We start from the raw sequence: 57671 nt of genomic DNA, 5'->3' as shown, positions 1-57671 counted from the left end.
GTGGCAACGAATTACGGGGGACGTCAAGAAATTATCCGGGCTTGTCAGGAAATTGCGAGTCAAGTTCAGCAAGGACAATTAAATCCTGATGAGATTAATGAAGTTTTGTTTGAAAAACATCTTTATACGGCTGGATTGTCTCACCCTGACTTGCTGATTCGCACCAGTGGAGAAATGCGGATTAGTAATTTCTTACTTTGGCAAATGGCTTATGCTGAAATTTATGTCACTGACACCTTATGGCCAGATTTTGACAGCTCTGAATTTCATCTAGCCCTTTGTTCTTATCAAAAACGTGATCGACGGTTTGGTAAAATCTAAACTCGTCAAGGATAGTAAAGTTATCCAACGCTCTAAGGCCCTGTAAAAACGGCTTCTTCTATGTCCTGGCGACTTAGGGAATATTTAAAAGAGCGTTGGATATCTTGGTTTCCAACTCCCGCTTCGATGTAGCGAACTGAGATTTGCTCAACATCCAGCCAGAGTTGTGCTTTCCAGGTCGGTGTTTGTATAAACCAGGCATTCAGTTCTTTAGAGTCTTGGTGACAACCTTGCGATCGCAACCAAGCTTCGATTTTGGGAAGCGTATGATTGTATAGAGGGGTTTCGGAACTCGGAAGATCGAGGTTTTCAAGAGCCATAACAGTTACAGTTGAGAGTTGAAAGTTTCAGAATTAATTCTAACTCGATCATCGATGAGAAGTAACGAGAAGTCGTAGACCATTGATCAGAACTCCGGGCGGCTGAATGGGTTCTAAGCTGAACTCTGAACGGGCTAAACCGATGGCGATCGCTAAGATGAGACAAGCGATTAAACTTAATGCCATCATTAGTACGGCAAAGAGTTCTCCGGGTGATAAAGGCCGATCTGTCGGATCAAGATAGGCGGAGGAAGAAGAATGGCAACTAGAACCCCTGGAATTCTCTAATGGATGAGAAGCCTGGATCACATTGTAACGAGAATAGCGAATTTTGAGATCATAAGCCTGACGACGTTCGGGATTACTGAGGGTAGCGTAGGCTTCGTTGAGGTGTTGAAATTTGGCTGTCGCGACTGTTTTTGATAATTCTGTGGTGTCGGGATGATACCGCTTGCTGAGTTCTCTGTAGGCGCGACGAATTTCTATGGAGGAAGCGGAAGGATGAAGCCCGAGCAAACCATAGTGGGTATCGGCCCAAGAACGACGTCCAGAGGCTGATCGGTTTGTATACGCTGAGTGAACTTTCTGACCCTTCACAGTAATCTTAAGCTGAACAGAAGATTTACAAATTTGTTCACTATATTCTGACACTCTCATCCAAGATTCGCAAGCGATCGCCGTGAAACACTCTTAACTATTTTTTGATCAAACCCGATCATCGACTAACGACAAGTTTCTCTAAATATCTTTAGATTAAGACTGAGTTGGAGTTATTCCATTGGGTAGATAAGAAACCCCTTTGTTCAACGTAATATTAAGTTAAACTTCATTCAATCAATTTTGAGCAACAAACTGTATAGAGGGTGATTATTCATGCGTTGGCAATTGGGGCGTCGGAGTGACAATGTAGAGGACAGACGTGGAAGTTCGACTGGGGGACGTGTAGCGGTTGGTGGAGGTATTGGTACTCTCCTTTTGGTAATTGCGGCACTGTTTTTAGGAGTTGATCCGAGTATTATTTTTGAACAATCAGTACCATCAGAACAAAGTTCCTCTCCAGATTCTAGTGTGAGTCGGGGTTCTCCAGAGGAAGAAGAATTAGCTGATTTTGTCTCTGTTGTTCTGGGTTATACCGAAGATACTTGGGATGAAATATTCCGTGAAAGAGGCGAAACTTATGTCGAACCGAAGTTAGTTTTGTTTACTGATGCTGTTGAGTCGGCTTGTGGATATGCTCAAGCTGCGACAGGCCCTTTTTATTGTCCCCGCGATCAAAATGTTTATATTGATTTAGGCTTCTATAAACAACTAAAATATAATCTCAATGCACCGGGAGATTTTGCTCAAGCCTATGTAATTGCTCACGAAGTCGGACATCATGTTCAAACATTATTGGGTATTTCTCAACAGGTAAATAATTTACAACGTCAAGTTGATCGAGTTGAGGCTAATGAACTTTCGGTTCGACAAGAGTTGCAAGCCGATTGTTTTGCTGGAGTTTGGGCAAATCGGACTCAAAAAGCCGATCAAATTCTCGAACAAGGGGATGTAGAAGAAGCGATGAATGCGGCGAGTAGTATTGGAGATGATCGCTTACAACGACAAGCACAAGGGTATGTGGTACCGGATGCGTTTACTCACGGAACTTCGGCTCAACGAGTGCGTTGGTTTAAGCAGGGTTTACAAACGGGAAATATAGACGAATGCAATACGTTTGCAACCGAAAGTTTATAATTTTGCTTGTGATTTTACAATGGTTTATTTAGATAGTATTTTAAGGGATAAATATTGAGATTATCCCTTTTTAAATTAACCGTCTTGTTTCGCTTTTTGATCAGCATCCCAGAGTTTATTTAGTCTAGAGCTGAATTGTCAATAACTCTCAGCTTTCAGAAGTGAATAGGGACAATATTTAGGTTAATATCAATCCCTGTGCTAAGTCTAAACGCAATCATAAAAATAATCATCTAACAAGAGGGTTTTGTGCATTACTAGAGTTAGTCATTATGTGTCTTGTTTACTCCTACTTAATTTACGGTTCATAGTTTGTTAAAACTTGTTGATCAATTCTGAACTCATTCACGTTGAGAACTATGCCAATTTTGTAATGCGGTTCGATGAACATCTAACCAACTAATATGATGATGTCGAGCTAATTTTGCACAGTCTTCATATTCGGGTTGAATATTAACGATATTTTCTCCTGAATAGGCGACTTTAATCGCAATAGAACCGTAAGGTGTGTCTATGGTTTGCATTTCTCGTCGTAAAATTAGCCGTTGTTGTTGAGTCGAACGAATTCCTAATGTTGTGGTTTGTTTAAATAAAATATTTTCGCAAACAGATTGTTTTTCGGGAGAACAAATAACCGTTAATAAGATTCCTAAACGAGATTTTTTCATCATTATGGGTTGGGTAAAAACATCCAACGCCCCGACAGCAAACAATTCTTCTAACGTAAAAGCGACCGCTTGGGGACTGAGATCGTCAATTTGGGTTTCTAAAACAGAAATTGTTTCTCTTGTGGAAGTTTCTGGGGTTGAATGTTTAGAAGTTGAGGAAACCTTAGAAACAGTGGTTTGTGAAGATTCTCCGATCCAAAGTCGTAAAATATTTGGTAGGGGTAAATCTCGTGAACCTGCACCTAAACCGACTTTTTGAATTGACATCGCCGGAGGTTGTCCGAAGGCTGTCGTGAGAGTCACAACAATCGCGGCTCCAGTGGGTGTAACTAATTCTTTTTCAATATTATTACTGTAAACTGGAACTTGACCCCTTTCAAATAACTTTAAAACGGCAGGTGCAGGAACAGGAAGCTGGCCATGAGCCGCCCGAATAAACCCTCCACCCGTCGGTAAAGCCGAACAATACAATTGTTCAATGTCTAACCAGTCTAAACCCAAGCAAGTCCCGACAATATCAACAATGGCATCTGTGGCACCGACTTCGTGAAAATGAACTTTTTGAGGTGAAATCCCGTGAACGGCTCCTTCGGCTTCAGCCAGTTGACGGAAAATAGCTAAACTCCAAGTTTCTGCGCGTTTGGGTAATCGAGCTGATAGAATAATATTCTCAATGTCGGGTAGATGGCGAATAACGATAGAATGATCCGGGTGATGATGGTGGTGGTGATGTTCAGTGGGAGAATGGGTAAGATCGACGTGAACTTTGGTGGCTAACTGACCATTGCGATGAATGGGTTCCGCCCAAAGCCGATATTCTGAGGAAAGCCCTAAATGTTCTAGTTTTTCAGTGATGTACTCTAGGGGTACTCCCGCATGAACTAAGGCTCCAAGGCACATATCACCTGCGATACCTGTCGGACATTGAAAATAGGCAATTTTGGTCATGGTTTGGTGTGTGGTGAGTGTTAGAGGGAAAATTAGCCTTCTCACACTTTAATCTAAAATTAAAACCCTTAAATCTAAACCTAATTTTTAAGATTAAATCTATGGCGACTTATTACGAAGTTCATCCCCAAAACCCGCAAGAACGGACGATCACAAAAGTGATTGCGGATCTTCGCTCTGGGGCGGTGATGCTTTATCCAACGGATACGGTTTATGCAATTGGCTGCGATCTGACTGTCAAGTCTGCGGTTGAACGGGTACGACAAATCAAGCAACTCTCTAATGATAAACCGTTGACGTTTCTTTGTTCATCGCTTTCTAATATTTCTGATTATGCGAATGTTAGCAATCAGGCTTATCGAATTATTAAGCGGTTAATTCCCGGAAGTTATACGTTTTTACTTCCAGCGACGAAGTTGGTACCGCGTCTGGTGATGTCTCCCAAACGGAAAACTACAGGAATTCGAGTCCCGGATAATCATTTTTGTTTGGCTTTAATTGAAACGTTGGGAAATCCGATCATTTCTACTTCTGCACATATTACTAATGAAGAAGAAGGACAAGCACCTCTGGCGGTTCCGAGGACTGGAAATATGGGAAAAGCTGAATTGTTTGATTGTTTAGAAAAGTTGGTGGATATTATTGTTGATGATGGTTCTGATCCGGGTTATCAAGTTTCTACTATTTTGGATCTAACGGGGGATGAACCGATTTTAGTGCGAGAGGGTAAGGGATGGGAAGCCGCAGCGAATTGGGTGGAATGAGAGTGAAAAAGGAATAATTTATTAAGATCTCAATCTAATTCTCCCCAAAAAATTTAAAATTTATCTTAATTTTTAAGAAGAAATAATACAAAGATATCAAAAAAAATCAACAATTAAAAATCAGAGTTTGAAAGACTCATTAATCAGGATATGATGATTAAAGAAGTTCTATGTCAATTGTTTCATCACTATTTTTTGATTATTGGTTGCAACTAAAAACATGAATCAAGATCGTCTTTCAACAGGTATTTCTGGGTTAGATGAAGTTCTTTATGGGGGGTTAATTCCAGAGCGTGGTTATATGGTTCGAGGGGGACCAGGATGTGGTAAAACTACGATTGGGTTACACTTTTTGCAGGCTGGAATTTTACAGGGAGAGACATCCCTATATATTACTTTGGGAGAAGCAGTCTCTCAGTTACGGAGTATTACTTCTGCATTGAATTTTGATCACAATATGTTTCATTTTCTCGATTTGAGTCCGAGTTCAGAGTTTTTTACTCAAGCTCAAAGTTATGATATTTTTTCACCTGCTGATGTTGAACGAGATCCGCTGACACAAAAAATTATTGAACAAATTGAAACGTGTAAACCTCAACGAGTTTTTATTGACTCAATGACTCAATTTCGCTATCTCGCTAACGACAAGTTTATCTTTCATAAACAAATTAGTGCTTTTTTGAGATTTCTAAAAGAACGTAAAATCACAGTATTATTTACTACAGAAAGTAGTCTAGAAGCTCCGGATGAAGACTTACAATTTATTAGTGATGGTATTATTAACTTAGAGTTTTCTCAGCAAGGACGCTTTCTCAGTATTTTGAAGTTTCGCAGTTCTAATTTTCGCCCAGGATATCACGCGATGCGCCTGACTGACTCTGGAATGCTGATTTTTCCACGATTGCTTCCTGATGAATTTCAACAAATTTTTTCTACTGAAACAATTTCCTCTGGAATTCCGGATTTAGATGAACTGTTACAAGGGGGTTTAGAACGCAGTACGATTACTATTATTAGTGGCCCTTCTGGAGTCGGAAAAACGACTTTAGGAATGCAATTTATGAAAGAAGCTGCGGGTCGAGGTGAGCGCTCATTGGTTTGTACGTTTGAGGAATCAATCGATACACTGACTCGTCGTTGTGAGTCCGTGAATATTCCAGTTAAAGCGATGGTTGAACGGGGAACTTTGTGTATTTTGTCGATAGAACCACTACTCTATACACCCGATGAGTTTGCGAATATTATCCGACAAGAAGTTGAAAACCAGTCTGCTCAAATTGTTATGATTGATAGTATGGCAGGTTATCGGCTTTCTTTTCAACAGGAAAACTTAACCAATCATCTTCATAGTCTATGTCGCTATCTCAAAAATATGGGAGTTGCAACCTTATTAATTAATGAGATGGAATGGATAACAGGGGATTTTCGGGTGACAGAGTTGGGGATATCTTATTTGGCGGATAATATTATTTTCATGCGGTATCTAGAAATTCGAGGTGAACTTCACAAAGCAATTGGTGTACTCAAAAAACGACTGAGTGACTTTGAAAAAACACTGCGAGAAGTTTCTATTACTCGTTATGGAATTAAGGTGGGAAAACCTCTTACAAATTTGCGAGGAATTCTCAGTGGAAATCCAGAGTTCATCCGCTTTGATGATCTCGATGATCCTACATAAAAAGCATCAGATTATTGATCGCTTGTCAAGTTAGAGATTGATTTCAGTTTGACTTTTTTTATAAGTTATTATCAATGATTAAATTATGATTTCATCTGTCGTTTTTTCTCTATTTATTCGCTGTGATCTGGATGAGCTTTGCAGCTTTATTGGTTAACTGTTATGAATAGTATTTTATTACTTATTGCTCATCAAGAAAACTGTAATCTTTTAGTTCAAATTCTTGAGAAACACTATCACATTCTTCTAGGTGAGAATGAACAGATTTGGGAGCAAGACTTTGATTTGTGTTTGCTAGATGGAATCATGTTCACAAAATATTACCCATCTATTCAAATAAAAACCAAAGCTTCTGAACCTATTTTTTTACCCTTTTTATTAATTACACCTCGACAATATGCTGGACGATTAACCATCCAAGTTTTGCAAAGTATAGATGAAGTCATTTTTAGTCCGATTGAAAAGCCAGAACTTTTTTTGAGAATAGAAGCTTTACTCCGAGTGCGAGGAATGTCTCTGCGACTCAAAAATCAACTCAATGAAGAACATTTACTCAAACAAGAACTCGAAGAAAAAAACAAACAATTATTAATCCTAGCAACTCTAGATGGTTTAACCAAAATTCCTAATCGTCGTTGTTTTGATGAGACTTTAAATCAAGAATGGCTGCGATTATGTCGTGAACAAAAATCCTTGCATTTGATTTTATGCGATATTGACTGTTTTAAAAATTATAACGATACTTTCGGACATATCGCCGGAGATCAATGCTTAATTAAAGTCGCTCAAACCCTTTACGAAGTGGTACGACGTCCTGCTGATTTGGTTGCTCGTTATGGGGGTGAAGAATTTGCGATTATTTTACCTAATACTTCTGCTCAAGGAGCGATTTATATAGCTGAACGTATTCAAGAGGCTATGCAAAAGTTAGCCATTCCTCACTCTGCTTCTCTCGTGAGTTCCTATGTCACGCTCAGTATGGGAATTGCAGGGGGAATTCCTTGTTGTGAGGAGTCTCCTCTCTCTCTGATAGACATTTCAGATCAAGCACTCTATCAAGCTAAAATGGAAGGAAAAAATCGCTTTATTCTCAAACCTTTGAACTCTCTACCTAGCTCAACAGACTGAATTCACAAAAAGGGTTTACAAAACAAGCCTTCGGTCTGCTATTGTTACAGAGGTAACACCTTTTAATTTGCGATATGCTCAGAGCTGGAATTGTTGGACTTCCGAATGTTGGTAAATCAACCTTATTTAATGCTGTGGTTGCCAATGCTAAAGCCACAGCCGCGAATTTTCCGTTTTGTACCATTGAACCGAATGTTGGTGTTGTCGCCGTACCGGATGAACGTTTAGAGGTGTTAGCCAAGATTTCTAATTCTGAACAAATTATCCCGACTAGGATTGAATTTGTTGACATTGCGGGATTAGTCAAAGGTGCGAGTCAGGGCGAAGGATTGGGAAATAAGTTTTTGGCTAATATTCGTCAAGTTGATGCGATTATTCATGTGGTGCGCTGCTTTGAAAATGATGATATTATTCATGTTTCTGGTTCCATTGATCCGGTGCGGGATATTGAGATCATTAACCTGGAATTGGGACTCGCAGATTTGTCTCAAATTGAACGTCGGATAGACCGAGTTCGTAAGTTAGCCCGTACCAGTAAAGAGGCTCAGTTGGAGTTGGGTGCTTTAGAGAAGTTAACGGCTGTTTTGAATGAAGGAAAATCCGCCAGACAAGCTGATTTAACAGAAGAAGAATTAGAAGCAGTTAAAGTCTTAGAATTGTTGACTCAAAAGCCGATTATTTACGCTACAAATGTTTCTGAAGAAGATTTAGCAACCGGGAATGATTGGGTTGAAAAAGTTCGTGAAGTGGCTACTCAAGAAAATGCTCAAGTCGTGATTATTTCCGCTCAAGTTGAATCAGAATTGGTTGAATTACCTCCAGAAGAACGAGCGGATTTTCTAGAGTCTTTAGGGGTGAAAGAAGGCGGTTTAAAATCTTTAATTAAGGCGACTTATCAACTCTTGGGTTTACGAACATTTCTGACGACAGGGCCAAAAGAAACTCGTGCTTGGACAATTCAGGTGGGAATGTTAGCCCCACAAGCCGCAGGGGTTATTCATACCGATTTTGAACGGGGTTTTATTCGCGCGGAAACTGTTGCTTATCAGGATTTAGTGAGTACAGGTTCGATGAATGGGGCGAAAGAAAAAGGGTTGGTGCGTTCAGAAGGTAAAGAGTATACTGTACAAGAAGGAGATGTGTTGCTATTTCGGTTTAATGTCTAGGGTGTAATCCAAAAAACATAACTGAGGAGGTCAACTCAGATGGAAAATATTATCAATGATCCCGCCGCTTTGCTGATTGCTTGGGTTGTTAATGCGATTAGTTTGTTTTTAATTGCTCAACTTAGTCCGATTACTGGTGTTGAAATTGATACCTTTCAAAAAGCATTGTGGTCGGCTGCTATTTTCGGCGTTTTAAATGTTTTGGTTCGACCTGTATTAGAAACTTTTGCTTTACCTCTAGATGTCATTTTCTCAGCCTTTATTGTGGGTTTGATTTTGAATATGACTATCTTTGGAATCGCCGCTTGGTTGGTTTCTGGATTTCGTTTACGGTGGGGAATCTTAAGTGCTTTAATCGGTTCAGTGGCGTTGGTTGTTATTAACTCAGTTATTTATCAAATTATTGGAGTTTCATAACAACACTTGAATTTAAAAGTTTTCAGAACACCGACTTTTTTAATTCGTTTAAATTTGTCGGTGTTTTTAGTTTTTGATCAATTCATTAGATGATTAAATTAAGTCAAACAGATTACCAATAAACCAAGCATACAAAACAAAAAATAGCCATCCTTCCCATTTTGTGACTTTCTTATCTTGAGTGACAAAAAAGAATAATAATGTTGATGCGAGTAACATCGGTAAACCATCTCGAATAATTATATCTGGAATAATTAAATCTTCAAATAATCCAGGAACTCCCATAACAATCAGTGAGTTAAAAATATTAGAACCTAAGACATTTCCAATCGCAACTTCTGCATCTCCTCGACGAGAAGCGGAAAATGTAACCGCAAGTTCGGGTAAGGACGTTCCGAGTGCAACAGCACTAATCGCAATTAATTCTTTGCCTATTCCTAAAATATCTGCTATCTTAATAATAGACTGAATCGTAAAATTTGCACCTAAAAACATACAAGCAGTGCAGATTAACAGAACAATAATTTGTTTGAATAAGTAGCTAGATCGAGTTGATCCATCACTAGGCATTTCTGGGGTTTCAACTTGTCCACAACGAATGGTATAAGTGAGATGAATAAGATAGGCTAAGATACAAAGAATCGCTTCTCCAAAAGAAAAATCACCGTCTGATAGGGTAAAATAGAGTAGAAATGCTGAACCGACAAATAAGGGTAAATCAACATCTAGGAGATTGTAAGTTATTTTTAGGGGACTACTCAACAGCGTCGCAACACCGATAATTAAGAAGATATTGGCAACATTAGAACCGATTACATTACTCGCAACAATTTCGGTAGCCCCTTGATAAACCGCAAAAATTGAGGAGACTAATTCAGGAAGTGATGTACCAATTGCAACAATAGTTACACCCACAATAAACGGACTAAATCCTAAAGATACTCCTATTTTTCCCGCTGTTTCTGTAAAAATATCTGAAAATTTAATTAAAACAATTAAACTCACAACAAAGACAAGAATCCAAATCAACAATTCAACCATTTTTAAAGTGACTCCACAACAGTAATTATTGACGACAATAAATTAATCGATCAATTCTGAGACCATCATTAATCGATTTCAAGCCTATTGTTTAGGTTAACGCATTGTTTTACCAATATTGAATAATATTACGAATTTTTACTAAATTGCTTTTTAAGTGTTTGAATGATACCGGAATTTATTTTTTATGTTTAAAATTCTTAAAAAAGAAAATTTTTCAACTCTCTTTCGGTAGAATTATTGAGTTAACATTATATTATACACGATATTAGTAAAATTTAAAGCTAATAAAAATACTGACTAATAAAAATAAACTAATTTTTGAGAGTGCAACCCTTACACCGCTAAGATTTTTTGTGTTTAAATTCTACATCTCGTTGTTTCCAAAATTCATCTCGTTTGGCTTGATCGGCTTCTAATTTTGCTTTTTTTGCTGCGGCTAAATCTTCATTGAGTTTACGATAAATTGCATATTCCCATTGTTTATTTAGCGAACTTTTAACGGTTAAATGAGAGTTAATAATCTGTTGAAACCCATATCCAGCTAACCCCAAAATTGCGCCTGCTGTAGCGACGGGAACAACTCCAATACTAACCGCAGTTCCCCCAACAGTTAACCCCATTCCTCCAACAATATTCGCTACTCCTACGCCTGCGATCGCACCTCCAACCAGAGGTAAAATAACAGAAGAATCTGATTGTTGAATGGCTTGTTTTGCACCATAAGCCGCTACACCCAAAACCCCACCTGTTAACATAATGGGTACACTTCCCACCGCCACCCCACCAAACCCACCAACCAAACCCATCCCTCCTATTGTTGTGGCTAAAGTAGCGCCTGTTGTGACTCCTGTGAGTGCGAATGTTGTTGCTTCGGTTAGGGGTTTGATTGTGTTAAAAGTGTTAAAATTGTTCATTATTTTTATCAATAAAGCGGGTTTAACTCTATTTATCCGTAGAGACGGGTTCCACCAAAAATTAAAGATTCTCAGCAATAATTTACATAAACCCACCTACCTCCACAACAATATTAGGCTATTCTTTCCTGTTTTGAAAATTAGCAGAATTCACCAATCTCAAAACTTCATTCAGTTTTGCTTCTAACAGAGTATTTTGTTGTTCTAACTTGTTAATTTGCTGCTGTTGTAAATTCACGGTTTGTTTTAAACTTTCGACTTCCTTTTCAAGAGTAATACTTTCTCTTTTTCCACCCGTGTTAAAAGCTTCTAGAACTTTATCCCAACTGGGTTTAAACTTAAAACCATAAGTTTTCTGTAAGTATTGATAAGCTTTATTACAAGTCCTAAAACGATCTTTTAAAGCGTCTTTTGTCCAAAAATCTGCATTTTTGAGATATTCTTGATCGAGAACTTCAGAGGTATTCGGTAATAAAGATGCAACTTCAACATCGATATATTCATCAGAATTAGATGATTGCTTTTCTCCCGCTTCAACCTGTGCATAAGCATATCCAAACCGCATTCCAGACTCAACTGCATCAACAGTTTGATCGGCTAAATTTTCAGCAATATCGCTCAGATTTTCTACACCTTGATTAACCTTGTTAATACTTTTATTTATTTTGTCAAAGCGGCTTTCATCTTGCAGGGTTTCTAAAATATTCGGCATTTTTTAAATTCCTATTTTTTATCTAACAAATTTCTTCCGATGGTTCGAGAATTTTCTTGACTATCAGGATTAGAATTAATCTCCGAATTTTGCTGTTGAATCAGTTCACTAATATCTGTAGTAAAGAAAACCTTAACGGCTCGCATGATGTTTTGTAGACGTTCTAATGTACCTAGTATACCATTCGTTCCTTGAACTTCATCATAACTATTCTTTAAGTTATGAATCATATTAGTGATGGCTTGTCTTTCTTCTTTAAGAGAAATAATTTCTGTGGTTATTGTATTGAGTTCTAATTGAAGTTCTTGCTTTTGGATATCTTTTTGTTGGAGTTCAAAGCTACGTCTTTCTAGTATTCTCTCAATTTCTTGTTTTTCTCTATCTAAAGTTTCTAACTGCTTAATTTTTTCCAGAATATCTTGATTAAGGATAACAATTTTTTCTTTCGCCTCTCTTTGACGACGAACAAGCTGTCCCCGACTGCCAGTTAAACTTTTATAAGTTGTCCGTAAATCATAATAGTTTGCTATTAATTCTTCGTGAGTTAAATTCTCTGCTTTTGCTGGAAACTCAGTCACACTTCTGTATTCTTTGAAATCAGACACACTCTTTCTCCTGATTCAATCAATTATTTTTTGATCACTCTAGTTTGAGAGCCTCAATTTATATCTTATCTAATTGTTGTCGCAATTGATCGGCTTACTATCCACTTCTGATTTTGTCACATGATTAGGGTGAGTTTAGTAATATTATTTTGGAGAAACATCAATTAACGCGGAACCCGCCCCTACATTGTGATAATTTTCTTGATCATTTTTTTCTGTGCTTTCACTGTTTTTATGATACCTTAAGCTTTTTTGCTGGGTTTTCAGTTCCGATATTTTTTTTTCAAAGGTGATTAGGTGATTCTGAAAATTATCAACTTGAATCGTTTCTTTATCGAGAGTAAATTTAATTTTTTCTGCTTGTTCTTGATATTGTTTGTAACGCTGTAATGCTTCTTTAGCCAGGTTTTCTTCTCCTTTATGTAGTGCGAGTTGAACGCGAGAAAACCACTTATCCGCTTGAGATTTATATTGATTGTATTGTTGCTGGTTCTTTTTTTGAGAAGCGGTTGCTTGATCTACTGCTTGACGAAACTCGATGAGATCTTCTTGCATATTCAAAATCATCAAATCTAAAAGCTGATCAGGATTTTCAGCAACTTTCACTATATCTTGTAAATTATATCTCAAGACTCTTTCAAAGAGAGTAAAGTTGTACACCATTAGATAAACCTCGAAGGTTGATAAATTTCTGAGTGTTAATCTTGATTTCCTAAGAATGCGCCAAACCGTTTAGTTAATTATAGAATCAACAAATTTAGAAGTTTGACGCATCCTAAAGACTTGATTTAGCTATTTTTTATTGTTTAAAATTAGCAGAATATTCCGTTGCACGGACAATAACCCACACAAGGACTATTACCACATCCAGACAGAACACAAGTCAAAGCAAACCAAAGAGAGAATACGATTAAGAGTTTATAGTGCTTAGGGAGGAATTGAAATACCAGACCAAAGTTTTCATTCATAATTTAGATAGACCCGAATAATGACCTAATCTTAGTTTGTCCAATTTGGAGTTTAGAAATCTCTATTAATAGACTATCTGAAAATTTACTTTTATGCTATTCGGGATTCTACTGAACTTTATCGTTTATTTTTTACTAGCCTTCTGCGTGAATTTACTTAGACCAATATTCTGATTTAATTTGATGCGTTTAGGGACTTATTTTCTAATAGGAACTCAACGCTGTTGATGTCTAACCTTAAAAAATATGACAAATAGCAAACCGGGTGACAAAATGTGATAAATCTAAGACTTGGTATAATAAACAAAGTTTCAATGACCGCAATACAGGAAACACCCAAACATCGGAAAGCCAAAGCATTGAAACCGGGGAGTCGCCGTCCCGCTAAAGAACTCTGTAGCGAGTGTGGACTGTGTGACACCTATTACGTTCATTACGTCAGAGAAGCCTGTGCTTTCATTAACCAACAAATTACCCAACTTGAAACCCAAACACACGGGCAGAGTCGCAATTTAGAAAACGATGATGATCTCTATTTTGGGGTTCATCAAACGATGATGGCGGCGCGAAAAAAACAACCCATCGAAGGCGCCCAATGGACGGGAATTGTTAGTAGTATCGCCTGTGAAATGTTGACTCAGGGAATTGTAGAAGGCGTTGTTTGCGTTCAAAATACCAAAGAAGATCGCTTTCAACCCATGCCTGTAATTGCCAGAACACCTGAAGAAATTCTAGCAGCCAGAGTCAACAAACCCACCCTTTCGCCGAATCTTTCCGTTCTCGAAGAAATCGAAAAATCAGGAATGAAGCGATTATTAGTGATTGGTGTAGGTTGTCAAATTCAAGCGCTGCGGGCAGTTGAGAAAGAATTAGGATTAGAAAAACTCTATGTGTTGGGAACGCCTTGTGTTGATAATGTGACTCGCGCAGGTTTGCAAAAGTTTCTAGAAACGACAAGTAAATCTCCCGAAACTGTCGTACATTATGAATTTATGCAAGACTTTCGAGTTCACTTCAAACACGAAGATGGTTCAATCGAAAAAGTTCCCTTTTTTGGGTTGAATACAAAGGAACTAAAAGACATATTCGCCCCCTCTTGTTTGAGTTGTTTTGATTATGTCAACTCTTTAGCCGATCTTGTGGTAGGATATATGGGAGCGCCCTTTGGTTGGCAATGGATTGTCGTTCGTAACGACACGGGCAAAGAGATGTTAGACTTAGTTTCAGGTCAACTCGACACTCAACCCGTTCATAGCGAAGGCAAGCGTCAACCAGCCGTTCAACAAAGTATTCCCGCTTACGACAAAGGGGTAACGTTACCGATGTGGGCGGCGAAACTGATGGGTGTGGTGATTGAAAAAATTGGCCCCAAAGGGTTAGAATATGCTCGGTTTTCGATAGATTCTCACTTTACGCGCAACTATCTCTATGTCAAGCGGAACCATCCTGAAAAGTTAGAAGCACACGTTCCGGAGTTCGCAAAACGAATTGTTGGGCAGTATGAGTTACCGGAGTGATACAATACAAATAAAAGCCTCAAATCCAAGTTAAAACTCAATTTTCGGGTGAACCCTGAGGCGGGGGAGAGAGTGGAAACAGTTTGCTAGGCTGTTCAGTTTGAATATCCTTCCCCGTCACAAGATTTAAACCAAAATCAGCTTTTTCTAGTGAGTCTTAACGTTACCCTTGAAATCGTTCTGTGAGCTTGTAACTCAGCAAAGGAACGAGTATGATCAGTAACACTAACCAAGGTGCTGAGGCAATGCTCAAGAACAAAAATACTAAAGCAATTCCTCTAGCCATTATTTTGGCAATCTCATCCGTTGTAATCACACTAATACCAACTGCCAAAAGCGAAATTGACAGATAGATTAAATCAGGCATTAACATTTAAGGCAGCCCCCTCTCAAAGGTTTAAAATCAAGCGCGTCCCTAGCTTGTGGATTAACGCATACGGGATAAATCCCGATCGCAGTCTTCCTCGATCGCTGTGGCTCTACGTTTGAGTTCAGCGGTTGGGGGAGATGATTTAGATCATTCTATTCATCAGATCATAGCATCTCTTTACAAAAAGTATATGCTCATGTTGATCAATTCTGTGTCAATAAAAGCTAACTTGTTGATACGAGAATAGGATGTTATCACTAGGGTAAACTCGTTAAAATCAAAGCATTTATAGTTGATCGACGATCCCTTTTTGGTTTTTCTCTAAAATAGAAATGATTTCCTCAAATCTCTTACAAATGAGAGAGACACTGCCTATTTTTCTCTCCAGAAAATCTTAACTTTTGAGCAAAAGTTAGTCAGGCACGACTTTCAACCTTTGAGGAAAGATGCCGTGCCTTCTCAAACATTCCTAACGTCTAACTAACTTTTTACTTACTTTCCGCAGACGAATAGACTCAGGTGTAACTTCCACCAATTCATCCGGGCCAATATATTCTAAAGCCCGTTCCAAACTCATATCAACAGGGGCTTGGAGTTGTACCAGTTCATCCCCTGTCGCCGAACGATGGTTTGTCAACTGTTTCGCCTTGCAGACATTCAAATCTAAATCCTGAGAACGGTTGTGTTCCCCAACGATCATCCCTTTATACACCTTAGTTCCGGGTGTAATAAAAAATGAACCGCGATCTTCAGCATTTTTCATCGCGTAGAAGGTTGTCACCCCTTCTTCAAAAGCAATTAAAACCCCGTTACGGCGAGTCTCAATATCCCCACAGAGAAGCCGATATTCAAGGAAACTGTGGTTCATAATCCCGGCACCGCGAGTAATTCGCATAAAATCACCCCGGAAACCAATCAACCCTCGCGCTGGAACTACAAACTCTAACTGGGCGCGACCATTACCCCCAACGCGCATATCTTGCATTTCCGCCCGTCGTTGGCCCAGACGTTCCATACAACTTCCCACCGCTTCTTCAGGAACATCTAACACCAGATATTCAAACGGTTCGTAGGGTTGACCACTGACTTCACGATAAATCACCTGTGGCTGAGAGACTTGGAACTCGTAGCTTTCCCGGCGCATATTTTCAATTAAAATTCCCAGGTGAAGTTCACCCCGTCCCGACACCATGAACTGATCGGGAGAGTCTGTTTCTTCGACTCGCAGGGCGACGTTGGTTTCCAACTCCCGCATCAACCGATCGCGTAACTGACGAGAGGTAACGTAAGATCCTTCTTGACCTGCAAACGGTGAGTCATTCACCGAGAACATCATCTGTAAAGTCGGTTCATCAACCTTAATCAGAGGTAGGGCTTTGGGTTCGTTCGGACAGGTAATCGTTTCCCCAATATTGGCATCACTGAACCCGGCGACGGCGACTAGATTTCCGGCGGTGGCTTCTTCGAGATCAATCCGACCTAAGCCTTCAAAGCCCATTAACTTCGTAATTTTACCTTTGACAATTTCGCCACTCTCGACCACTAAAGCCGCTTGTTGTCCAGCTTTAATCGTGCCATTGTGAATTTTACCAATTACAATTCGACCCAAATATTCAGAATAGTCTAGGGTAGTGACTTGCAGTTGCAGAGGTTTATTGGGATCTCCAACAGGCGGCGGAACGTGTTCGAGGATGTCCTCAAACAAGGGCTGCATATCAATCCCTTCATCCTCTAAAGTTCGCTTAGTGTAGCCTTCTAAACCGGAAGCAAACAAATAGGGAAATTCACATTGATCATCATCGGCACCAAGTTCGAGGAACAGATCTAAAACTTTATCAATCGCCCCAAAGGGTTCAGCCCGAGGACGGTCAATTTTATTGATCACGACAATGGGACGTAAGCCTTTTTCTAGGGCTTTTTTCAACACGAAGCGGGTTTGAGGCATCGGGCCTTCATTGGCATCCACAATCAGGATACACCCGTCTACCATTCCTAAAACTCGTTCAACTTCTCCGCCAAAATCGGCGTGACCTGGGGTATCGACAATATTAATTAGGGTGTCTTTGTATCGAACAGCTGTATTTTTCGATAAAATCGTAATGCCACGTTCTCGTTCAATATCGTTAGAGTCCATTACACAGTCCGGCACATCTTCCCCTTCGCGGAAAATACCGGATTGTTTCAATAAAGCATCGACTAAGGTGGTTTTGCCGTGATCGACGTGGGCAATAATAGCAACGTTGCGAATGGGGAGAGACATAGGTTAGTGCCTAATAGCAGAATATATTAAGATTATTGGCATTTGTTGACGTATCTTAATGATTGTAACGCATTGGCGATCGTTAAAATGGCTACAATTGAGAAATTAACTGTTCTTTCTGGCTAGAAACGGATAACGGCAGTCAGAGTTTGAGATCGTATCATCTCACATCCTAGATTCTTCACGACATTCACAATGACGGTGTTCAGAATAATTTTAGATCGTGATCACGACTGATTCTGGCCATTCTCTATACCAAGATTTACCTGCTGAGGAAATGGGTAATTGAACGCGGTTCCAGCTAAATAAACCCTGATCTTTTTCTAGATAAAATCCATCTTTAAAATCAATACTTGGGGAATCAAAGCCACTGTCAATATATTGAAAGGAAAGTGGAGAAAGGATAGGATTTAACCGCAGTCGATTTCTTAGCCAATTTCGATGAATTATTCCCGTGTAAGTGCTACGAAGTGTTCCGGCAAATTGATTAGCTTTTGCCATGACTAAGTTACAAATCAGCCCTAAAGTTTGTTCATCAGTAAAGGGTAAGTCTTGGAAATCATCGAGAAATTCATTGATAATCAATTCATCAATAAAGAGAGAGTTTTTATAATGATTTGTAATTTCAGTAAAAAACGCTTTATTATCCGATTCATCTGTACAAATCACTAATAATTCGTTAGCCGGAAAATTAGCTTGAATATTGCTTAGTATTTTTTGAGAATAATATTGGTCAATACCCGGAATATGTTTTCGATAATCAGTGAGTCTAACGTGAACACCATTAAATTTTCCCAATTTATCACTAATTTTATCCGCTAAACTTCGATAAATAGCATGAGGGCGAATGGATTCCATTAAAGTATAAAGAGAAGGATGAGGCAAATAAAAAAAGCGAGAATAAAACCCAAAATTACAATTTGCTAAATGCCAAATCTCCTGTTCAACATCTCTTAAAACATACCGATTTTCTGCAAATTCTTCTAAAATATCAGGAATAACAACCCCAGAATTTGGCACAAAAACAGAGTCAATTAACCGTACATCACAGCGAGACAAACTTAAAGTTTGAGTCTGCTTTTCTTTTAAAAAGTCAGAATAACTAATCCATTCAATCGGCAACGGATCTAACAGATCAAGAATAGTCGGAATTTTCTGGTTATTAATAATTCCTCGGCGATGGATTGGAACCCGATGATAATGTCCTCCAGAAACCGACTTTAACTGTTTTTGTTCTCCGACTGAACCATAGTAAACCAGCCGTCGTTGCGTGAGATGAGCTAATCCGACGGCTAACTCTAAAGACATTAAATCATTGTTCAATCCCGACTCATAATTTTTGTATAAAAGATAGCGCATCGAAATCACGAACTAAGCCGGAGAATTCTCAACCTCATCTTGCAAATGAGCAAACCGTTCAAGATAAATATCGACCTCTAAATTTTGACCATTTTCTGGAGAATATGAACGTCTAACTTGACCCAAATAAACCGGTTCAGAAACCCCAGATTCAGGGTGAATTAAAGTCCGCGCCCGAATCGTTAAACGTTCATCAGGTCGTCCCGCCCGTCCCGGAGAAAACAAATCCGCCCCCGCTTGTTGTAACGTCGCTTCCAACTCCGTTGGAGTCGTCTGAGGCTTAACAACAATTACAATTTGGCGATCGCCATCATCATAAACCCGAGAATACTGACCCGCACCCGGAACCTCAACCCGATTAAACAGCCCCAAACCCAAAGCAAAGACCCCACCAGTTAAAACCCCCATAAAAGCCGTGATCCCAACCAAACGAAAGCGAATCCCCCACTTAAAGATAAATCCGAGTACCATTAAAAACGCACAAAATAAAGTAAAAAAGCCAATCCATTTAGAATAGTTGAGCAGAGCTGCCGTAGATAACATAAATTTGTCGTTCAATCCGATTGGGTAACAGTTCCCTATTATTCCCCTTTTCGTCCCGTAAGAAAATAGGTGATCATTTCTCCCTTACCTTTAACCGTGATTTTACCCCGCTCTTCCAACAGATATTTTTCCTTCAAGCGTTCATAGGTTATAGCTGTGACTTGAATTTTCCCCGAGATGCCATGAGACTCCATGCGGTTAGCAGTATTAACCGTATCACCCCACAAATCATAGGTAAACTTTTTCATCCCAATCACACCCGCTTCTACTGGGCCTGTATTAATCCCAATCCGCATTTGTAGCGGTTCCCCCTCTTTCAGGCTAAACTGACCAATAATCGATTGCATTTCCAGAGCCATTTCAGCGATCGCGGAGGCATGATTAGCTTGAGGAATGGGAAGTCCACCCACAACCATATAAGCATCTCCCAAGGTTTTAATTTTTTCGAGATTGTACTTATCAGCCAACTCATCAAATAGAGAAAAAATGCGATTGAGAATCTCCACCAATTGCGCGGGGGAGAGATCCGCCGATAGGTTCGTAAAATTCGCAATATCACCGAACAAAACCGTCACATCATCAAAACTATCAGCGATGGTACTTTCTCCGCGCTTGAGGCGTTCTGCAATGGCTTTAGGAAGGATATTCAACAGAAGCTGTTCCGACTTTTCCTGTTCCTCAGCCAATTTTTTGAGATAAGCCCGTTCTTGATCTCGGAGTCGTTTTTTTTCCAGACAGGCGTTGATGCGAGCGCGTAATAATACGGGGTTAAAGGGTTTAGATAAATAATCTTCCGCCCCGAGTTCAATACAGCGCACCACACTCTCAATATCGTTAACGGCTGAGATCATAATCATCGGAATGTAGCGCAAACTCTGATCGGCTTTCACCGCTTCAAGCACTTGATAACCATTCATTTGAGGCATCATAATATCAAGCAAAACCAAATCAAGCGGTTGAGAACGCATCATTTCTAACGCCTCAAAGCCATTAGAAGCCAGCATAACTTGATAGCCTTCTCGTGTAATGCGTCGGGCTAGTAAGTCACGATTAACCTCATTATCATCAACGATGAGAACAAGAGATGATTCTAGGTCAGCGTTCATCTGGCTTTAGGATAAATGTCCTTCTCATAGCATCTTTGGGTTTGAACAAACCTCAAGAGACTTTTGATAGGATCGGAGCAATTACACCACTTTAAACAGTGAGTAGAGTCTTTATTCTCTCCTGTGTCGTCTAGTAATGCCATTAAAGATTCAATTCCCGGCTCGATCAATCCTCAATAGAACTGCTGAGTTAGGGAGTCGTTGCTTTTTTTAATAGGGTTTCAATTTTCTCTAAGAGTCGGGGAAATTCAATGGGCTTTGTGTCGTAGTCATCACACCCGGCAGCCATACACTTTTCGCGATCGCCAGCCATCGCATGAGCTGTTAGGGCTATCACAGGTATATGTTTAGTGTTTGGATAGTTTCTAATCTCGCGTGTGGCTTGCCATCCATCCATCACAGGTAAACTCATGTCCATGAGGATGATATCAGGCTGATCAGAGCGACTTAGTTCTACTCCCTGAGCCCCATCAACCGCGATCAGGAGTTCATATCCCTTACGGCTGAGACGGCGTTTTAGCATATCTAGGTTCATTTCGTTATCTTCAACCAACAAAATCTTAGCCATGATCTGATTCTTGCGTTGATAGTTCAGTATTGGAACTGGGTGTAATTAAGGATGATATTTTTAGACTAGCATTGACTAGCCCCTGAATATCACGCAACAGATCATCACAGTTATAACTTCCTTTTTGCAAAATTTGCTCTACACAACCTTGCAGTTGGGAGCTTTCTCGAGTCGTTAAGTCCATAGCTGTAGTGACAATAATCGGTATATTAGCCCACTCTGGAGTATTGCGTAAAATATCAATTAGCTCAAAACCATTGATTTGAGGTAAGACCAGATCCAGTAGAATTAAACTGGGTGTCTTTTGGGTCAGTTGTTTTAAAGCCGTCGAGCCATCTTCGGCTTGATCAACCTGCCAACCCTCTTGTTCTAAAAATTTTCCGAGCTTTTGACGGGTGATCGGATCGTCCTCCACAATTAAAATGTGATTGACTCCATTGTGATCATTGTCCTGAAGTTGAGGCTGATATTTTTGCACCAGGTTCGCTAGACGTTTGCTATCGACTGGTTTAATCACATAGTCCGATGCACCCAACGCAAAACCCCGAGTTTTATTGCTGATGAAGGATAACACAATCACCGGGATATCGGCTAACTCTGGATCAGCTTTCAGGGCAGATAATACAGCCCAACCATTCATATTCGGCATGACAATATCGAGGGTAATTGCATCCGGATGAATTTCTCGGGCTTTGCGGAGTCCTTCTTGTCCTGAAGATGCGGTTTCAATTTTCATCCCTTCTCCGGTGAGCGATCGCACGATTAAATCTTGTGCCATCAGATCGTCATCAATCACTAAAATGGTATTGGAGGGATGGGCTGTAACCGTGTTCGTACGGGAATGCTGACAAAGAATCGAAGAAGTCTCCTGCTGCGGTTGCGGATCAGACTCATCGAGTGATTCTGTACTCTGCTGCTTTGTCTGTTTGACCTCCCGAGGTAGAATAACTGTGAAAGTCGAACCGCAATCGAGTTGACTGTCTATCGTAATAGTTCCTCCCATCATCTGACAAAAGCGTTGACTAATAGTTAAGCCTAATCCCGTTCCTCCATATCGGCGGGTTGTAGACGCATCGCCTTGAGTAAAGGGTTGAAATAGCAGATCAAGTTGTTCGGGACTCATCCCAATTCCCGTATCGCTGACTTGAAACTGAATCAAGGAAGGTGCTGTATTGGGAAATTCTGCGGGCTGGGGAGAGACTTTTAATTTAATCTGACCTGCTGTGGTAAACTTTGCCGCATTACTCAGTAAATTCAATAAAATCTGTCGAACTTTGGTAATATCGGCGTACAGAATATCAATCTGATCACTACACTCGACTTCTAAGGTATTACTATTGCGATCTACGAGAGGTTGAGCCGTTGAAATAACGCTCTCAATCAAAGCGGAAATACTAAAGTCTTCAAGATACAAATCCATCCGACCCGCTTCAATTTTGGAGATATCGAGAATATCATTAATCAGGGTCAGCAAATTGCGTCCGGCTGTACAAATTCGTTCTAAATCCGGCACAATATGTCGATACCCAGAATCTTCAGCTTCTTCGGTTAAAATTTCGCTGTAGCCGATAATTGCATTGAGAGGGGTTCGTAATTCATGGCTCATATTGGCGAGGAAGGTGCTTTTAGCCCGACTAGCGGCGATAGCGGCTTCTTTGGCTTGTTTGAGGGCAACAGAGGCTGCCTTTCTCTCGGTAATATCTTCGACGGTGCCTTCGTAGCAGATAATTTGGCCTGTGGCATCTCGTACTACCCGAGCATTTTCTGAGATCCAGATGATGTTACCATCTTGACGATAAACTTGGGATTCAAAGCCAGAAACAACGGAATTGGCTTGCATTTCTGCAATAAATTCTGCCCGTCGATTGGGTTTGATGTAGACTTGTGTTTTGATATCGGTGATTCCCTCAATTAAGTCGGCTGGTGTTGCATAGCCTAAAATCTGAGCTAAAGCTGGATTAGCACTCAGATAACGACCTTGAGGCGTAGTTTGACAAATGCCTTCGGCTGCATTTTCAAAGATGCTTCGATATTTAGCTTCTGTTTGTCGGATCACGGCTTCTGTTCGTTTGCGTTCAATGGTGTTAGAAAACATTTCCGCGACCATTTTTAATAAGGCAATACTATCGGATGACCAAGCAAAAGCAGAATTAACCGCATCAAAACGTAAAAAGCCGACAACGGTTTTACTACAAACCAACGGAATAATAGTTAAATATTGTAAGTTTTCTGGAGATTTGTTTGGAGCATAAAAAGGACTGTTAGTGGTGTGAAACTGTTGCAAATATTGTAAATCAGCTTGAGCTTTTTCTGATAAATCATCAGCTAAACAATGAATGCTCTTAAACTGATTTAATTGCTCCATAATCCAAGGAATACCTGAAGAATTCAGTTCTAATTCGGGGGAATTGGGTTGGAGACGATTTTCTAAAATATCAATCAGTTGACTGGTTTTATTGGATATTTCTCTTGGTTCTTCCTGAATTTCATTGGCTTTTAAAGTTGTCCACTCATAGAGGAATTTCATCGGTGTATCTGGATTCGGAAATAAATAAATATAACCGCGATCTACCCCAATGAATGTACTGATTTTTTGGAGAGCCTGTTCAATTCCTGCATCGATTTCATCGATACTTAAACCAATAAAATAGGTAGATAAATTAGTAATTAACTGTTCAAACTCAACTCGATGTTTGAGAGATTTTTCGACCCGTTTGCGCTCAGTGATATCGCGAAAACTCCACACCCGACCGACAATTTTTTCTCCCATCTTAGACGGATGAGAATACACTTCAAAAATTCGACCATCTTTAAACTCCACAATGTCATAGGTTGGCGTTTTAGGTGCGGCCGACAGTTGCATAACTGTATTGATAAACCGAGGTGGATATTTGAGTTTTCGGAGTACAAAGGTTAGCACCGATTGTTCGTGAGGAGACTTAAAAGTTTCCTCTGGAATTTGCCACATTTCGACAAATTTTTGATTGAAGTTACAAACTTTTCCCCCTCGATCCAAAGCAACAATTCCGGCATCAGTCGCATTAAAAGTAGCTTGTAATAAAGAAAGTGATCGTTCGGCTTCGAGTTGGGCGCGTTTGCGATCGGTAATATCAAGAAAAACCAATGCCGCACCGATCAAGGTTTCATGATCGAGAATCGGATTAAGAACGTAGGAAACTGCTAAAATTGCATCATTTTTACAGCGAAATTGATCATCACTGGATTTGAGAATTTGGGGATAAGGAGACTCTGAAGACGAACAATCTGAGCAGTCTTGAAACGTGCAAGGAAAATCCACCGTAGACAGTTGAGAATGGGAGGCAATACGCTGTAATAAAGGTTGACCCAAAAGTTCCGTCTGTTTCCATCCAAGTAAGCGTTCAGCTTCTGGGTTCATCGAGAGGAGACAGCCATTGGGATCTAGAATACACAATCCTGCTCCCAAGGAACTAATCACTGCTTGCAGTCGATCTCGTTCTGTCGCCAAACGAGTTTCTGTTTCCTGTCGTTGCTGCTCGTACAGTTGTAACATTTCCCGAGAGGAAAGTGTCAGCGATCGCTCCATCAGATATCGTTCTTGATCGGCTTCGGTATAGCTACGACTGATGCGATCTAGGAATTCCTGCCATGCGACAGCATTGCTTGGGGGCGTGTTTTCGCTAAGAGCAAGCCGTTTGAGTTGACGCTGGAGCAAAGGATGCATAATTCCTGGTAATGATTCGCTAAAGTGCTAGTCTAATTTGAGACAAAAAATCAAGGATGACCCAGAAGGCAGTGTCTGCAAATCGATGTTTTGCAAATCGATACAATGCAAAAGCGGAAAGGCTTTTTCAGGGTTGGTGGGCCACATTAAGAGGAAAGGCAGTAACACTGGGGGTAAAAGTCAGAAGATTTACTCTGTTGTGGGGTGCTGTGATCGCAGAAGTTAGAACTCAGAACTCAGAAGTCAAACTCTTTTTCGACTGAGATTGAACAAAATTGTGATTGTCTGAATTACCCGCCGCGACTGCGATATTAACCGTCGAGAACTGTTTTCGGGCGAGTATTGGGACTTTCTCGAATAATGGTTAGGGTCATCGTTTGATTATGGAGTTGACAGATCGTTTCCACACCGTAGGGAGCAAATTCGCCGTAGGAATAAAAGCCAATTTGTTGAGTGTGGACGGGTAACTCTTCCAGTGTAACTTCTAGTTCTTCCTCTGTTCGCTCACCTAAAACCAGTCTACGTCCTGAACCACTGATTGAGATTGCGAGTATGGGTTCGTTTTGAGAGTGGCTAGGGTGATTTTCTTGTTTTTCATTCCCTTGTTTGATCTGGCGTTGTAGACTATTACGACTGACTAATGCCGCTACTAAAGCCCCATCGACGAGTCGTTCATAGTTTCCGCGCATCAGTTGGGTGAGTGCGCCTTGGGGAATATTGCCACTAAAACGCATTGACTGGGTATCCTCATCGAGACTCACAACCGTTCTGACAGTAGCTTTGCGGGCGGATGCGGTATGAATAGCAAGTGGAAAAAATAAAGCGCTCGTGGGTAAATCTCGGGCTTGTACGCCTAAATATTCTTTGTACAATTCTAGGGCAGGTTTCCCATCAAGTTCATAGAGAATATTATGTTTGGAGCGAGTCACCCGACGTTCAGGGCCGAATATTGTCCATCCACTCTGACAAGCAAAGCCGATTTGTATCTGTTCTCCATAGAACCCAATGGCGGCGACTGCACCACTGGTCGGAACCCCGTTAGCGAGTACCCAGGTTTGCTGAAACTGGTGGTTATCTGCGGCTAATCCTCCTGTAATCGGTAGGGTTCGAGAGGGCTTAGAACCGGGGTTAATGATGGAATTGAAGCCCCGAATCAGTTCGCTGCCATTGACCAGCAGTCCATCCCCGAGAATGAATATGCCTTGTAAATCGGGATGATTGAGTTGGGCTGCGAGGGTTCGACCTGCACGATAGGACTCTGAACTGCGAATCCCTTGACTCAAATCAAGGAGACAACTGGCACTGCGGAGTTGAGTCTGTTCAAACTGCACAACTGCCACCGAGAGGGTGTGATCGAATAATAGGGTGTCAAAAATTTCTCCGGCAGTTGAACACCCAATCAAGTGAGAATGGGGATAGGTTTGTTTGAGGTGTTCAATGGGATGAGGATGATCGATCAACTCTACTGCACCAAAGAGCAGAACTAAGGTGTGTTTTGAGTCGAGTAAGGGAAGGGTATGGACTGACCATCCGCTTTGAGGATGCCAGAAAAAGGTTTCCAATTTCATTGGTTTCAAGAGAGCAGTTCTCACCGCACAGGTTGGAGGTGGATTATCCGCGTCTTTCGGAGGTGAGGGTTAATGCTTGGGCTTCTTGAGCTTTTTTGAGCTGTTCTTGTTCTTCTTTGGGTTTTAAATAGAGGTTTTCGACGAGGGCGGCGACACCTGCAAACCAAGGTGGAACGATTAAAGCTCCCAGTATTCCTAACACTTGTACACCCCCTAAGACAGACAACAGTTGGAACAGGGGATGAACTCCGACGGAGGTTCCGACTAATAAAGGATCGAGAACGTAGGTTTCAACGTTTTGAGCGATCACGTACAGTAGTAGCACCCAGAAAAATAGAAATCCTCCTTTGGCGAGGGCAACGATTAGGGCGGGAATTGCCCCAAGAATTGGCCCGAGAAAGGGGATCAGGTTGGTTACGCCTGCGATCGCACCTAAACCGAGTGCAAATTCTCGCAGCCCTAAAAATCCTAACCCCATTGTGGTGGCAACGCCTAAAATTCCTGAAACGAGTAAGCGCCCGCGAATATATCCCCCCATTCGACGGCTGACTTGGCTGACTTGGGCGTTGAGTCGTTCGTTCCACGGGTAGGGAAAGAGTTGGACTAAACTTTTGATCAAGGTGTTGCTATCGGCGACCATGTACCCCGAGACGAACAGGGCAATTATTAGACTGAATACGCCTCCGACGATACCGCGTGTGATGCTATAGGATCGCAGAAGCAGTTGTTGACTGGAACGAATGATCCAGTTGGTGACAGATTGGGTATCAATCAGATCTTCGATTAAGGCGGGGGTGTCTTCGCCGAGGCGACTCGCTAAAGCGCTGGCAATATCAACAATCCGTTCAGAAAATAGGGGCAGTTGACGCACTAATAAGCTGATTTGGTCAAATACACGGGGGCCAATGACTAAACCAAATCCGGTTAATCCCGCAATTAAGGTTAAATAAACTAAAATGACGGCTAACCAACGGGGAATTCTTTGGGCTTCTGCCCAATCGACAAGAGGTACAATTGAAGCAGCGAGAACGACCGAGATCATTAGCAGTACAATTAAGCTTTGAAGCTGCCAAAGCAGCACTAAAGCAAATACCGCTAACAATACTAGCACGACATTAAACAGTGATAGGGTAATGCGACGATCTGAAGTTAATGGACGTTCATCATCAGTCATGGGTCGAGTCTCAAGGATTGATTACAGTGTTTTTCAATCGGGGGGATTGAAGGGGTTGGAAGTGGGAATAATGGGAATGAACAGGAGGATAGATTAAGGGACTTTTTATGGAGTTTACCGAAAAATTAAGAGGAGTTAAATTTTGTGTTATTTTACCATATATTTTGATTATTTTAAACGGGATATTAATTGTTTTTTTTAAATATAAGCATTCAAATGATTAAAATAAAAACTTTAATTTTAGCGAGAATAGATTTATCTTTCAAGGTTAAATCTTAACGAAATATCGATTAGGTTAAATGGGGGTTGCGGTTCCTGTTTTGTAAAAGGTTCATCATGTTAAATTAAAATCGGGGATTGAGAGTTGTACAAATCGTTGTAAAATTTTAACTTCAATCTCACTGATGACTTCTAAACTGTTTTGAGAATCTATCTTGACTTATGCAAATTCATATTGAAGGTTGGCGTTTTATTCCCCATTCTATTGCGATCGCAAATCAATTTCAACTCTTGGAAATGTTGCTGCGACCGGAACTTCAACTGTCTTTTCAAGATCTTCCTTATTCTAACTCAAATTGGCAAGGGGTTCAGAATTTATTTAACTCAACAGATCAACAACATTTTGATCAACTCCATCAAACGGTTTCTCCCTTCGCAGATGTGACGCTGAGAATGGCTGAACCTTTAAATATAAAATCTTCTCATGCTTCTCAAACTGTTATTTTAGCAATGGCGGAATGGGGAACTCTACTCGATGAAAGTTTCACCCAAAAATATTTAGGAGGTTCAATTGATCTTGACTCGAATACAACGCTAATTACACCGTCTTCTTGGTCAAAGTCAGGATTAATTCGCAGTGGAATTGCAGCCGATAAAATTGCAGTTATTCCTTGGGGGGTTGATCCTAAAATTTATAAACCCTTAACCCCAGAAGAACGCAAAACCCTACGTCAAAAATTAGGATGGGATGACTATTTTATCTTTTTAAATGTTAGTCCAATGGAAGATAAAAATGGTATTCGTCCCCTATTAAAAGCGTTTGTTTCCCTTGTCGAACTTTATCCCCAGGTTCGATTAGTTTTAAAAGGCTGTGACGCATTATATCCATCTAAAAAATCTCTTTTAACGGCGAGTCAGAGTATTCTCAGTGAAACGGAAGTCGCTAAAATAAAACCGAATATTGCTTATATTGGCGAGACTTTTTCTTTTGACGAAATGGCACAACTTTATCAAGCGGCTGATGCTTATGTTTGTCCAACTGTGGCTTCAAGTTTTCATTTATCGGCTTTAGAAGCAATGGCTTGTGGTTTACCCATAATTTCTACGGAGGGTAGTGCGACAGATGATTTTATTCACCCTAATTTTAGCTTTAAAATTACGAGTAAATTTAGGAGTCGCATCATCAACCAACGCCTTCATTTCTTTCTTCATCCGGTTTGGGAACATTTAGTTGAGTTAATGGAAAGAGTGATTGAAAAACCGGAAATTCGTCAGCAAGCCCGTCAAATTTTACCTCAATTTGTTCAAGAAAACTTTACCTGGAAACATACAGTAAATAAACTCTTAGAAGTCTGTAAAACCTCTAGAAATTCACCCAAAAAAGTAGATGATCACTTTTCTCCTGTTTCAACCCAAAAACCGAGTTTGCTTGTAGAAGGTTGGCGGTTCATTCCTCATTCTTATGCTTTAATTAATAGTTATCAACTTTTGGAACTCAACCAACGAGATAATCTTCAACTTTTCTATCAAGATATGCCTTATGTTAGCGAGAGTTGGAAAGCTGTTGAAGGGTTACTCTCTCCCGAAGATGAACAAGCCTTAAAAAAGATTCCTTTAGCGCCCGAAAATCCAGCTTCAGATGTGACATTACGAGTCCATTGTCCGTTTAATTTAGCGAATTCTCGCAGTCAAAAAACGTTTATGTTTGCTTGTACTGAATGGGGTATTATTCCCCAATCAATTATCAGAGGAATGAAAGTTTCTTCCTTCCGAGAAGCCCATCTAAATTCTGATACAGTTATTATTACGTCTTCCCATTGGTCAAAACAAGGATTTCTCAATAGTGGTGCTGATCCAGAACGAGTTGTTGTTGTGCCTTTAGGTGTTAAACCTAATATTTATTATCCCTTAAAACCGGATCAACGTCAAGCATTACGCCAAAGATTTGGATGGGATAATACTTTTGTGTTTCTCAATATTGGGGTAATGTGGAATGAACGTCAAGGAATTGATCGGTTATTAAAAGCTTTTGCTATTTTAGCTGAAAAGTATCCAGAGATTCGCTTAGTTCTTAAAGGCAGAGATGCGATTTTTCCGTCTAAAGAATCTATTCAAAAAGCCAGTAAAAACATCTTAACAGAAGCCGAAATTGAACGCCTTAAATCTCGAATGTATTATATTGGCGAGAGTTTATCGGCGTTAGAAATGGCGGAACTTTATCAAGGGTCTGATGCTTATATTTCGCCTTATTCTGCGGAGGGTTTTAATCTTCCCGTATTAGAAGCAATGGCTTGTGGTTTACCTGTGATTTGTACAGAGGGGGGTTCAACGGATGATTTTGTTCAACCGGAGTTTGTTTGGAAAATTGATAGTAAACTTAAAGTTAATACTGAAAAAAATGGAGATATTAAGTTTTTTCTAGAACCCAATACCCAACATTTAATTGAGTTGATGGAGGCGATGATTGAAAATTCTAGCTTCCGCACTCAAGCTTATCAAACAGCACCCCAATATGTCGCGAATAACTTCACTTGGAAACACGTTGTCGATCAACTGCTTACCGTGATTTTCTAAAAGTAGGGTGGGTGACAGCAAAAACTTGGTATGATCAGAAATAAAATTATCGGTTGTTACCCACGTGACAAGTTTAATTTAAGAAAAGTTTATTTAGATAGGAAGTTAACCTTACAATGAACACTCAGGATTTAACGTTAGCTTTAGACTCGATTAAACTGTCCGATATTCGATGGGAAACCTACGAACATTTACTCGAAGATCTCAGCCAACAAAGACGTTTGCGGTTGACTTATTATCAAGGTGAATTAGAAATTATGGTTCCTTCTCCAGAACATGAATTTTATAAAGAAGTTATGGGTCGTTTTGTCGAAACTTTAGCCGAAGAATTAAAAGTGAGTATTTATCCGCTTGGTTCAACAACATTTAAACAAGCCGAAAATACAGGCGCGGAACCCGATAAATGTTTTTATATTCACAATATTGAGCGAGTCAGAGGGAAAAAAAGATTAAACTTTGTTGATGATCCGCCACCGGATTTAGTTGTTGAAATTGACATCACCAGCAGTTCCGATACTCGTTTAAAAATTTATGCTCAACTTGGGGTTCCTGAAGTTTGGATTTATAATAGAGAAAGTTTACTCATTAAACAACTTCAAAATCAAGCCGAATATATTTCAACCCATCAAAGTTTATTTTTCCCCAATTTACCCTTGAATGAAATTACAACCTTTTTGACGCTAGCAGAGACAATGGATTATTTAATTTTGGTGCGAGAATTTCGTCAATGGATTAGACGCCAACTTGTGTAATAATTAATTTTCGAGGGGTTAGCGTTCGGATCGAGTCCAAAGCGAGTCTGTAAATATCCAGTCGGGAGGGGAGGACAGACGGAAAACTTAAAAAAACGCTGAGATTTCCTCACGTTCAGCAAAACCATACGATAAACTATAAACTACAAGATATAATATTTTCGTTCAGGTAAGTTTGTTATGACCTCAATCGCTGCTTCCAATACAGAATCTACAATGAATGATCCCAAACGGGGTTTACCTGTTACCATTATTACAGGTTTTTTGGGGAGTGGGAAAACGACTTTACTCAATCATATTCTCTCTAATCAAGAAGGCGTAAAAACCGCAGTTTTGGTGAATGAGTTTGGAGAGATTGGGATTGATAATGAACTCATCGTCACCACCGATGAAGATAATACAATGGTCGAGTTAAGCAATGGCTGTGTTTGCTGTACCATTAATGAAGATTTGGTGAACGCCGTTTACAAGGTTTTGGAACGTCCCGAAAAAGTGGATTATATGGTTGTAGAAACCACTGGACTCGCTGATCCACTTCCGGTGGCGTTAACGTTTTTGGGAACAGAATTGCGCGATATGACTCGCCTTGATTCAATTGTGACAATGGTAGATTGTGCTAACTTTAGTTTAGATCTATTCAATAGTCAAGCGGCTCAGAGTCAAGTTGCTTACGGTGATATTATTGTTCTCAATAAAACGGACTTGGTTGATGAAGCCGATGTTGATAGTTTAGAAGTCAGAATTCGAGATCTCAAAGGAGATGCGCGAATTTTGAGAACCACTCAATCTCAAGTTCCTTTAGCGTTAGTTTTGAGTGTGGGTTTGTTTGAGTCAGATCGTTATTTTGAAGCTGAAGAACATGAACATGAACATGAACATGAACATAAACATGAACATGAACACCATGAACATGAACACCATGAACATGAACACCATGAACATCACGATCACGAACACCATCATCACCATTCCGATCACTTAGAAAATGATGGCTTTACTTCCCTTTCTATTCAGAGTGATCGTCCGTTTTCTCTGCGAAAATTTCAATATTTCCTCGATAACCAACTCCCCAGTAATGTATTTCGGGCGAAGGGAATTATGTGGTTTGATGAAAGTCCGAAACGTCATATTTTTCACTTAAGCGGAAAGCGATTTTCGATTGATGATTCAGAATGGAAAGGTGAGAAGAAGAATCAGTTAGTATTAATTGGTCAAAATCTTGATCATGAAACGTTGCGATCGCAACTAGAAAACTGTTTGAGTACACCCAAAGAAAATCAAGGAAAAGGATTCAAAAAAGCTTGATATTTTACTAATTTCTTGATGTCTTTACTGAGACTAAATTGAACAAATGCGAGTCATTATCCAGCGAGTTACAGCTTCTCAAGTAGAAGTCAAAGGTCAAATTATCGGTAAAATTAGCAAGGGGTTAAATTTACTGGTGGGAATTGCAGAAACGGATACAGAAGCCGAACTTGATTGGATGACTCGCAAATGTTTGGAATTACGACTTTTTCCCGATCCAAATAATGATACTGGACGTTGGGAAAAATCCGTTCAAGAGATTGGGGGTGAACTTTTGGTGGTCAGTCAGTTTACCCTGTATGGAGATTGTCGCAAAGGTCGTCGTCCTTCCTTTGACCGTTCAGCCGCCCCAGAACCCGCCAAAAAACTTTATGAAAAATTTGTCGAAAAGTTGCGTATAAGTGGCTTAAAGGTCGAAACAGGGGAGTTTGGGGCGATGATGGAAGTCTCGATCCAAAATGACGGCCCCGTTACTCTGATTTTAGATCGGGAAAGCTAAAAAATTAATAGAGTTAAAAATTGCCTAAAAACACCTCTAAACCTTTCAATCTATTCATTACGGGGGTAGATCCTTAATCGACTCACTTGCTAAAATTATAACCACTTAGATTAAGCCATAATTTTTATCTATGCAACTTGCTTCCAAAACCGATGTTCAGGTTGAGTCTACTTCGCCTCAGCAGTCGAAAGAAACGATTATTTTAGATGTAGGGGGAATGAAATGTGCGGGCTGTGTCAACGCGGTTGAACGTCAGCTAACTCAACAAACTGGGGTGATTTCTGCGCGTGTGAATTTGGCGACAGAAGTTGCAACAGTTGAGTGTGAAGCAAACACCGTTGAAGCGGAAGAATTAGCCCAAAAATTAACCGATACTGGCTTTCCTTCTCAACCTCGGAGTGGGAGTCGTCAAACCGCCGAAGCGAGTGAAAATTTAGCCCAACGTCACCGTCAAGAAATTCGCCAACAAATTCGTCGGGTTGTTACTTGTGGGTTATTAATTCTACTGTCAGGAATTGGTCATTTACATCATTTTGGAATTGGTCATCTGCCGATTTTAAATAATATGTGGTTTCACTGGGGGTTAGCAACAATTGCGTTATTATTTCCCGGTAGAGCTATTATTATTGACGGGATTCGTAGCCTACTGCGAAACGCGCCTAATATGAATACCCTGGTTGGGTTAGGAACCATAACGGCTTATACAACCAGTTTTGTCGCGCTATTATTTCCGCAATTGGGTTGGGAATGTTTCTTTGATGAACCTGTGATGTTGTTGGGATTTATTTTACTCGGAAAAACCCTCGAACAACAAGCCAGACATCGGGCAACAAATGCGTTACAATCTTTAATCGCCCTGCAACCGACAATGGCGCGTTTAGTTCCGCAACCGCAACCCAATCAAGAGGATAAAAATATTGAACAGGCGGTAGAAATTCCCGCCGAACAAGTCCGAGTTGGGGAATGGTTAAAAGTCCTACCTGGGGAAAAAATTCCGGTGGATGGTGAGATTTTTTCTGGGAAAACAACGGTTAATGAATCGATGTTAACTGGGGAGTCAATGCCTGTAGTTAAACAGTCGGGGGAGAGTGTTGCCGCCGGAACCATTAATCAGTCGGGTGTGATTATTATTCAAGCGATTCGTACTGCTGAAAATACAACATTAGCTCATATTGTGAGTTTAGTTGAAAATGCCCAAACTCGTAAAGCTCCTATTCAAAATTTAGCTGATAAAGTCGCGGGATATTTTACCTATGGGGTGATGAGTATAGCGACGATAACGTTCCTCTTTTGGTATGGAATTGGGACGCAGATTTGGCCAGATGTGATTAATTTTGGGGCCTCAGAAATGGCGACTCATGCTTCATTATTATTGAGTATGAAGTTAGCAATTGCGGTATTGGTGATTGCTTGTCCTTGTGCGTTAGGATTAGCAACGCCTACTGCTATTTTAGTCGGTTCAGGTATCGGCGCTGAACGAGGTTTGTTAATCAAAGGTGGCGATATTCTCGAACGAGTTCATCAATTGGATACCGTTGTTTTTGATAAAACAGGAACATTAACCACAGGTCATCCGACGGTAACAGATTGTATATCGATTGAGAATTCCAATTCTGATACTATCTTACAACTCGCCGCGACGGTTGAACAAGGTTCAGATCATCCAATTGCAAAAGCGATTATTAACCAAGCCCAACAACAGGAATTATCACTGCTTCCCGCAGAAGATTTTCAAACCGAAGTGGGTTTCGGCGTTTCTGCAATGGTTAACAATCAACGGGTTTGGGTGGGAAATCAACAGGGGTTAATTCAGCAAGGAATTGAATTTTTAGAAAATACACCCAATGTCACCGGAAAAACTGCGGTTTATGTGGCGGTAGAAAAGCAGTTAGTTGGTTTAATTGCGGTTAGTGATCCTTTGAAAGAAGATGCGAAATCGACTGTAAAACAGTTGCAAAAAATGGGATTAAGGGTGATAATATTAACAGGTGATCGCGCTGATGTGGCGACCAGTATTGCTCAACAACTGGATTTAGAACCCGAAAATGTCTTGGCAGAAGTGCGACCCGATGGTAAAGTAAAAGCAATTACCGATTTACAACAGCAAGGTCAGCGAGTGGCGATGGTGGGTGACGGGATTAATGATGCGCCTGCGTTAGCCCAAGCCGATGTGGGAATTGGATTACATACCGGAACCGATGTGGCGATGGAAACGGCTGATATTGTATTGATGCGAGACTCATTGATGGATGTGGTTGAGTCTATTCGTTTAAGTCGTTCCACCTTTAACAAAATTCGCCAAAATTTATTCTGGGCGTTTGGTTATAATACGTTAGGAATTCCAGTCGCTGCGGGTTTGCTATTACCAAGTTTTGGGATTATTCTCAGTCCGGCTGCTGCGGGGGCTTTTATGGCGTTTAGTTCGGTGAGTGTGGTAACAAATTCGCTGTTATTGCGTCGTAAATTTTCCTGATTTTTAACCCCTTCCTTTTGAAATTGGAGTCGGGAAGGGGTAATAATTTCTCACGATTAACGCTGTTTTTGCGGGAATAAAACCCCAAAACCAAATACTGCAATTAAACCGAATAAAGTAGCGGGTTCGGGAATGGGTTTAGCCGTCCAAGTTCCAGAAGAATAAAACTTAAAATAACCCGATTCAGTCTCTACAAAATCTTCATTGAAAAAATCATAAGTAAAAGCTTGACTCCAAGTTCCCGATCCTTGAGTACCATTCATTCTGAGGAAATATTCTGCAAAGTAGGGATCGCCAAAAAACCAAGAGTCATCACTCTGGAAAATTCCATAGCGACTAATCGTTGCGGTATTCGGTGCTTTAGTTTGCGGATTCCACCAATAATAACCTGCGGAATCTGCTAAACTCCAGTTATATTCTCCCAGATTCGCTGAGAAGCTGTCAAGCCCAGTTTCGACGTAGAAACCGCTATATTCATCGCAGAAGGGATCGCAGAAATAGTAGGGAACATAACTTTTTGTATCAAGATCGTAGCTAAATTCTCCTTCCCCAAATAACTCTCCAGTTTCATCAAAAAAGTCAATTCGCCATTCTTTAATATTAGCAGCTTGTGCTGGTTCTATTGCGATCGCACTGAATACAGAAGCAATACTAACTGTAGTTAGCGTGAGTTTAGAAATAAAGTTTTTATTCATTTTTTGAGATGATCATAGAGTAAACGCGAGTTGTTTCCAACATACATCGAACCTTTCCCTATTGATCCCAATTTCCGCAGGCTTTATCAACTCTTTACAGCATTCCTTTACAAAAGAGGGGCGAATGTAAAGCTTTCATCCCTCTCCTGATTATCTTGATGTTTCTGTCAATTTCATTAAGTTATGTAACATTAATTTCGAGTTTGAATTGACCCTTAAAAATTCCAACAATTCCCTTACAAAGCGATACTTTCTAACAGTTCCCACTGACGGTTCTCGATAATTAACTGACTAATCAGTTCAAACATTTGACGACAGTGATTATTGACTTGTAAAGGAAGTTCTTCGTTTTTAATTACCAATGTCATTTTTGTTTCCGACTCTGTAGATGTCGCGGTATCAAACACCACCTCTACAGTCACCAATTTAGGAACAGGAACTTGACCAATAAATTCACGACAAATAATTGAACTTGGAGTTTCATACATCAATTCTAAATTACAAGGCTCTAACATTTCAATTAACATCAGTCGTAACTCATCAATCCGAGTAGCAATCACGAAAAAACCAGTGTAGCGAGCCATATCAAACTCCAAAGTTATTAAGAATAAACTAATGTATTCAGTGAAATTAATCTAAATTAACGTTGTCCAAAGACTGAATATAACTAGAAAGTTATAAACATTTTAATCAACTTTAATTTTAAGGGTGACAGGAATAAGTCAAGTTAAATCATGCAATCTCAAATGATGTGAGTCACTACAAAGGGGTAAAGCCTCGATTGACAATTTTGCCATTGTATCTAATCACTTCCAGCAACACAAACGAATAATATTTTAGCGAAAAAGGGTTGATCAACAAAACTCCAACTCAGGATATGTATATTTAAACGGAGTAGAGTAGAGAGTAAACTCTAGCTGCGTTTCGTCGGATGAGAGTTTTCACTGGACGACTAGACCGCAAGACTACTAGAACAGTTCTTCAAATCATCTCGCCCGAGATCAGAGCATTTCTTAAAATCTGTAAAGATGTATCATTTTATCCTCACACAAATCAAACAGATACCTCCCTTAACTCACAAAAATTTTGACTATTCTATCAAACCGTTAGCAAAATCCATCGTTAAAATTATACCAAAGTTTAGCCGTTTTCTTTAGTATCAACTCAAACGGGTAACTCAGAATTTAAACGCAGTCAGCGAGTTATACTAGAGGACACCAAAGCAACTTCTGATCAGGGTTGGCTCTAAAATAACAGCAGGTTTAACCACAATAGTCAATGAACGGAAAATTAATCGTGTTTGAAGGGAGCGAAGGAGGCGGAAAAACAACGCAAATCCAGCAAACTGATCAATGGCTGCGTGATCAACTCGGATCATCTGTACCTGCAATTATAACCACCAAAGAACCAGGAGGAACAGCTTTGGGGCGATCGCTGCGGAACATTCTACTAGACAGTCGTTTGGAGGAACCCATCGCACCGACAGCAGAATTGCTTTTATTTGCCTCTGATCGCGCTCAACACGTTGAAACCTTCCTCAAACCCCATTTAAAACAGGGTGCGATTATTTTATGCGATCGCTTCACTGATTCTACCATCGCTTATCAAGGTTTTGGTCGCGGCTTAGACAAAAATCTAATCAAACAACTCAATCAGATCGCTACGGTCGGTTTAGAAAGTGACTTAACGCTATGGTTTGATATTGAGATTGAAAAAGGGTTAGCCCGCACTCAAACCCGAGGCGAAATGGATCGGATGGAAAAAGCTGATTTAGCCTTTCATCAACGAGTCAATCAAGGGTTTTGTGAATTAGCTGATCAAGCAGGCGATCGGATGATTCGCATTGATGCTAACCTCAGTTTACAACAAGTTAGCACCCAAATTCAAACGATTTTAACTCAATATTTATTGAAATGGGGATTCACGCTTCAGTCCTAATTTTTGACAATTTTGACAATGACTTTAGACGATTCCTTTTCTCCCTTAATCGGACAACACCAAGCCATTGAATTACTGACACAAACAGTTCTCCAAAATCGCATCGCACCCGCCTATTTATTTGTCGGAAGTTCAGGAATTGGACGAGGTTTAGCCGCCCGTTGTTTTATCGAGTTTTTATTCTGTCATGGGAGTCAAAAATCTCTCAATCCTCAACAGGTTAGACATCGAATTCAAGCGAGAAATCATCCCGATTTACTTTGGGTCGAACCGACTTATTTACATCAGGGAAAACGGTTTTCTGTCTCGGAAGCCGAAGAAGCGGGTCTTAAACGTCGTTCCCGACCTCAAATTCGCTTAGAACAAATTCGAGAAATTGGTCAATTTTTGAGTCGTCCTCCCTTAGAAGCGAGTCGTTTAATTGTGGTGTTAGAACAAGCCGAAACGATGGCAGAGGCGGCTGCAAATGGATTGCTAAAAACCTTAGAAGAACCGGGAAAAGCGACTCTAATTTTAATTGCACCGGGAGTCGATTCTTTGTTATCAACTTTAGTCTCCCGTTGCGCCAAAATTCCTTTTTATCGTTTAGATGAACAAGCTGTAGCACAAGTGTTAAAAGAACAGGGACAAGCGGAAATATTATCCCATCCTGAAATTATCGCTATGTCTCAAGGAAGTCCGGGAGAAGCGATGGTGTGTTGGCAACAATTACAAGCAATGTCACCGGAATTTTTAGAAAGCGTTAAACAGCCTCCTCAAACGGTTTATGATGCTTTAAATTTAGCCAAAGAAATTAGTAAAACCCTCGATACTGAAGCCCAAATTTGGTTGATTGATTATTTACAACATTGTTATTGGCAACAGCAACAAAAAACAGGTTTAATTAACCCTTTGTTTCTGCAACAGTTAGAAAAAGCGCGACAATCTTTGCTGCGGTTTGTACAACCTCGTTTAGTTTGGGAATGCACTTTTTTATCGTTTTGTCAAACTTAATCTTGTACCAATTATTACTCCCTTCTCCTCGTAAGAGAGGGGTTGGGGGAGAGGTCAAATCAAGGGTTTATAACAATACTATTAAGCTATTTTATCTTTCTTCAGCCGGAGGAGTAAACCGAATTTCAATCCGGCGTCGGTTAGGATTAGCGGCTCTATTTTGGGGAGCATAATCTCCCGATGGATTATAAAGTTGTGCCGCAGAATAGGCTTTAAATTTTAACCCCAACTCTTGTAATTCTTGATTTTCTTGTAGCTTTTCAACTACTGCTAATGCTCGCATTAATCCTAAATCAGCATTAGATCCGGGGATTAACTGATTGAGTGATTCATTCCCCTGAAGAACTTGTTCTAAGTTAGAATCTAAATTACTATAATTTCCCGTATTAACTTGACCATCTGTATGTCCAATCACTTCGACAATATAGCCTTGATAATCTTGAGCAGAGGTTTTGATTTGTTCGACTAAATCTTGTTCAATAAACTGATTTAAAGGTTCGGATAATTCTGCACTTCCTGATTCAAATTTTCGTTCAGTAGAATCTCTTAAAACAATAATCGGAGGAGATTTTAACCGTTCAATTTCTTGATTAAGTTCTGTAATGCGGCTACTGCGTTGTTTTAAATCTCCTCTCATTCTCGCGATTTCTCCTTCTAAGTCGTTGACTCGATTAGAACTTTGTTGTAATTGTCGTTCGAGTTGTTCAGAAAGAGAGGCGTTTGCTTCAGAAACAGACTGCACAAAAACTGATTTGATAATCGCTAAAATGAGAAACAAACTCAAAATCATAAAAGCGTTTGACATTAAATCGGTAAACGCTGGCCAAACATTTAATTCTTCGTCAGAACTGTTGTAGCGAGAATGACGCATTTTAACTTCTCCACAGTAGTTTTAATCGCAATAATGATTTCAAGGTTGAGGATTTTGAACAGTAGAATACATTGTATTTTGAGTCAAGCGATCGCCCAGTTTATCTAGTCCTGTACGCACGCTTTCTGTATACCGTTCAATTGCAATTACTAGCTTGGTTAACTCACTTTGAATTTCTTCTAAACTTTCAGTGCGCGTTACCATGCGTCGTTGTAAAATGTCTAATGTATTCATCGCCAGTTGGAAGCCTTGTGTCGCATTTTGAAGCTGTTGGGTCATCTCTCCGAGAGACTGTTGGTTGATGCGATGCGCCTCAATAATCTCCTGGGAAGTTTGATTGGTTTGGTTCATTTGTTCGCCAAATTTAATCAACCGTTTGCTATAATTTTGCAGTTCGATCATTGCCAAGTCAACGGATTGAACAGAAGACGATAAACTCGTAGCAGACTGAGAAAAGTTGCGCTGAGTATTGGCGAGGTTTGTGGTTGCGCTAGAGAGTGTTTGCGGGAACTGACTGCGTTCAAAAGCTTGCGCCGCTTCCATAAACTGATTTGTTGTTTGTTGGAAACTCTCGGAACTTTGGGTGATTTGCAATGAAGCTTCAACTAATCGATGATAAACTTGTTCGGTGAGTTGACTGGTTTTAATTTGTGCTTCTGAAACTTCTTGAATTTTTTCTTGGAGTGCAACTTCAATAGAACTTTGAATCGTTTGACTAAATTGATGTAAAAACCGATCAAAAGTATTCACCATTCCCTGAACTACTCGATCTAAATGGGTTTCTCCTTTGAGGGTGGGTTGATAGATATTATCCAGATAATCTTCTAACCCACTCAAGAGTTTATTTTTGGCAAATGTTGTATTAAACAGAAAATTAACAATGGTTAGAAATGCACTAAACAAAATTGCTGTTAAACTGGTAATAAAGGCGATTCCCATTCCTTGTAGCGGTTGTTGAATTTCTTGTAATAAACTGGTAATATCGGTTCCACTCGTTGCACTTACGGCTTGACTCAAAGCGGCTAAATTAATTGTAATTCCGACAAAAGTTCCCAATAAGCCAAAGGATAATAATAAGTTGGGTAAAATACGGGTAAAGTAGTCAATTTGTTCGCAGGAGATGAAGAAAACTCTTTCCTGACTGTAAATATGATCGATTAATGCACCTGTATTGACTTGTTCTAACTCCCGTCTGGCTTGTGCTAAACGAATTTCTAAATCTTGAATTAATCTCGGTTTATTTCCTGAAACTTTCCCGTAGATTAATCGCCAAACTTGATTACCTTGACTCGTGAGATAATAATGAAGTGCCATGCGTAACAACACCGCCACCACAGCAGGAATAATCACTAAAGCAACAATCAGGATAACTAAATAATCCGGGATCATAGACATAACAATCACAGTGAGAGGAGAACAGTCGGTAGATGCTACAATTGCGCGTTGCTTGATTCCGTGTTTGTTGCTGCGCTAAAGCACCCCAATATTTTAATAACGTCCAACAATTTTTAAACCATCTTTGAAATGAGCAACTGTGGTCACGACGGCGACACAAAAATAAAAAATTCTAATTCCCCAAAAACAAATTCCCATTAACCATGTCACCACCGTCGGAGGAATACCACTCACTTTAACAAATCTAGAATTAACTTGTTTTTCAAGTTTGGCTAAATCTTCCATTTGAGATACTTTCGTGGGAATCATCGGAAATTGACCTGTGTAGAGATAAAATCCAAATACTCCCGGATGGTTCACCCGACTTTCTAAAAAACTATTGGCTAATTCAATTGCTTCTGGTTTAGGAATTTGGTCATCGGTCACAATATCTTGAATCCACAAATCGTATTTTACAGATTGAGGAATCGCTAAAATGATCGGAACCAAAATCACCAAAAATCCGGCACTAATTTTGCGACCCAGTTGAGAAGGAAGTAAAGCAGTTGCTAACCCAAATCCCATTCCGACGACAGCAAAAACCAATAGATTGAGTAAATTGATTAGCTCCAGTCCCCGAAGCAAATCACCAAAAATAAAGATAGGATATAGATATCGATGAGCTAGCATCAGCACTACAACTTTAATGGCAACGGCGACCCCAAACAAAATCGCTCCACAAGCCACATAGCCAAAAGCACTAATGATGTATAGACCGACACGCCCAAGTTGGTTGATCAACTGCATGGAACTACGAGCGAATTGAGGATTTAGACGACGAACGAGATAAGTCTTCTTGAGTTGATTGTGCAGTTTGTTGGATGAAATCAAGGTCGGGAAATGGCTCACCTTCGACACTTAACCACAACAAATACTCAATGTTACCAGCAGGGCCTTGGAGGGGTGATCCCGTTAAACCCCGATACTTCCATCCCAGCGTTTCCGCCGTAGAACAGACCTGGAAAATAGTATCAGCTTGATCAAATGGCGATCGCACAACTCCCTTTTTCCCGACGCGCCCCTTACCGACTTCAAATTGCGGCTTTACCAAGAGTACCACCTCACGAGGCAGTTGGAGAAGATGCCAGAGAGCCGGGAGAACTTTCGTTAGGGAAATAAACGACACATCAACAACGGCCAAATCTGCGTAACTTTCGAGATCACTTTCCTTAGTATCCGGTTCGATGTCTTTTTTCGCAAGGGGAGAAATAGAGTGTTCAGACTGGCTATAGAGTTGTTCGGGTGTCAAATGTCTGAGGTTCGTGCGTTCAAGCAAAATCACTCGCGGATCTGTGCGGAGTCGCCAGTCTACTTGTCCATAACCGACGTCAATCCCGTAAATCCGTTTGGCACCGGCTTGAAGCAAACAGTCTGTAAAACCTCCGGTTGAGATTCCGCCATCAATACAGATGCGTTCGCTCACATTAATCTTAAAATAATCTAAAGCTTTGATTAATTTTTCTCCGCCCCGAGAAACAAAAGGCGATCGCTGTTTAACTTTGATTTGGGCTTCTAAGTCAATTTCCGTACCCGGTTTATCAATTACCTGTTGATTCACCATCACCTCTCCCGCCCGGATCAAGCGTTGGGCGATGTGTCTGGAAGAACACAAGTTGCGATCAATTAATAGAGTATCGAGCCTTTGTTTTGCCAAGAGATTTTCTCAGAGCGGGTTCTACACATCTTAACCAGACTAATTTTACCACAACTGTTTTAGATGACTATCTCGATCACAAAGAGGGGTAAACTACCTACACTTCCGGTAGGGTAAGTGTAGGCTTTCAGTAGCCCTAGAGTTAATGTCGCAAGACAATAGCTCTGAGCCTCTGGGCTGGTTTACAGAACAGCCCCACAGTTCAATCATCTTCGCGCCGTTGTAGTCAGCATCACAATTATTGCCGCAGTTTTCGCACTTAAAAGACTTATTGTTTCGGGTTCCGATGTGCAGACACTTCTGATTAAAGTCGGCGACTCCCTCACGAGAGCCGCCGCTCTCCAAAACCGTGCGTGAAACTTTCGCTTCACACGGCTCCTCAATGACTTGGCGTTTGTCACACATACCTCATTACCAGCATATCGTCTTCCCAAAACCATTCTGGGAGGACTGGCGGCTTAGGCTCGGTTCTGTTGCAACCGGATTTGTCGCCAAGACTGCCATCGTTGACAGTCTTTGTATCATGGCAATGTCTGTGTAGGAGTTGCCAGTTGTCGTATGAATCCTTTCCACCTTGCGATTTGGGGATTTTGTGGTCAACTTCCATCACATCTCCCTCACGGAAGTATAGTTTGCAATGGGCGCATCGCCCTTTTTGCTGTTTCAGGAGTTTTGATACCCTACTTGGCATTTCTGGGTTGTTACCCATTCTTGTACTCCAATAAACCAGGTTGCCGTCGTATGGTGACGATTCGCCTTTAACTTTGGCATGGTTCATGCTTTTGATGTTTCCATGCTTATGTAACCACAAGAGGTTGTCTCCTTGTCTGGTTGCGAATATCCAGTTATCACCGCCGATTGTGTGCCAGTATTTGGTTGCTATCCAATTTCCTGACTTACTTGGATGGCGATGTTTTGCCCATGCCCTAAGTTTTTGATACACCAAAAAGTCTAACCTGTAGAATGTCTTACTACTGGGGATTGCTCTGTAATAGTTTGCCCATCCTTTGATAACCGGATTGAGAGATTCAATCAGTTTTGACTGAGAGGCTGCCCTATGGGTGTCTATTACTTTTGCTAATTCTTTAAGGTGTAATTTAACTTTTTCTTGGCTTGGGGTGATGATTGTTGAAAAACCTAGTGGCTCCTTGAATGTGTTTTTCCCGGTAGTGTATTTTCCTACTGGGAATTGCCTGATTTTGAACCCCAGGAAATTGAATCCAGGGGATTGTCCATCCACTTGTATTAGTGTGTGAACTAGGCGGGTTTTACTAGGTTTTAACTCTAAGCCCATATCTTTCAACCATTCAGAGATTATATCTCTGCATCTTTGGACTACGGTTATGTCTTCGTGGAGAATCACAAAGTCATCGGCGTACCGGATAAGTTGAGCAGCGTTATAGCTAATGCGCTTACCTTTAATGGATGTATCCCTTTTGGGGAATTCCTTTTTTATCCGTTCTTCCATCCCGTGAAGGGCAATGTTTGCCAATAGGGGGGAAATAACTCCTCCCTGTGGCGTACCCTCAGATGTAGGAAACAACTGTTTACCATCCATCACCCCCGCTTTTAACCAAGCTCGAACTTGTCGGCGTATGGTGGGAGATGTATTTAATTTTCTTAGCAGTGCTTCATGGTCGATTTTGTCGAAGCATTTTGAAATGTCGGCATCAAGAACGTATTTATTCTTGTACCTAATACAGTTAAATATTGCTCCGATTGCATCTTGACATGAGCGTCCCGGTCTGAACCCATAACTGTTGGGTTCAAATCGCGCTTCCCATTCTGGTTCTAATGCCAGTTTGACAAGTGCTTGCAAGGCTCGGTCTTCCATTGTAGGTATGCCTAAAGGTCGCTTCTCTTCCGTACCTGGCTTGGGAATCCATACTCGCCGAGTAGGTCTGACCTTGGAACCCAGTTTCAACTTGTTTACTAGCTTCAGGCGAGCTTCTGGGGATAGAAATTTTATTCCGTCCACTCCTGCTGTCTTTTTGCCAGTATTATCTTGGGTAACTCTACGAACCGCTAAAGCCTTTGCTGACCAAGACTTCATCAACATCTTTTGGAGTCTGCGTACTGCTTTGACATCACCACGTTGAGAGGCTCGATAAATTCTCTTTTGAAGCTTATACACCCGCTTTTCTAGCTTTCGCCAGTTAATTGAGCGCCATTCCACCGTAGTCTTTAAACTCGTTTTAGACATTTGTACTTACTACTTGAGACTTGATCATCCAAATCATCGTGGGTCTGTTGGCATATCCCTCTTATTACAGGAGGGCATTCGCTTTTGACCCAATCTTTCCTAATCGCTGCATATGGTTAGCACCTACTTAAGATATCGGCCTTCTTAAGAGCAAAACGATAGGTTACTTCGTTCCTAATAGTCATTGGTTTGAGCCTTTAGAGCGACACTCTCCACCGGGTTTATTACGGGATGCTTGGTTGGTCAAACGTGTAATTGCCAACCCCGCGATAGAATAAGGTTTGAGCCTTTTATTTCTACCAATCCTTGCCCTTTTTGGGACTCCCAGCGTAACAACCTAGTTTCGCTGGTTATCTCTCACGATGGTTCAACCATGTCTTTGCTTTCGCTACTCATGGACTCTTGCTTGGCAGGTGTCGGGTTAGGTTCCCTTCACTTTATGCCTTTCATCCCCGCTTCAGGCTTTGATGGCTAGTCGCAAACCTGGGGGAAGTGCTTTAACCGCAGCATCGACGGTGTGAGACTTGAGGGATTCTCTCACTCACATGACTATTAAGTTGTCATCTAATAGGGGGTTAAAGTGCGAACTCAACCCGAAGGTTACCCTATTAGAGCTTGGAATCCTCCCATTTCTGGGTTTCTCCAAAACGAATCGCACACAGGTTTGAGAAGTATAAGACGGGGGGATAGCTATCACTTTCACCCCTTCTTTAATCCCTTTGTATTCGAGGAAGGCTCTCAATTGATAAAAAGCCCAGGAGTTGGAACGCCTGCGTTCTGTTTTGTTTCTGGGTTTTTGGTTGGTTCTATTAAACTCAGCGAGTTTCTCACGAAACCCGCTGGTCTCCAAAACCGTGCGTAACAGTTTCCCGTTACACGGCTCCTCAGTGACATAGTGCTTGTCATGCATACCTCATTACCCATTTGTCCTCGACTTTTTCAAGTCTTTTGGTGGGTTTAGGCTTGGCACTATTGCAGCCATATTGTGTGCCGAGACTGCCGTCATTGGCTGTCTTTGTGTCGTGGCAATGTCTGTGAAGTAAATCCCAGTTATCATAAGAATCCTTTCCGCCCTTTGACTTGGGGATTCTGTGGTCGATTTCCATCACGTCTTCTTCGCGGAAGTATAGACCGCAGTGGGGACATTTTCCTTTTTGCCGTTTGAGTAGTTTAGCCACTCTAGTTGGCATTTCCGGGTTGTTTCCTATTCTTGTACTCCAGTAGACCATGTTTCCATCGTAGGGTGATGATTCGCCTTTGACTTTGACATGACGAACTATGGGCGTTTTGTCATGTTTTAAAAGTCGAATTGGGTTGTCACCCTTTCCTTTAACTGCGAATCTCCAATTATCACCTTCTATGGTTTGCCAGTATTTTCTGACTATCCATCCTCTGGATTTCTTAAGGTGACGGAATCTTGCCCAAGCTCTTAGTTTTTGGTACATTTGGTGGTCTTGTTCAGCGTAGCTTTTCTTGCTACATACTGTTGAGTAATAATTTGCCCAACCCCTGATAACAGGATTTAGTCTATTGATTAGCGCCGCTTGCGGAGCCGACTTATGAGCCTCAATTATTTTTGCCACTTGTTGATGGTGTACTTTTTGCTTATCCTTGCTTGGTGTGATGATTGTTTTAAAACCTAGCAACCTTTCCCCTTTTGTGGTTTTTCCCGACTGGTATTTACCTGCTGGGTATTGCCTTATATTGAATCCAAGGAATTCAAATCCTGGCTTTTCTCGCTCATATTGTATGAGAGTGTGAGCGATTCTTGTTTTACTAGGTTTTAGTTCCAAACCCATGCCTTTTAACCATTCAGAGACTGTTTCCCTGCATCTCAGGACTGTAGAGATATCTTCGTGGAGAATCACGAAGTCATCTGCATAGCGGATAACCTCTGGGGCTGAGAAGGTATAGTATTTTCCTTCTTTTCTGTAGCCCCTTCTGGGAAAGGCTTGTTTTATCCACTGTTCCAATCCATGTAGGGCGATATTTGCTAGTAGTGGGGAAATGACCCCGCCCTGTGGCGTACCCTCAGATGTATCGAAATACTGCCTGTTATCCATCACTCCCGCTTTTAACCATGCACGAACTTGTCGGCGGATGGTCGGAAATGTATTTAATTTGTTTAGCAGTGCTTCATGGTCGATTTTGTCGAAGCATTTGGCTATGTCGGCATCCAGTACATATTTGGATTTGTTATGAATGCTTAGGTATATTGCTGCGACTGCATCGTGGCATGAGCGTCCTGGTCTGAACCCGTATGAGTTAGGTTCAAATCGCGCTTCCCATTCTGGTTCTAACGCCAGCTTGACAAGTGCTTGCATGGCGCGGTCATTCATTGTAGGTATCCCTAAAGGTCGCTTCTCTTCCGTCCCAGGTTTGGGAATCCATACTCGCCTGGTTGGTCTAACCTTAGAACCCAGTTTTAGGTTGTTTACTAGATTCAGACGTGCTACTGGGGTTAGAGATTTAACTCCATCCACTCCTGCTGTCTTTTTACCAGTGTTATCCTGGGTTACTCTACGAACCGCTAATGATCTTGCTGACCAAGACTTCATCAACGTCTTTTGGAGTCTGCGAACTGCTTTTACATCACCACGTTGAGAGGCTCGATAGATTCTCTTTTGGAGCTTGTATACCCGACGTTCTAGCTTGCGCCAGTTAATCGAGCGCCATTCCACCGTAGTCTTTAAACTCGTTTTGGACATCTGTACTCACTACTTAAAACTCTATCTTCCATGTCACCGTGAGTCTGTTAGCATATCTCTGGCATTACCCAGAGCGTTAGCTTCTGACTCAATCTCACCAACCTGAGGCTTGCGGTTAGCACCTTCTTAACTAATCGACCTAGCTAAGAACCTTCAGGCGGTTACTTCGTTCCTGATAGTCATTGGTTGAATCTTTAGCATGATGCTATCTACCGGGTTTAGAGGAAGTGCTTATTGGTCGGCGAGAAAACCGCCAATTCCCCATTATCCTTGCCCTTTTGGGACTCCCAGCCTGTCAGCCTTATTTGGCTGGTTCGGTATCACGATAGTTCAATCGCATCTTCGTTATACTATGCATGGATTCTTGCTCGACGGTTGCCAGTTTTAGGCTACCAGCATTGCCGCCTTTCATCCCCGCTTCAGGTGTTGATGGCTAGTCGCAAACCTGGGGGATGTGCTTTTACCGCTGCACCTGCGGAGTGGGACTTTAGCTTTCTAGGTTACTTGCTATCACCCACATGACTATCAAGTTGTCAAGGTTCACCCTTGCGGCTAATCCCCCTAAGCCTTGTGAGGCTTGGTTTCTAGCCAACGAATCGCACCTCTCGAATTCCCGTCAAATCTTCCACGGCAACAATTGAGTCAGTGGCAATAGCTTCTCGAATGATTGAACTGGAAATGTTGTGGTTTAACCACGATTGATACCTTTTTTCCCGTCCCGATAGCCGTTTCAAAATCTCTCTCGCCCGACGGCGTGTAGATCTTGTGCCTTGAGACGCTTTTTTCTGTAATGATGTCCGAGTCCTGAAATACTTGTCTCGGATGCTGCTGATATCTTTTCCCGACCAAGAATTACCCGTCGAGGTAACGGCAATATCTCGCCTGCCAAAATCCACCCCAATTACATTTTTGGATTTTTTCAGCTTGGGCGCATCGGATTTTAGTTGGATATGGATATAAAAGTTGCCATCTCGATGCTTGCAGACCTGAGCGGAAGTGGATGGGCGTCCTTGAAGTTTTCCGATGTGGTAATTGCTAACCCTCATCGGAACTTTAATCCGTTTTTCTGTCGTGCTGAGGCTGACCAAATACCCTTCTTCAATAATCCGAAAGGTTCGGGCATCGCAGTCAAAACTTGTCGGTTTAAATTCCCTGACTTTTCTCCGTTTCCGTTTGGCAGTTAATCGATTTGCTGCGACCCTCGCGCACGCCCTAACTACATGATTGGCTGTCAATCCAAATTGGGACTTAACATCGCTGTAGCAGATTGCTTGGATGGAGTTTCTGTTGGTCAGATTTGAATTAACGTTGCCGTTGATCCAGTTGCAGGCATCAGCAAACGCCACCGCAGTTTTCTCGATTAATTGAGACTGCTCTGGGGTGGGTTGAAGGCGTACAACTAGCGTGATTGACTTGTTTCACGGCAACTCAAAACTCACATGATGATCTATTACCATACCGAAAATCGCTGTGCGGGTTTTCCTCCTCACACCAAATCAAAGATTATGGTGTGGGCTTCCAACCCGCCGGAATGGTGAAAAAAAACACCCCCCAATGATTGGGTATCAAATTTGCAATCAAAACCAGTGAAATCGAGTCAATTCTAGAAAAAATCTCTAGATATCTGTTTCTGATAACTCACGAATCAAGTGATCAAAAGGTCGATCAAGGTATTCACCTGTGGGAACTCCGGCTGCTGCGACTTGTTCACGAACCAGAGCGTTTAGAATACCAATTCCCACAACCGTCGGGCCAATGGGAACACTGAGAGAATTATAAGTTTCCCGTAATCCTTGTAAAACCCGTTCATCGAGAACATCGGTATCCCCTGCGACCATCGCATAGGTTGCATAGCGTAGATAATAATCCATATCACGCAAGCAAGCCGCATAACGGCGAGTCGTGTAGGCATTACCACCTGGACGAATCAGTTCAGGGAGTTCTTCAAATAATTGAGAACCTGCTTGTTTGACCAGTCCGGCTGCGTTACCATTAATCACGGCAGCAGCTTGCACCCGTGCGGTTCCCGTTTGAAAGTAGGATTTTAATTGATCAATGGCATCTCGGTCTAAATATCGTCCTGTCAAGTCGTAATTTTTAATCAGGCTCGTAACTGCGTCCCGCATGAAAATAATCTCCTTATCATATTCTTTCAATTATTCTGAGCCATGTCGTGTTATAGTGTAATGCTTGATACAAAACTTAATCAATCTGAGTCACTATGATCAACCAGATGCTTGGTTGAGAAGATCGCCTGAGCGCCTCAGATCGCAGACTATATGGAGGCTTATATGCCAGAAACATCGCAAGAAGTCTTGAGCATGATTCAAGACCAGAATATTAAAATGATCGACCTTAAGTTTATTGATATGCCAGGAATCTGGCAGCACTTAACGGTTTACCACGATCAGATTGACGAAAGTTCATTTACAGACGGCGTTCCTTTTGATGGTTCCAGTATTCGGGGATGGAAAGCGATCAACGAATCGGACATGATGATGACACTCGACCCCAAGACGGCTTGGATCGATCCCTTCATGGCTGAACCCACACTGAGTATCATTTGTAGCATCAAAGAACCCCGTACAGGCGAATGGTATAGTCGTTGTCCTCGGGTGATTGCTCAAAAGGCGATTGACTATCTCGAATCAACAGGGATCGGAAATACTGCTTTCTTTGGGCCAGAGGCAGAATTCTTTGTATTTGATGATGTTCGCTTTGATCAAACCCAAAGCTCTAGCTACTACTATGTTGACTCTATTGAGGGTCGTTGGAATTCAGGACGGGAAGAACCCGGCGGAAACTTAGGATACAAGCCCCGTTACAAAGAAGGCTATTTCCCCGTTTCTCCCACCGATACAATGCAGGATATGCGGACTGAAATGCTGCTGACCATGGCAGAATGTGGCGTTCCCATTGAAAAGCATCACCATGAAGTCGCCACTGGGGGTCAGAATGAGTTAGGTTTCCGTTTCGGCACTTTAATTGAAGCGGCTGATAACTTGATGATTTATAAATATGTCATTAAGAATGTTGCTAAAAAATATGGCAAAACCGTAACGTTTATGCCCAAACCTCTCTTTAATGACAACGGTTCGGGGATGCACTGTCACCAGTCTATCTGGAAAGACGGTCAGCCTCTATTTGGAGGGGACAAATACGCAGGTTTCAGTGAAATGGGCTTGCATTACATCGGCGGTATTCTCCGTCATGCTCCGGCGTTACTCGCTTTAACGAACCCGACAACCAACTCTTACAAGCGCTTGGTTCCGGGTTTTGAAGCTCCGGTAAACTTGGCTTATTCTCAGGGTAATCGTTCGGCTTCTGTGCGGATTCCCCTCTCGGGTGATAATCCCAAAGCCAAGCGCCTGGAATTCCGTTGTCCTGATGCGACAGCGAACCCCTACTTAGCGTTTGCGGCGATGCTATGTGCCGGGATAGATGGGATCAAAAACAAAATTGACCCCGGTGAACCCCTCGATGTAGACATCTACGACTTGTCTCCTGAGGAGTTAAGCAAGATTCCTTCAACTCCCGGTTCGTTGGAACTTGCCCTCGAAGCTTTGGAAAATGATCATGCGTTCTTAACGGAATCCGGCGTTTTCAGCGAAGACTTCATTGCCAACTGGATTTCCTACAAACTTGATAACGAGGTTAACCCCATGCGGTTACGTCCTCACCCCTATGAGTTTGCGCTCTACTATGATGTCTAACGTTTAGGCCAATTGAATCTTGAGATTTTACACGCCACCTTCTACGGGTGGCTCTTTTCGTGTTACTTCCTTGCAACTATCCCTCTCACCCGTTAGTTAGACGGCGCAATTATGAAGACTGCGTTACAATCTCAGAGGCTTTTTAATAAAACCTTTGATCCGCAATAATTGATAACGTTATGACTGTTGTTTATCCTCGAAAACTAAGTAACTCTCTGAGCGCCCGTGACATCATGCAACGGGTTGTACCAAATCGCGAAATTCACCTCATTACCCTCAACCGTTATCGATACAATGAGCAACACAGTTGCTTAGATCTGACCAATGTTATTGAAAAGCTCAACGGTCAGCCCCGTGAATTAGTTCGAGATTTATCCCACCATGTTTCTGACGAAGCCCGTCACGCAGTTTGGTTAACCGATCTGTTGTATGATTTAGGAGCCGATTTGGGTAAACCTCCCGGATCGTCTTATATTGATGAATTTGATCGACTCCTCGACCAAGAGCAGTATGACCCAGAGCAGAACTTGGAAGATGGAATAATTGCCGCCCTAGCTGCTATTAATGTTACTGAAAAGCGAGGATGTGAATATTTTTCCGCTCATATTTATGCCCTCAAACAAGCCCCCCAAACTGAGGAAAATATCAAAATTCGCGAAACCATTGAACGCATTTTTCCCGAAGAAGCGGGTCATGTTCGTTGGGGAAATCGTTGGCTTGCTCAAATGGCTCGTAAGAGTCCAGAACATCGCGAAAAGGTCGAACAAGCCCGACAAAAATATGCCGCCATTGAACAAGCTGCCTACGAGTCGGGAATGGATATTACCTTCGGTGCCGAATTGCGTCGAGTCAGCAAACTCGTTGATATTGCCAATACTCTACCCGTTTGGGAACGTCCCCAATATTTAATGCAGCGTTTACCCGAAACTTTGGTTGCTCCTCAGTTACAGTTAACTCGGTTGCAAGCCGCACAACGGGCTTGGGAACGCGATCCGAAAGTTTTTATGGAACAGTTTGTACCGATGTTCCTCAATGGCTTAAATCAGACTCAGAAAAAGCAAAAGCAAAAAGTGGGCTAGGCTTCTAGTCTGTTAGTCGAAAAGTTGGATTTTCTGGTGCGACTGGAAAACCGACTTTTGACAGGATGAAAACCATCGATTAGCGCGATACTATGGGTGCAGACACTCAATCTTTTCATCAGAGGAACTTGCGATGAGCAGTACAACGCCCCAAAATCTAGAGGCTATCTCCGAAGATTTAGAACCCGAGACAACGATCACCTATACTGAAGAAATTGAAACAGTGATTGTCGGTTTGGCAAAAGACCAGAAAGTGATGGTTGGTCAAAGCGATGCGGGTCATTTGTGGAAGTTTCAATATGGAAGTGCGGAAGTTTTTGTACAGTTAACCGGAGACACCGAAGATGATACCCTTACGGTTTGGTCGCCTGTCTTGCAACTTCCGGCTAAAAATGAAGCAACATTGATGCGAAAACTATTGGAGATGAATTGGTTATCCACCTATGAATCTCATTTTGCTATCAATAACCAACAAGTTATCGTTCTTTCTAACCGGACTCTGGCTGGAATTACTCCGGCTGAAATTTCTCGAATTATTACCGTGGTTGCAACAATCGCTGATGATAATGATGATGACTTACAAGCGGAATTTGGACAATAAAGCTGATTTCTGACCTCCCAACTTCTGCTATATCTCCCCAATTTCCCTCGCTTTGTTTCTATGTCCAATACCCCTTCAGTCTGGCGTTTTATCCCATTTCTTAAGGCTTCAGGACAGCAACAAATGGCGATTGATGCTTGGTTACTCGAACAACATCGTCAGGGTAAACATCCCCCCACATTACGGTTTTATACCTGGGAACCTGCTGCCATCTCTCTCGGTTATCATCAACGCCGTTGGCCAGAATCTTGGCAAAACTTAACGTGGCTCGGACAATCTGTAGAATTAGTGCGCCGTCCTAGCGGGGGAAGGGCGGTACTCCATCAAGGGGATTTAACTTATGCGGTGGTGACTTCTGGACTCTCTGAGCGGCGTCTGGAAGCCTATCAAACGGTTTGTCAGTTTTTGATTGAGGGGTGGGGTCAACTGGGGTTTAAACTTGATTACGGTTCAGCAGGGCGGGGCTACATTCACAACCCGAATTGTTTTGGAACAGCGACAGGCGCAGATTTAATTTTATCTGATGGTTCTAAGTTAATTGGTAGCGCTCAACTCCGACGGGATCATGCTATCTTACAACACGGTTCTATGCGGTTAGATCCTGATATTAAACTACATCAACAGGTGTTTGGAATGATAGCTTTGCCTTCTATTCTACAAGGGTTTAATCAAAACTATGATGGTGAATCAAACACTCTATTTTCTGATGTTCAAAATCTGGTAATCACTGCTTTAGTTCAAGCCGCTTGTCAATGTTTTCAAATCGAGTTAAAAACTGAACCTTTATCTAATCACGAATGGCAAGCGATTCAAGCGAACTCAGCCCAATTTTCTGTTTTGTAAATTAGAAGTTGCAAACCTCACGATTTTCTGCTAAACTACAGATGAAGATTGCCTGAATCAAAGCGCGAGAAATCTGCACAAGAAATAGGCAATAAGAGGGATATAATCAACTAATATCGTTCACTACCTCAGACTGTTCTGATCGAGGATTGCGCCTCGCCTTGGAGTGGTAAAGAGAAGGAAGCGATAAAAACTTCTCAACGAAATCAGCTTATTATTATTTGTACCGTCTTTTCACTTGTCAATTCGCTCTCCTTCGGTGAAAAGCAATGAGTCACAACAGCAAAACCCTCATCCGGTAAGCTTGTTATTCACATTTACTAATATATCAGTCAAACTTGAATAACTCCATCAATCTTTAGAGAGAAACTATTGTGATTGTTTGATCATTCATCTAGACAGGTAAGATAAAAGAACTCAGTTTGTTAAATGGCAACTCATGTCAGAAACCGGATCGGGCGGTGAAACAATTGTAGCGATCGCCACCGCTATTGTTCCTCAACAGGGAAGTATTGGCATTGTGCGCTTATCTGGCTCTCAAGCGATCGCGATCGCTAAATTGCTGTTTGCGGCACCCGGACGTCAACCCTGGGAAAGCCATCGCATCCTGTACGGCTATATTCGTCATCCTCAGACGCAACAGGTTGTCGATGAAGCCTTGCTATTGCTGATGCTTGCTCCTCGTTCCTACACTCGTGAAGATGTGGTTGAGTTTCATTGTCACGGGGGAATTATCGCCGTTCAGCAGGTGCTACAACTCTGTTTAGAAGCCGGAGCAAGACTGGCTCAACCGGGAGAGTTTACCCTACGGGCTTTTCTCAATGGACGGATTGACCTTACCCAAGCTGAAAGTATTGCGGAGTTAGTCGGTTCTCAGTCTCAAGCTGCGGCTCTTGCTGCGATCGCTGGATTACAAGGAAAACTGGCGACTCCGATCCGTCAATTGCGAGCGACTTGTTTGGATGTGTTAGCGGAAATTGAAGCCCGGATTGACTTCGAGGAAGACCTACCGCCACTAAACGTTCCCGAGATAGTATCACAAGTAAACCAGATTTCTGCGGAATTGTCAATCTTAATAGAAACTGCCGAAAAAGGTGAACGATTGAGAAGTGGATTGAAAGTCGCAATTGTGGGTCGTCCAAATGTGGGAAAATCAAGTTTATTAAATGCGTGGAGTCAGAGTGATCGCGCCATTGTAACAGACCTTCCCGGTACAACTCGGGATGTAGTAGAATCCCAATTAGTAGTTGGTGGAATTCCCGTACAAGTATTAGATACAGCCGGAATTCGCAACTCCGAAGATCAAGTCGAAAAAATTGGTATAGAGCGATCGCAAACGGCGGCAAAGTTAGCAGATTTAGTCTTATTAACCATAGATGCTGAAGCAGGTTGGACAGAAAGCGACGAAGAAATTTATCAACAAGTGCAACACCGTCCTTTGATTTTAATCCTTAACAAAATTGACCGAGTATCTGCCAACGAATTAGACGCAAAAGTTGAAGAAATTTTAGCAAAACTGAACCGCGAAAATTTATTAACAGTCAAAACCGCAGCTGCTTTAAATCAAGGAATTACCGAACTCGAAACTGCAATTTTAACCGCCATTAACGCCGGAAATCTCCAAGCCAAAAACCTAGATATTGCCATCAACCAACGTCAAGCATCTGTTATTACTCGGGCAAAAAAAGCCTTAGACCAAATGAAAATAACCATAGAAAATCAACTCCCTTTAGATTTTTGGACAATTGATCTGCGAGAAGCTATTCAAGCTTTAGGAGAAGTGACTGGAGAAGAAGTCACCGAATCTGTTTTAGATCGAATATTCAGTCGATTTTGTATTGGGAAGTAACCCCAGTCTTTTAGAAATAAATCTTCTATACAAAGGTACAACTCAGGAGTAGAGTTAAAATAATTTAAAATCATCAGGGAATTTTAAAAAATGTCCAACTCAATGATCAACGTACAACCACCCTTAGAATTTATCCCTCCCGACTTTCAACCTGGAGTTTTAAAACTCAGTCAATGGATTTTTCCGTGGTGGATTCGCTTCCAAACTCCCATTACCGAAATCCAAGCAGAAAACGTCGAACAATTAGTTGAACTATATCAACAATTCCAACAAGAAAAAGTTCGGTTTATGTTAGCCTTTCGTCATCCCAACCCCGATGATCCCTTACCGATTTCTCAGTTATTTTGGCGAAAAATTCCGCAACAGGCAAAAAAACAAGGAATATCTTTAAAACCTCCTGTTCATGCCCATTTCATGTATGATCGTGGTATTCCGTTATGGGCGGGAAACTATGTAACTTGGTTATTTCCAAAATTGGGCGGCACTTCAATATTACGAGGAAAACTTGACCGTCAAGGATTAAGATCAGCCCGAAATTTATTTGTAAATGGTCGCTTTCCCATCGCAGCCGCACCCGAAGGCGCAACAAATGGTTTAAATCACCAAGTTAGTCCGTTAGAACCTGGAATTGCTCAACTCGGTTTTTGGTGTGTCGAAGACTTGCAAAAAGCCCAACGGAGTGAAGAAGTCTTGATTATTCCATTGGGAATTCAATATCATTATATCAGAGATAATTGGCAAGCGATCGCCCAACTTTTGTTTGAAATGGAAACCGACTGTGGTTTAACGGCTTCTGATTCTAAACCGACACCCAGTTCACTTTATCCCCGTCTGATTAACTTAGGGAATTATTTGCTGGATTTGATGGAGAATTTTTATCGTCAATATTATCATCAACACATTCCTACAGATCAAACAGAAGAATTACCCTTCCGATTACAACGACTGTTAGATATTGCTTTACAAGTTGCAGAAAGTCACTTTGCGATTAAACCCAAAGGAACTTTAACTGAACGTTGTCGTCGGATTGAACAAACAGGATGGGATTGTATTTATCGAGAAGATATTAAAGATCTGGAAGCTTTGTCACCCGTTGAACGAGGATTAGCCCGTCGAGTTGCAGAAGAAGCCAGTCTGCGAATGTGGCATATGAGATTAGTGGAGAGTTTTGTCGCCGTGAGTGGGAAATATGTTCAGGAAAATCCCACCTTTGACCGTTTTGCAGAAATTACGATTATCGTTTGGACGATGATCACTCGACTCAAAGGCGGAAACCCCAGTCAAACTCCATATTTAGGAAAGCGACGAGTACAAATGGTCGTGGGAAAACCGATTTCGATCTCTCAACGATGGTCTGATTATAAAGTAAGTCGCCGTCAAGCCGTGGAAAATTTGACTCAAACATTACAAGCATCTTTAGAAAAGATGAGTCAACCTGAGTCGAAGCCTTAGACAATAAGCAAATATACTTATTTGTTGAAACGGGACTCCGAAGATTTTGGGGATGGATCAATTATTTTGTTCATCTCTAGCTTCGGTTTGTACGGATGTACCTACGTGTAGGTGTAAAAAATAATACTTTGACACCTCCGAATATCTACTGCTTTTTACGGGGTATTATGATCAAAAAAATTTATAGCTTCAGTGTTTTCAACAACTGATTAAAAAATATAAAACGCTTTCTGTACAGTAGTTACACGTAAAAATTGATTA

The 57671-nt window shown here is 41.2% G+C and carries 49 protein-coding genes (1 of these 49 running past the window's edge); 21 read left to right on the top strand and 28 right to left on the bottom strand.

Annotation, left to right across the window (positions count from 1 at the left end):
• Positions 1-321: the 3' portion of an isoprenyl transferase gene (locus L8106_RS10825; protein WP_009784327.1), read on the top strand. It extends 429 nt beyond the left edge of the window; the window shows 321 of its 750 coding nt (coding positions 430-750); the start codon falls outside the window, past its left edge; it ends in the stop codon at positions 319-321.
• A 32-nt stretch (positions 322-353) separates the two neighbouring features.
• Here L8106_RS10825 and L8106_RS10820 read toward each other — a convergent pair whose 3' ends face one another.
• Together L8106_RS10820 and L8106_RS10815 are read right to left on the bottom strand one after the other, a co-directional pair.
• Positions 354-641 carry a DUF3143 domain-containing protein gene (locus L8106_RS10820; protein ID WP_009784326.1) on the bottom strand — a complete coding sequence of 96 codons (288 nt, stop codon included), beginning with the start codon at positions 639-641 and terminating at the stop codon, positions 354-356.
• 48 nt (positions 642-689) lie between these two features.
• Entirely contained in the window at positions 690-1127 is a 438-nt protein-coding gene (locus tag L8106_RS10815; RefSeq protein ID WP_369748185.1) for a J domain-containing protein, read from the bottom strand.
• 387 nt (positions 1128-1514) lie between these two features.
• Here L8106_RS10815 and L8106_RS10810 point away from each other — a divergent pair, with 387 nt between their 5' ends.
• Positions 1515-2375, top strand: a complete 861-nt coding sequence (locus L8106_RS10810) for a neutral zinc metallopeptidase (RefSeq protein WP_009784324.1) — start codon at positions 1515-1517, stop codon at positions 2373-2375.
• Positions 2376-2716: 341 nt separating this feature from the next.
• Here L8106_RS10810 and larC read toward each other — a convergent pair whose 3' ends face one another.
• On the bottom strand, positions 2717-3991 hold the full coding sequence (larC, locus tag L8106_RS10805) for a nickel pincer cofactor biosynthesis protein LarC (protein WP_009784323.1): 1275 nt from the start codon (positions 3989-3991) through the stop codon (positions 2717-2719).
• A gap of 101 nt (positions 3992-4092) precedes the next feature.
• Between larC and L8106_RS10800 the strand changes: the two genes are divergently transcribed.
• The 5 genes from L8106_RS10800 to L8106_RS10780 all read left to right on the top strand — a co-directional run bounded on the left by L8106_RS10800 (position 4093) and on the right by L8106_RS10780 (position 9144).
• Entirely contained in the window at positions 4093-4755 is a 663-nt protein-coding gene (locus tag L8106_RS10800) for an L-threonylcarbamoyladenylate synthase (protein ID WP_039896033.1), read from the top strand.
• Between the two features lie 220 nt (positions 4756-4975).
• Entirely contained in the window at positions 4976-6433 is a 1458-nt protein-coding gene (locus L8106_RS10795; RefSeq protein ID WP_009784321.1) for an ATPase domain-containing protein, read from the top strand.
• Positions 6434-6595: 162 nt separating this feature from the next.
• Positions 6596-7561: a diguanylate cyclase domain-containing protein gene (locus L8106_RS10790; protein WP_009784320.1), complete on the top strand. Its 966-nt coding sequence runs from the start codon at positions 6596-6598 to the stop codon at positions 7559-7561.
• 74 nt (positions 7562-7635) lie between these two features.
• Positions 7636-8727 carry a redox-regulated ATPase YchF gene (ychF, locus tag L8106_RS10785; protein WP_009784319.1) on the top strand — a complete coding sequence of 364 codons (1092 nt, stop codon included), beginning with the start codon at positions 7636-7638 and terminating at the stop codon, positions 8725-8727.
• 39 nt (positions 8728-8766) lie between these two features.
• On the top strand, positions 8767-9144 hold the full coding sequence (locus L8106_RS10780; protein ID WP_009784318.1) for a phage holin family protein: 378 nt from the start codon (positions 8767-8769) through the stop codon (positions 9142-9144).
• Between the two features lie 93 nt (positions 9145-9237).
• Here the strand turns inward: L8106_RS10780 and L8106_RS10775 are convergent, their stop codons facing one another.
• From L8106_RS10775 to L8106_RS10755, 5 genes are all read right to left on the bottom strand, one after another.
• On the bottom strand, positions 9238-10185 hold the full coding sequence (locus L8106_RS10775; protein WP_009784317.1) for a calcium/sodium antiporter: 948 nt from the start codon (positions 10183-10185) through the stop codon (positions 9238-9240).
• Positions 10186-10529: 344 nt separating this feature from the next.
• Positions 10530-11102, bottom strand: coding sequence for a hypothetical protein (locus L8106_RS29545; RefSeq protein ID WP_009784316.1), 573 nt, complete (start codon positions 11100-11102; stop codon positions 10530-10532).
• Between the two features lie 118 nt (positions 11103-11220).
• Positions 11221-11814 carry a hypothetical protein gene (locus tag L8106_RS10765; protein WP_009784315.1) on the bottom strand — a complete coding sequence of 198 codons (594 nt, stop codon included), beginning with the start codon at positions 11812-11814 and terminating at the stop codon, positions 11221-11223.
• An 11-nt stretch (positions 11815-11825) separates the two neighbouring features.
• Positions 11826-12419, bottom strand: a complete 594-nt coding sequence (locus L8106_RS10760; RefSeq protein WP_009784314.1) for a hypothetical protein — start codon at positions 12417-12419, stop codon at positions 11826-11828.
• 144 nt (positions 12420-12563) lie between these two features.
• On the bottom strand, positions 12564-13082 hold the full coding sequence (locus L8106_RS10755; protein ID WP_009784313.1) for a PspA/IM30 family protein: 519 nt from the start codon (positions 13080-13082) through the stop codon (positions 12564-12566).
• Between the two features lie 619 nt (positions 13083-13701).
• Between L8106_RS10755 and L8106_RS10750 the strand changes: the two genes are divergently transcribed.
• Positions 13702-14904 carry a Coenzyme F420 hydrogenase/dehydrogenase, beta subunit C-terminal domain gene (locus L8106_RS10750; RefSeq protein WP_009784312.1) on the top strand — a complete coding sequence of 401 codons (1203 nt, stop codon included), beginning with the start codon at positions 13702-13704 and terminating at the stop codon, positions 14902-14904.
• 163 nt (positions 14905-15067) lie between these two features.
• Here the strand turns inward: L8106_RS10750 and L8106_RS10745 are convergent, their stop codons facing one another.
• The 9 genes from L8106_RS10745 to L8106_RS10700 form a co-directional block, all read right to left on the bottom strand.
• Positions 15068-15277 (bottom strand): hypothetical protein, encoded by a 210-nt coding sequence (locus tag L8106_RS10745; RefSeq protein WP_009784311.1) that lies wholly within the window; start codon positions 15275-15277, stop codon positions 15068-15070.
• A gap of 466 nt (positions 15278-15743) precedes the next feature.
• Positions 15744-17534 (bottom strand): translational GTPase TypA, encoded by a 1791-nt coding sequence (gene typA / locus L8106_RS10740; protein ID WP_009784310.1) that lies wholly within the window; start codon positions 17532-17534, stop codon positions 15744-15746.
• Between the two features lie 216 nt (positions 17535-17750).
• Entirely contained in the window at positions 17751-18893 is a 1143-nt protein-coding gene (locus tag L8106_RS10735; protein ID WP_009784309.1) for a hypothetical protein, read from the bottom strand.
• A gap of 12 nt (positions 18894-18905) precedes the next feature.
• Entirely contained in the window at positions 18906-19436 is a 531-nt protein-coding gene (locus tag L8106_RS10730; RefSeq protein ID WP_009784308.1) for a Ycf51 family protein, read from the bottom strand.
• Positions 19437-19474: 38 nt separating this feature from the next.
• Positions 19475-20542 carry an adenylate/guanylate cyclase domain-containing protein gene (locus L8106_RS10725; protein ID WP_009784307.1) on the bottom strand — a complete coding sequence of 356 codons (1068 nt, stop codon included), beginning with the start codon at positions 20540-20542 and terminating at the stop codon, positions 19475-19477.
• Positions 20543-20732: 190 nt separating this feature from the next.
• Complete coding sequence (locus L8106_RS10720) at positions 20733-21110, bottom strand: response regulator (protein WP_009784306.1); 378 nt, start codon at positions 21108-21110, stop codon at positions 20733-20735.
• A complete protein-coding gene (locus L8106_RS10715) occupies positions 21103-24813 on the bottom strand; it encodes a response regulator (protein WP_009784305.1) in 3711 nt (1236 codons plus the stop codon). The genes L8106_RS10720 and L8106_RS10715 overlap by 8 nt, the downstream gene beginning before the upstream one ends.
• 311 nt (positions 24814-25124) lie before the next feature.
• The gene (locus tag L8106_RS10705; RefSeq protein WP_009784303.1) at positions 25125-26381 is read right to left on the bottom strand and encodes an FIST signal transduction protein; all 1257 of its coding nucleotides are present in this window, start codon (positions 26379-26381) and stop codon (positions 25125-25127) included.
• A 43-nt stretch (positions 26382-26424) separates the two neighbouring features.
• Complete coding sequence (locus L8106_RS10700; protein ID WP_009784302.1) at positions 26425-27555, bottom strand: AI-2E family transporter; 1131 nt, start codon at positions 27553-27555, stop codon at positions 26425-26427.
• A 441-nt stretch (positions 27556-27996) separates the two neighbouring features.
• Between L8106_RS10700 and L8106_RS10695 the strand changes: the two genes are divergently transcribed.
• From L8106_RS10695 to L8106_RS10675, 5 genes are all read left to right on the top strand, one after another.
• On the top strand, positions 27997-30348 hold the full coding sequence (locus L8106_RS10695; protein ID WP_009784301.1) for a glycosyltransferase: 2352 nt from the start codon (positions 27997-27999) through the stop codon (positions 30346-30348).
• Between the two features lie 116 nt (positions 30349-30464).
• Positions 30465-31100: a Uma2 family endonuclease gene (locus L8106_RS10690; RefSeq protein ID WP_009784300.1), complete on the top strand. Its 636-nt coding sequence runs from the start codon at positions 30465-30467 to the stop codon at positions 31098-31100.
• Between the two features lie 180 nt (positions 31101-31280).
• Positions 31281-32405 carry a GTP-binding protein gene (locus L8106_RS10685; RefSeq protein WP_009784299.1) on the top strand — a complete coding sequence of 375 codons (1125 nt, stop codon included), beginning with the start codon at positions 31281-31283 and terminating at the stop codon, positions 32403-32405.
• 46 nt (positions 32406-32451) lie between these two features.
• Positions 32452-32904 (top strand): D-aminoacyl-tRNA deacylase, encoded by a 453-nt coding sequence (dtd, locus tag L8106_RS10680; protein WP_009784298.1) that lies wholly within the window; start codon positions 32452-32454, stop codon positions 32902-32904.
• Positions 32905-33034: 130 nt separating this feature from the next.
• Positions 33035-35377, top strand: a complete 2343-nt coding sequence (locus L8106_RS10675; RefSeq protein WP_009784297.1) for a cation-translocating P-type ATPase — start codon at positions 33035-33037, stop codon at positions 35375-35377.
• 56 nt (positions 35378-35433) lie between these two features.
• On the opposite strand, the gene L8106_RS10670 is transcribed toward L8106_RS10675, so the two are convergent.
• A complete protein-coding gene (locus L8106_RS10670; protein WP_009784296.1) occupies positions 35434-36072 on the bottom strand; it encodes a PEP-CTERM sorting domain-containing protein in 639 nt (212 codons plus the stop codon).
• A 236-nt stretch (positions 36073-36308) separates the two neighbouring features.
• Complete coding sequence (locus L8106_RS10665) at positions 36309-36656, bottom strand: hypothetical protein (protein ID WP_009784295.1); 348 nt, start codon at positions 36654-36656, stop codon at positions 36309-36311.
• A gap of 694 nt (positions 36657-37350) precedes the next feature.
• Between L8106_RS10665 and tmk the strand changes: the two genes are divergently transcribed.
• The gene (gene tmk / locus L8106_RS10660; RefSeq protein ID WP_009784294.1) at positions 37351-38010 is read left to right on the top strand and encodes a dTMP kinase; all 660 of its coding nucleotides are present in this window, start codon (positions 37351-37353) and stop codon (positions 38008-38010) included.
• A gap of 18 nt (positions 38011-38028) precedes the next feature.
• Positions 38029-39003, top strand: coding sequence for a DNA polymerase III subunit delta' (locus L8106_RS10655; protein WP_009784293.1), 975 nt, complete (start codon positions 38029-38031; stop codon positions 39001-39003).
• A 91-nt stretch (positions 39004-39094) separates the two neighbouring features.
• On the opposite strand, the gene L8106_RS10650 is transcribed toward L8106_RS10655, so the two are convergent.
• From L8106_RS10650 to apcB, 9 genes are all read right to left on the bottom strand, one after another.
• Positions 39095-39874 carry an OmpA family protein gene (locus tag L8106_RS10650; protein ID WP_009784292.1) on the bottom strand — a complete coding sequence of 260 codons (780 nt, stop codon included), beginning with the start codon at positions 39872-39874 and terminating at the stop codon, positions 39095-39097.
• Positions 39875-39913: 39 nt separating this feature from the next.
• On the bottom strand, positions 39914-41269 hold the full coding sequence (locus L8106_RS10645; RefSeq protein WP_009784291.1) for a hypothetical protein: 1356 nt from the start codon (positions 41267-41269) through the stop codon (positions 39914-39916).
• Positions 41270-41362: 93 nt separating this feature from the next.
• Positions 41363-42055, bottom strand: a complete 693-nt coding sequence (locus L8106_RS10640) for a hypothetical protein (protein WP_009784290.1) — start codon at positions 42053-42055, stop codon at positions 41363-41365.
• A gap of 4 nt (positions 42056-42059) precedes the next feature.
• The gene (locus L8106_RS10635; RefSeq protein WP_009784289.1) at positions 42060-42962 is read right to left on the bottom strand and encodes a TlyA family RNA methyltransferase; all 903 of its coding nucleotides are present in this window, start codon (positions 42960-42962) and stop codon (positions 42060-42062) included.
• Between the two features lie 397 nt (positions 42963-43359).
• Positions 43360-45165, bottom strand: a complete 1806-nt coding sequence (ltrA, locus tag L8106_RS10630) for a group II intron reverse transcriptase/maturase (RefSeq protein WP_009784288.1) — start codon at positions 45163-45165, stop codon at positions 43360-43362.
• Positions 45166-45706: 541 nt separating this feature from the next.
• Positions 45707-46075 (bottom strand): zinc ribbon domain-containing protein, encoded by a 369-nt coding sequence (locus L8106_RS34435; protein WP_039895998.1) that lies wholly within the window; start codon positions 46073-46075, stop codon positions 45707-45709.
• On the bottom strand, positions 46068-47873 hold the full coding sequence (gene ltrA / locus L8106_RS10620) for a group II intron reverse transcriptase/maturase (protein WP_009784286.1): 1806 nt from the start codon (positions 47871-47873) through the stop codon (positions 46068-46070). The genes L8106_RS34435 and ltrA (L8106_RS10620) overlap by 8 nt, the downstream gene beginning before the upstream one ends.
• 584 nt (positions 47874-48457) lie before the next feature.
• Entirely contained in the window at positions 48458-49219 is a 762-nt protein-coding gene (locus tag L8106_RS10615; RefSeq protein WP_009784285.1) for a transposase, read from the bottom strand.
• Positions 49220-49489: 270 nt separating this feature from the next.
• Positions 49490-49999: an allophycocyanin subunit beta gene (gene apcB, locus L8106_RS10610; protein ID WP_009784284.1), complete on the bottom strand. Its 510-nt coding sequence runs from the start codon at positions 49997-49999 to the stop codon at positions 49490-49492.
• 165 nt (positions 50000-50164) lie between these two features.
• Between apcB and glnA the strand changes: the two genes are divergently transcribed.
• The 6 genes from glnA (at position 50165) to L8106_RS10580 (ending at position 57410) form a co-directional block, all read left to right on the top strand.
• Positions 50165-51586, top strand: a complete 1422-nt coding sequence (gene glnA / locus L8106_RS10605; RefSeq protein WP_009784283.1) for a type I glutamate--ammonia ligase — start codon at positions 50165-50167, stop codon at positions 51584-51586.
• A 179-nt stretch (positions 51587-51765) separates the two neighbouring features.
• The gene (locus L8106_RS10600; RefSeq protein ID WP_009784282.1) at positions 51766-52665 is read left to right on the top strand and encodes a ferritin-like domain-containing protein; all 900 of its coding nucleotides are present in this window, start codon (positions 51766-51768) and stop codon (positions 52663-52665) included.
• A gap of 133 nt (positions 52666-52798) precedes the next feature.
• The gene (locus L8106_RS10595; RefSeq protein ID WP_009784281.1) at positions 52799-53266 is read left to right on the top strand and encodes a YbjN domain-containing protein; all 468 of its coding nucleotides are present in this window, start codon (positions 52799-52801) and stop codon (positions 53264-53266) included.
• 60 nt (positions 53267-53326) lie between these two features.
• Positions 53327-54109 (top strand): lipoate--protein ligase family protein, encoded by a 783-nt coding sequence (locus tag L8106_RS10590; protein WP_039895995.1) that lies wholly within the window; start codon positions 53327-53329, stop codon positions 54107-54109.
• 439 nt (positions 54110-54548) lie between these two features.
• Complete coding sequence (mnmE, locus tag L8106_RS10585) at positions 54549-55958, top strand: tRNA uridine-5-carboxymethylaminomethyl(34) synthesis GTPase MnmE (protein WP_009784279.1); 1410 nt, start codon at positions 54549-54551, stop codon at positions 55956-55958.
• Between the two features lie 90 nt (positions 55959-56048).
• Positions 56049-57410 (top strand): glycerol acyltransferase, encoded by a 1362-nt coding sequence (locus L8106_RS10580; protein WP_009784278.1) that lies wholly within the window; start codon positions 56049-56051, stop codon positions 57408-57410.
• Positions 57411-57671: the final 261 nt, after the last annotated feature.

This window comes from Lyngbya sp. PCC 8106 (assembly GCF_000169095.1).
Taxonomy (GTDB): domain Bacteria; phylum Cyanobacteriota; class Cyanobacteriia; order Cyanobacteriales; family Microcoleaceae; genus Capilliphycus.
The sequence above is the reverse complement of the archived record's forward strand: the minus strand, read 5'-3'. Positions and strand labels throughout refer to the sequence as shown.

Excerpts from the sequence above, each read along its gene's own strand:
- L8106_RS10650 (WP_009784292.1), bottom strand. The coding sequence starts at position 39,874 with ATGCGTCATTCTCGCTACAACAGTTCTGACGAAGAATTAAATGTTTGG.
- L8106_RS10745 (WP_009784311.1), bottom strand. The coding sequence starts at position 15,277 with ATGTTAATGCCTGATTTAATCTATCTGTCAATTTCGCTTTTGGCAGTT.
- L8106_RS10780 (WP_009784318.1), top strand. The coding sequence starts at position 8,767 with ATGGAAAATATTATCAATGATCCCGCCGCTTTGCTGATTGCTTGGGTT.
- ychF (WP_009784319.1), top strand. The coding sequence starts at position 7,636 with ATGCTCAGAGCTGGAATTGTTGGACTTCCGAATGTTGGTAAATCAACC.
- L8106_RS10750 (WP_009784312.1), top strand. The coding sequence starts at position 13,702 with ATGACCGCAATACAGGAAACACCCAAACATCGGAAAGCCAAAGCATTG.
- L8106_RS10645 (WP_009784291.1), bottom strand. The coding sequence starts at position 41,269 with ATGTCTATGATCCCGGATTATTTAGTTATCCTGATTGTTGCTTTAGTG.
- L8106_RS10820 (WP_009784326.1), bottom strand. The coding sequence starts at position 641 with ATGGCTCTTGAAAACCTCGATCTTCCGAGTTCCGAAACCCCTCTATAC.
- L8106_RS34435 (WP_039895998.1), bottom strand. The coding sequence starts at position 46,075 with ATGCATGACAAGCACTATGTCACTGAGGAGCCGTGTAACGGGAAACTG.
- L8106_RS10800 (WP_039896033.1), top strand. The coding sequence starts at position 4,093 with ATGGCGACTTATTACGAAGTTCATCCCCAAAACCCGCAAGAACGGACG.
- glnA (WP_009784283.1), top strand. The coding sequence starts at position 50,165 with ATGCCAGAAACATCGCAAGAAGTCTTGAGCATGATTCAAGACCAGAAT.
- L8106_RS10755 (WP_009784313.1), bottom strand. The coding sequence starts at position 13,082 with ATGGTGTACAACTTTACTCTCTTTGAAAGAGTCTTGAGATATAATTTA.
- typA (WP_009784310.1), bottom strand. The coding sequence starts at position 17,534 with ATGTCTCTCCCCATTCGCAACGTTGCTATTATTGCCCACGTCGATCAC.
- L8106_RS10670 (WP_009784296.1), bottom strand. The coding sequence starts at position 36,072 with ATGAATAAAAACTTTATTTCTAAACTCACGCTAACTACAGTTAGTATT.
- L8106_RS10700 (WP_009784302.1), bottom strand. The coding sequence starts at position 27,555 with ATGACTGATGATGAACGTCCATTAACTTCAGATCGTCGCATTACCCTA.
- L8106_RS10695 (WP_009784301.1), top strand. The coding sequence starts at position 27,997 with ATGCAAATTCATATTGAAGGTTGGCGTTTTATTCCCCATTCTATTGCG.
- L8106_RS10600 (WP_009784282.1), top strand. The coding sequence starts at position 51,766 with ATGACTGTTGTTTATCCTCGAAAACTAAGTAACTCTCTGAGCGCCCGT.
- L8106_RS10730 (WP_009784308.1), bottom strand. The coding sequence starts at position 19,436 with ATGTTATCTACGGCAGCTCTGCTCAACTATTCTAAATGGATTGGCTTT.
- L8106_RS10690 (WP_009784300.1), top strand. The coding sequence starts at position 30,465 with ATGAACACTCAGGATTTAACGTTAGCTTTAGACTCGATTAAACTGTCC.
- L8106_RS10795 (WP_009784321.1), top strand. The coding sequence starts at position 4,976 with ATGAATCAAGATCGTCTTTCAACAGGTATTTCTGGGTTAGATGAAGTT.
- ltrA (WP_009784286.1), bottom strand. The coding sequence starts at position 47,873 with ATGTCCAAAACGAGTTTAAAGACTACGGTGGAATGGCGCTCGATTAAC.
- mnmE (WP_009784279.1), top strand. The coding sequence starts at position 54,549 with ATGTCAGAAACCGGATCGGGCGGTGAAACAATTGTAGCGATCGCCACC.
- L8106_RS10715 (WP_009784305.1), bottom strand. The coding sequence starts at position 24,813 with ATGCATCCTTTGCTCCAGCGTCAACTCAAACGGCTTGCTCTTAGCGAA.
- L8106_RS10775 (WP_009784317.1), bottom strand. The coding sequence starts at position 10,185 with ATGGTTGAATTGTTGATTTGGATTCTTGTCTTTGTTGTGAGTTTAATT.
- L8106_RS10665 (WP_009784295.1), bottom strand. The coding sequence starts at position 36,656 with ATGGCTCGCTACACTGGTTTTTTCGTGATTGCTACTCGGATTGATGAG.
- L8106_RS10640 (WP_009784290.1), bottom strand. The coding sequence starts at position 42,055 with ATGCAGTTGATCAACCAACTTGGGCGTGTCGGTCTATACATCATTAGT.
- L8106_RS10735 (WP_009784309.1), bottom strand. The coding sequence starts at position 18,893 with ATGCGCTATCTTTTATACAAAAATTATGAGTCGGGATTGAACAATGAT.
- tmk (WP_009784294.1), top strand. The coding sequence starts at position 37,351 with ATGAACGGAAAATTAATCGTGTTTGAAGGGAGCGAAGGAGGCGGAAAA.
- L8106_RS10590 (WP_039895995.1), top strand. The coding sequence starts at position 53,327 with ATGTCCAATACCCCTTCAGTCTGGCGTTTTATCCCATTTCTTAAGGCT.
- ltrA (WP_009784288.1), bottom strand. The coding sequence starts at position 45,165 with ATGTCTAAAACGAGTTTAAAGACTACGGTGGAATGGCGCTCAATTAAC.
- L8106_RS10580 (WP_009784278.1), top strand. The coding sequence starts at position 56,049 with ATGTCCAACTCAATGATCAACGTACAACCACCCTTAGAATTTATCCCT.
- apcB (WP_009784284.1), bottom strand. The coding sequence starts at position 49,999 with ATGCGGGACGCAGTTACGAGCCTGATTAAAAATTACGACTTGACAGGA.
- L8106_RS10790 (WP_009784320.1), top strand. The coding sequence starts at position 6,596 with ATGAATAGTATTTTATTACTTATTGCTCATCAAGAAAACTGTAATCTT.
- L8106_RS10655 (WP_009784293.1), top strand. The coding sequence starts at position 38,029 with ATGACTTTAGACGATTCCTTTTCTCCCTTAATCGGACAACACCAAGCC.
- L8106_RS10765 (WP_009784315.1), bottom strand. The coding sequence starts at position 11,814 with ATGCCGAATATTTTAGAAACCCTGCAAGATGAAAGCCGCTTTGACAAA.
- larC (WP_009784323.1), bottom strand. The coding sequence starts at position 3,991 with ATGACCAAAATTGCCTATTTTCAATGTCCGACAGGTATCGCAGGTGAT.
- L8106_RS10720 (WP_009784306.1), bottom strand. The coding sequence starts at position 21,110 with ATGGCTAAGATTTTGTTGGTTGAAGATAACGAAATGAACCTAGATATG.
- L8106_RS10595 (WP_009784281.1), top strand. The coding sequence starts at position 52,799 with ATGAGCAGTACAACGCCCCAAAATCTAGAGGCTATCTCCGAAGATTTA.
- L8106_RS10705 (WP_009784303.1), bottom strand. The coding sequence starts at position 26,381 with ATGAAATTGGAAACCTTTTTCTGGCATCCTCAAAGCGGATGGTCAGTC.
- dtd (WP_009784298.1), top strand. The coding sequence starts at position 32,452 with ATGCGAGTCATTATCCAGCGAGTTACAGCTTCTCAAGTAGAAGTCAAA.
- L8106_RS10675 (WP_009784297.1), top strand. The coding sequence starts at position 33,035 with ATGCAACTTGCTTCCAAAACCGATGTTCAGGTTGAGTCTACTTCGCCT.
- L8106_RS10810 (WP_009784324.1), top strand. The coding sequence starts at position 1,515 with ATGCGTTGGCAATTGGGGCGTCGGAGTGACAATGTAGAGGACAGACGT.
- L8106_RS10685 (WP_009784299.1), top strand. The coding sequence starts at position 31,281 with ATGACCTCAATCGCTGCTTCCAATACAGAATCTACAATGAATGATCCC.
- L8106_RS29545 (WP_009784316.1), bottom strand. The coding sequence starts at position 11,102 with ATGAACAATTTTAACACTTTTAACACAATCAAACCCCTAACCGAAGCA.
- L8106_RS10725 (WP_009784307.1), bottom strand. The coding sequence starts at position 20,542 with ATGAACGCTGACCTAGAATCATCTCTTGTTCTCATCGTTGATGATAAT.